This window comes from Haloplanus sp. HW8-1, from assembly GCF_023703795.1.
GTDB classification, from domain to species: Archaea; Halobacteriota; Halobacteria; order Halobacteriales; family Haloferacaceae; genus Haloplanus; species Haloplanus pelagicus.
The window spans coordinates 1-54,097 of the sequence record NZ_CP098518.1; the positions used below are offsets into that span (position 1 = coordinate 1).

The window sequence follows — 54,097 nt, forward strand, 5'->3', positions numbered from 1 at the left end:
GAAACAGTTCGGGTGTCGATCCGGTGTCACGGGTCGGGGCCGGGGGCCCCATACGAATGGGGACCGTGACTTTTGGGTTCCGTCCCCTGCCGTGTACGTGTCCACTGCCGCCCATGACGACCCGACTCACGCTCGCCGATCCGGAGGACGCTGGAGAACCGACACCGGCGGCCGGCACCGTCAGGTTCGCGCCGGCCACACGACGCCGCGTCGGCGTCGACGTGGGCGACGCGGTGCGTATCGAGGGTGGCGACGCGACGGCAGCCACTGTCGGCGAGGACGCCCCCGACCTGCCGGCCGGGGTCGTCGTCGCGAGCGAGGCGGTCCGGCGCAACGCCGGTGTCGACGCCGGGATGCCGGTCACCGTCGAGTCGATCACACCCGACCGTGCGCGAACCGTCACGGTCAGTCCGACACGCTCGTTCTCGCTCGAAGGCGACGCCGGGGCGCTGTCGCGTTCGCTTACGGGGCGTGCTCTGACCACCGGGGATCGAATCCAGCCCGACCTGTTCGGCGGGAGTATCGCCGTCTCCCTGACCGTCGTCGACGTCGATCCCGAGGGGCCGGTCGTGGTGACGCCGGCGACGACCGTCACCGTTCGCGAAGGCGACGCGCCCCCCGCGACCGACCCGGCACCCGTCCCCGCCGACGTCGGCGGTCTGGCCGACGAACTGGAGGCGCTTCGACGACTCGTCGCGCCGCTCTCGGCGCCGGGCAGCGGCATCCGATCGCCCGCAGGGGTGCTCGTCCACGGTCCGTCGGGTGTGGGGAAGACGCTCCTCGTCGGGCGGGTCGCAACCGAGGCCGACCTGTCCATCCACGAGGCCACCCCCGACGACTGCGAGCGCCGCGACTCCCTGTCGACGATACTGCGTGCCGCCGGCGACGACGCCCCGGCCCTCATCCACGTCGAAGACCTCGAAACGGCCGCTCCCAACCCGGATCGGGAGGGCGGACGGCGGGGACGCTCGGCGCTCGGCTGGCTCCTCGACCGCGTTCGCGACCGCGAGGACCTCCTTGTCGTGGGCGAGGCCACACAGGCCGACGCGGTCGATCCGACGCTCAGACGTGGCGGGCGGTTCGACGCCGAAATCCGGGTCGGCGTCCCCGGCCAGTCGGCGAGGCGGGAGATCCTCGGGATCCACGCCGCGGCGCTTGACCTCGCCGACGACGTCGACCTCGACGCGGTCGCGACCCACGCCCACGGGTACACGGGTGCCGATCTGGAGGCAGTTCTCGTCGACGCCGCCACGCGGGCGGCCGCTCGTGCCGACGGCGGCGCCACCGTGACGGCTGCGGACGTCGAAGCGGCCCTCGACGCCGTCCGCCCGACGACGCTTCGCGAGGTGACGGTTGAGCGGCCCTCCGTCTCCTATCGCGACATCGGTGGACTGGCCCCCGCCAAGCGTGAGGTGATCCGAACGGTCGAGTGGCCGCTCCGGTATCCACGCCTGTTCGAACGCCTCGCCGTCGACGCTCCCACCGGCGTCCTGCTCTACGGGCCGCCCGGAACCGGGAAGACGATGCTCGCCAAGGCCGTCGCGAACTCGACGGACGCGAACTTCCTCGCCGTCGATGGGCCCGAACTGATGAACCGCTACGTCGGGGAGAGCGAACGCGGCGTCCGCGAGGTGTTCGAGCGCGCCCGCCGTATCGCGCCGTCGGTCGTCTTCCTCGACGAACTCGACGCCCTCGCTCCGACCCGCCGCGGGGCCGACACCGGTGCGGCCGAGCGAGTCGTCTCGCAGTTGCTGACGGAACTCGACGGTCTCTCGCCCCGCGGATCGGTGGTGGTGTTGGCGGCGACGAACCGCCCGGATGCGGTCGATCCGGCGTTGCTCCGTCCCGGCCGCATCGAAAAACGGGTCGCGGTTCCTCTCCCCGACGAGGACGCCCGGGCGGAGATCCTCGCGATCCACCTCGACGGCGTTCCCACCCGCGGCGTCGACACGGAAACGATCGCGAAACGCACGGCCGGATACACCGGCAGCGACCTCGCGGGCGTCGTCCGCGAGGCGGCCCTGCTCGCCATGGAGACGTACCTCCAGGCCGACGGCTCCCCCGACGACGCCCTCGATCGACTCGTGGTCGAACCGGACCACCTCGAACGGGCGATCGAAGCCACGCGACCCTCGGTCGACCCCGAGGAGACGTGATCGGGCCACACCCGTTTGGGTCGACGTTCAAGGGACCCGAGCCCGACGCCCATGTATGGAGAAAGACACCCTCGTCTTCGGGACTCACGGCGTCGTCGCGCTCGGGCTGATCGCGTTCGGCGCGTATCGCGTCTCCGGGGGAGCGGTCGTTCCCGGCGCACTCAACGTGGTGATGGCGGCCGCCGTCGTGGTCGTCGGTCGGTACGTCGCCGACCTCGCGTGACCCGTATGGGTTCGGATGGGACGTCCCGTCAGTCCACCGAGACGCCCGACGATGGGTCCGAACCGGACGCATCCGTCGCGTCGGCGACCGCTCGGCTCCGGAGCAGGACCGTCCCGAACCCGACCTTCGCGACGAGGTCGAGGAAGGTGAACCCGAGCACCTCCATCGGCGGCGGGACGAGACCGACACCGGCGGTGCCGACGAGCCACCAGACGGGGTAGCCCGCCCACGTCACGCCGACGAGGCCCCGGAGGACGCCGTACGTCTCACGTGTCGCCTCGCCGAGTTCGCGTGCCCGCCTGCCGAGCGCCACGAAGACGTAGTACAACACGAGGAGGAACGCGACCGTACTCACCCCCCACCAGGCGTAGCGGTACAGCCGAACGCCCGACAGCGTGGCCGCGATTCCGGTCACGATCATGAACGCGTCGGCCGCCACCGCACCGAACACCGTCTCGGTGTCCGCCCCGACGAGCAACCCCAACGCGATCAGCAACAGCGGCGTCGTGAACAGCCAGTCGGCGTACCGCGCCCAGTGAACCTCGAGTGTGCCGCCGCGGACCGGCACTTCGGCCACGCCGACACCGAGCGCCATCGCCAGATACGAACCGAACGCGATCGTCGGGACGAGTGCCGTGACGACGTGGAGTCCCCTCGATCGCGGTCCCTCGGCGTCGAGTCCCCGGACCGCGAAATACAGGGCGCCGAGCCCCATCAGCGCCGCGCCGACGGCGAACACGGACCGGACCGGTAGGTCGACCATCCACCCTCCATCAGCGCTCCCACCGTGTTAGTGGGCACACCAAACTCATGGGTGTCGTCGATCCGGATCCCCGGCTCCCGGACGGCCGCTGGCGGCGTCACGACCGGTCGCAGCAGGACGGCGAGCCGGAACGTTTCGGCCGTCTCGGCCGGCGTCTCCGGTGACGAGGCGGACTAGCTTGGTTCGTGATTGAAGCTACGGGGCGCGTACGGGCAAACGTGACCGACGATAGTGATCGGACGACCGAAACCGACGCCGAAACGGCCCGAACGACCGGCCAGCGAACGGAGGACGACGAGGATGTCGTCGTCGACCTCGACTCCGCGACGGCGTACGAAGAGCGCGTCGACGAACTACAGGAGACGGTCGAGGCTCAGGAAGAACGGATCGAGGAACTCGAGGACCTTCTGCTCGACCTCTCGGTTCGCGCCGCCGACGACCGGGGAATGGGCGTCTGCCCGGAGTGTCACGGCCCCGTGGAAAAGGTGAAACGCTGGTTCGGTCCGACGACGATCGAGTGTCGACGGTGTGGGGAAGCGTTCCACGAGTACTGAGCGGGATCACCCCAACTGTGTTGGTATGCTTTTCAGTCCGGTGGAGCGTGTAGCCACGAGTGTGCGAACCGCGTGATCGTTCGGCGGGACACTCAAACAATGACTTCACACGAACGGATCCGGCGGAGCAAAGCCGTCCAGCGCCACACTGGGCTGACCTTTCACGTCGCGACGCGGTTGCTTCCGAAACGGGTCCGCCACCCGACGTACGTCCTATACGCGTTCTTCCGGACGGCCGACGAGATCGTCGACGCGGTCGATCCCGGCCCCCCGGCCGAGCAGCGGCGCGAACTCGAACGCTTGCGTGCGGCCGTTCTCGGCGAGTGCGAGACGGACGATCCGGTTCTCGCTGGCGTCGCGGACCTACGTGACCGCCACGACATCCCCCGCGAGGAGATCGACGCCTTCGTCGACTCGATGCTGATGGACGTCGACAAGGGGCGGTACCGGACACGCGACGAACTCTCCGCGTACCTCCGCGGATCGTCGGTCGCCGTCGGACACATGATGCTCGACGTCATGGACCCCGACGACGCGGAGACGGCCCGCCCACACGCCGCAGCACTCGGCGAGGCGTTCCAACTCACGAACTTCCTCCGCGACGTCCGCGAGGACGTCCGCGAGTACGACCGCATCTACCTGCCGGCCGAGACGCTTCGATCGCACGGTTGTTCCCACGCGGACATCGAGTCGTTGACCTTCTCAGACGGCGTCGCGGCGGCCATCCGCGACGAACTCCGGTGGACCGAGCGCCGGTACCGACGCGGTGTCGACGGCATCAGGTATCTTCCCGAGGACTGTCAGTTCCCCGTGCTGGCGGCCGCAGTGATGTACGCGGACCAACATCGGCTCATCCGCGAGCGCGGATACGACGTCCTCTCCGCCCGCCCGACGCTGACGGTGCGGCGACGGCTCGGCCTCGTCGCACGGGCGTGGCTCCACTGGCAGTTCTCCGGGGACCCCCTCGCAGCGTTCTATGAGGTGACCGATCTCGAAACACCCACGGACGCCGGCGAAGTCCCGTCCCGGGTGGAGTACGCTCATGATCCGTCCTCCGGTTCGGACTGACGGCCGCTCCCCCGTCACCGGGGGTGAGCGACCGTGATCCCGACGGTGCTCGCGTCGGTCACGTCGACCTATCTCGCCTATCTGACCGTCACCGTCGGCGGCCCGTTGCTCGTCGTCGCCGCGCTCGCGCGGTATCGCGGCGGCCTCCGGACCCCCGTCGACGCGCTCGGCGTCGGCGTACTCATGGTGATCGCCTTCTCCTATACGTTCGCGTGGGACGGGTATCTCATCGAACGCGGCGTCTGGTGGTACGGCGAGGGGGTCGTGACCGCACGCGTCTCGGGCATCCCGATCGGCGAACTCGCCTTCTTTCTCCTGCAGACGGCACTCACTGGGCTCTGGCTCTACGTCATCGATCCGTCGCCCGACCCTTCCCGTCCGACGGCCGTCCGGTCGCGCCCCGTCGGCCTCCTGTCGATCGTCGGCCTCGAACTCGCCGGGCTGGTGCTGTTCTATACGTCCTCCGGTTACTACCTCGGTTACATCCTCCTGTGGGGGATGCCGATCGTCGGCTTTCTCTGGGTGCTCGGCGGGCCGCTCATCTGGCGCCTCCGCCGTCCAGTCGCGCTGGCGATCCTCGTCCCGACGGTCTACCTCTGGATCGTCGACCGAGTCGCCATCGGCCTCGGGCTCTGGACGATCTCGCCGACCCACTCGACCGGATTCCAGGTCTTCGGTCTCCCCGTCGAGGAGATGGCGTTTTTCCTCCTGACGAACGTCCTCGTCGTGTTCGGGTTGGTGCTCTACCAGTGGGTCGTGGCCCGAACCGACCGACACGACCTCGTCGAGGGATTCCGGGGGTTGGTCCCCCGTGGCGGCGTCGGCAAGCCACCCGGCGAAGAGTGAACCGCGGGACGCCACCGATTTCCTATCGCGTCATGTGATTTATAGGGCGACGCGGGGGACTTTTCCCCCTCGCGCGCGGAGTCGAGGTATGGTCGAAAACGTGGCCCGCGTGGTGGCCGACCTCGACCCCGAGGATTTCTATCTGCTTTCGGGTGTCGAGCAGGGGATGCGGTTCAGCGAGTGGGTCAACCGCGGGAAACTGCCGGAGTATGCCGATCTGACCCCTGAGGAAGTGGACTACCGGCTGGATCGCTGTATGAAACGGGACCTGGTCGAGCGCCGGACCATCCAGTACGAGGGCTACCAGCTCACCTTCGAGGGATACGACGTGCTGGCGCTGCACACCTTCGCGGAGCGAGACACCGTCGAGGGCGTGGGCGCACCGCTCGGCGTCGGCAAGGAAAGCGACGTCTACGAGGTGCAGTCCTACCGGCCGCTGGCGCTGAAGTTCCACCGTGAGGGCTACACCAACTTCCGGGAGGTGAACCGCGAGCGCGAGTACACCGCCGACCACCACCACGTCTCGTGGCTCTACACCGCTCGCAAGGCGGCCGAACGGGAGTACGAGGCCCTGGAGACGCTGTATCCGGACGTTGCAGTTCCGCACCCGGTCGATCACAACCGCCACGCCATCGTGATGGCGAAGTTCGAGGGCGTCGAACTCGCGCGCTCGAAACTCGACGATGACCAGGCGGTGGCCGTCCTCGATCTCATCCTCGACGAGGTGGCGAGCGCTCACGGGGCGGGCCTGATCCACGCCGATCTCAGCGAACACAACGTCGCCGTCGCTTCGTCGGGGATCACGATCTTCGACTGGCCACAGTCGGTGTCGACCGACCACGAGAACGCCGCCGAACTGCTGGAGCGCGACGTGACCAACCTGATCGGCTTCTTCGAACGGAAATACCCGACGGTCGTTCCGGACGTGGACGCCGCGGCCGTCGCCGACGCCATCGCCGCGGACGACTTCGAGACGGTTCGGGAGTTCGTGGCGAGTCGAAGTGCTTAACAGCGACCGGCCGGTAGCCCCGGTAACTCGCTGGTAGACGGGCCTCCAGCGGGCACCCGATTCGTCGGGACGACATGTGGCTCGCCACTCGGCGACGCTGAATCGCAAGCGCCCGTGGACAACCCATGGCACGAAGCTTCTACTCGCACATCCGCGACGCGTGGCAGGACCCCGACGAGGGGGCTCTCGCCGAACTGCAGTGGCAACGCAAACAGGAGTGGCGCGACCAGGGCGCCATCGAACGCATCGAGCGCCCGACCCGCCTCGACAAGGCGCGAAACCTGGGGTACAAGGCCAAACAGGGCATCGTCGTGGCCCGGACGTCCGTCCGCAAGGGCGGGGCCCGGAAGCGACGGTTCACGGCCGGCCGACGCTCGAAGCGACAGGGCGTCAACCGCATCGGTCGCCGCAAGAGCATCCAGCGCATCGCCGAGGAGCGCACCTCTCGCAAATACCCCAATCTCCGCGTGCTCAACTCCTACTGGGTCGGCGAGGACGGCTCCCAGAAGTGGCACGAAGTGATCCTCGTGGATCCGGAACACCCCGCCATTCAGGCCGACGACGACCTGAACTGGATCTGTGACGACTCCCACAAGGGCCGTGCGTTCCGCGGCAAGACCAGCGCCGGCACCAAGGGCCGCGGCCAGCGCAAGCGCGGTACGGGGACCGAACACACCCGACCGAGCATCGGCGGCGACCGGCGCCGCGGCAAGTAACGCGCTCCGTTCTCGCGGTTTCTTCGTCGACAGTCCCGAGTCCGTCTACCGTTTGATAAACTGCATGTCGCAATACGGAACGGCGGTCCTCGCGACCGGGTAGCCGAGCGGTCGTTCGGCCTCCAGGGTGGTCGCGACCCGCGGCCGACCGTTTCGCCCGCCCCGACTCGAATCGCGCCGATCGCTCTATATACCGGACAATAGGTCTCTTAGTGGATTACTTGTGAGTCGGTCGGATCTCACCGACTGTGCGAGGAGTGTCCGCGATTCTGCCGGTGGAGCAGCCGTCACGGCGTCCGAACGCCCACGCGCGTCGAACCGAGGCGGACGGGCAGGTGATTCGGTGAGCGACGTCGACCTCTCGGCACCGAAGTACTACCTGAATCGGGAGCTCTCGGAGCTCGCCTTTCAGGCACGCGTCCTTCACGAGGGAACCGAGGAGCGCAATCCGCCGCTCGAACGGCTTCGGTTTCTCGCCTTCTTCACGAAGAACACCGACGAGTTCTTCATGAAACGTGTCGGCGGGCTCAAACAGCAGATCGACGCCGGCGTGACCGAGACGACGCCCGACGGACGGACGCCGGAAGAACAGTGGCGTGAGGTGCTGGATGCCGCACGACCGCTCTTCCGGCGGCAGTCCGACTACTGGCGGACGACGCTCGAACCGGCGCTCGCGGACGCGGGGATCGAGATCCGCGAGCCCGAAACGCTCCCGACGGACGAGCACGAACGGCTCCGCACGTACTTCGAGAAGTCCATCCTGCCGACGCTGACGCCGCTCGCGTTCGACCCGGCCCATCCCTTCCCGTTCATCTCGAACCTCTCACTGTCGCTCGCCGTGCTTTCGTCTGACGGCTCCGGCGAGACGACGTTCACCCGTATCAAGATCCCGTCGAACCAGCCACGACTGATCGCCGTTCCCGACGAAACCGGTCGGTACGTCCTCATCGAGGACCTCATCGAGAGCAACCTCGACCTCCTGCTTCCCGACCTCGATATTCGCGACGTGTCGAAGTTCAAGGTGACTCGCAACGCCGAGGTACGGCGCAACGAGGAGGTAGCCGAGGACCTCATCGACATGGTCGAGGAGGTGCTCGAACAGCGCCGATTCGCGACGGTCGTCCGCCTCGAGGTCGACGCCGACATGCCCGAGGAGTCGGTCTCGATCCTCAAGGAGCATCTCGACGTCGCTGACCGGGAGGTGTTCCACCGGGAGGGCCCGATCGACTTCGAGGACTTCTTCGGACTCGCCGAACTGGACCGTCCGGAGCTCACGCTGCCGCCGTGGACGCCGCAGGCACATCCGCGGCTACAGCCGGTGGCCGGCGACGCTCGCGAGGGGCGGACGGACATCTTCGACGAGATTCGAAAGGGGGATATTCTGGTCCACCACCCGTACCACTCCTTCGAGGGGACGGTACAGCGGTTCCTCGACGCGGCGGCGACCGACCCCGACGTACTCGCGGTGAAGGCGGCCATCTATCGGACTGCGAGCGATTCGAAAGTGATCCAGAGCCTCATCGACGCCGCCGACAACGGCAAGCAGGTGGCGGTGATGGTCGAACTCAAGGCCCGGTTCGACGAGAAGAACAACCTCGAATGGGTTCGGCAACTCGAGGAGGAGGGCATCCACGTCGCCTACGGGACCGTCGGTCTGAAGACACACACCAAGACGGCGCTCGTGGTTCGCCAGGAGGACGACGGCGTCCGACTCTACTCGCACGTCGGCACGGGTAACTACCACTCGGAGACGGCCAAGGCCTACTCGGATCTGGGACTGTTGACCGCCGACCGGGACGTCGGCCACGACCTCACGAAGGTGTTCAACTTCTTCACCGGCCCCACCCTCGACGACCGCTTCCGGAAGCTCCTCATCGCGCCGGTGACGATGCGCGAGCGATTCACGAGGATGGTCCGGCGCGAGGCCGACCACGCTCGCGAGGGTCGGCGGGCACGGATGGTCGTGAAAGTGAACGGACTCGAAGATCCGGCGATGGTCGAAGAGCTCTACCGCGCCTCGATGGCCGGCGTCGAGATCGACCTGATCGTTCGGGACATCTGTCGGCTCCGCCCCGGTATCGAGGGGGTGAGCGAGAACGTCACCGTCCACTCGATCGTCGGCCGCTTTCTCGAACACGCTCGCGTCTTCTATTTCGAGAACGCGGGTGCCCCGGAGTGGTACATCGGGTCGGCCGACTGGATGACGCGGAACCTGGACTACCGGGTCGAGGCCGTCACGCCCGTCGAGGCCGTGCCGCTACGTCGACAGCTTCGGTTCGTCTTGGAGGCCTCGCTGGCGGACAACCGCCGCCGGTGGGTGATGCAGAGCGACGGAAGCTACGAGCAGGTCACGCCGGGCGACGAGCCGGAACGGGACGTGCAGGAGATCCTGATGGCGGCCACCGAGGCCGCCCTCGACCGCGGCCACGGCGTCGGGATCGAGGCCGATCCCGAACTCATCCCGGGGACCCTCCTCGTCGCGGACGCCGATCCGACCGGCACTGCGCCCGACGGCACGGCGGCGAGCGACGACACGGACGAGTTCCAATCGGACGGCGGGGACCGATCCGTCTTCGACGCCCACGCCGAACACTGGTACCACCCGGACAGCGAGACGTACGACTGGGCGGTTCGGACGACCGATGGAGACCGTCGATACTTCATAACACGCGAGGGGGCGCGGGAGCGCCTTCGATCGGAGTACGAATGAGCCACCGTCTGCCGTCCCATCCGAGGCGCGCGCTCGCGCGGACCGACGATTTCGCCCCACGTGGCGACTGACGGGGCTGAGACGGCTGTCAGACCGGTCTGACGATCTTCGCCTCGTCTCGCTCCTCGTGGGTCGTCGTCGCCTCGACGGCCACGAACGCGTCGCGGCGGTAGTCGTACGCGGTCAGCGGCCCGCCGTAGACACACCCGGTGTCGAGACCGACGGCGTGGGGCCGTTCGACCGGCCGGTCGTGGACGGTGTGACCGAAGAACACGCGGAACGGCCCGTCGTAGCTCTCGTACCAGAACGGGCCCTCGTATCCGTCGCCGTGCGGGGCACGCATCGTCAACAGCTCCTCGGCGGTGTGATCCTCGAGCGGTCGCTCGGGGTCGATGCCCCCGTGGACGACGAGTGCGTTGGCAAAGGAGACGGCCAGGGGAAGCGACTCGAGGTACGCCCGGTCCCCCTCGCGCAGCCAGTCGGGACGTTTCTCGCCGCGGACGATCTTCCGTTCGTTGTTCCCGCGGACGCTGACGAGACGGTCGTCGTCGCGGACGAGGTCGATGACACCGGGGCTGTCCGGTCCCTTCCGGACGAGGTCGCCGACGAAGACGACGAGGTCGTCCTCGTTCAACTCGAGGGTCGTAAGGAGCGACTCCAGCGCGACCCGGCTCCCGTGGACGTCACCGACGACGTAGATATCGCGGTAGCGGTCCGGGTCGATCCGTTCGTGGTGTGCTTCGACTTCGTCGCCGAACTGGGGTATCGCGTGCATCTGTGGAATCTCCGGGGGTGAGTGGTCGCTCACACTCCGTCCCGGTCTGACGGTCACCAGGTACTGACGGAGTTAAGGGGTTGCTAATTGGCGACTATACGGCTATGTAGTTTCCGTGGGGAACCGGACGCCGGGCGGCTTCGATCCACTGGTGGCCCGCCGTGAGCGACGAAACGATTAGTATGTGGCGCGCCGACGGTCCTTTCATGTCACAGATCACTGCCGCGGCTGTCCGGCGGGCCGACAGGCCGGCCGGGGTGTGACGTGCCGGAGACGGCCCTCCCGCCCGTCTACGGCGGCGAGATCCTCGACGTCCATCTCGATACGGGCGAGTCCGTGACCGAACCGATCGACCCTGCGGACGCTCGGCGCTTTCTCGGCGGCAACGGGTTCGTGGCGAAGGCGGTCCACGATCACGTCCCCGTCGACGCCGATCCGTTCGACCCCGAGACCGTCGTCGCGTTCGCCGTCGGGCCGATGAACGGGACGCCCTTCCAGTCGACGAGTCGGGGCGTCGTCGGGTTCGTCAGCCCGCAGACCAACGGCTTCTTCGACAGCACGTTCGGCGGGACCTTCCCACGCGCCCAGAAGACGACGGGGTTCGAGTCGGTCGTCCTCCACGGGGCCGCCGACGAACTCTCCTACGTCCTGATCGACGAGGACGGGGCCACGGTGGTTCCGGCGCCCGACCTCGCGGGCGTCGACACCTACGAGACGTGTGCCGCGGTCGGCGACCGGGTCGCCGAGGGTCGGAGCGTCGACGCCGCCGACGTCCACGTGATCGCGGCCGGGCCGGCGGGCGAGAACCTGGTGCGCTATGCCTGCCTGCTCCACGACTCCGAGATGCGCGAGGGCGTCGCCGGCCGCGGCGGCGCCGGCGCCGTTCTCGGCTCGAAGAACGTCAAGGCGGTGGCGGTCGTCGAGGGATCGTTCCGGCCCGAACCGGCCGCTGACGGCGACCTCCGGAGTCTCGTGGGCGACCGGATGGGTCCGCTGATGGCCGAAACGGAGATGCTCCAGGAGTACGGCACCAGCGGCCTCGTCAACCCGATCAACGAGATGGGGAAACTCGGCCGGCGGAACAACCGGGTCGAGCAGTCTCCGCGCGACGACGCCGAGGCGATCAGCGGCGAGCACATCCGCGAGGCGTACGTCACCGAGGACACGACGTGTGCGAACTGTGCGGTCGCCTGCGGCAAGCACGTCACCGTCGAGAGCGAGGGCGTCACCGACGGGAAGATCCCCGAGTTCGAGAGCCTTTTCGGCACCGCGACGATGACCGACGTCTTCGACGTCGAGCGCGTGATGAAAGCCAACGACCTGTGTGACCGCCTGGGGATGGACACCATCTCCTGGGGCGTCACCGTCGCCTTCGCCCGCGAGTGTTACGACGAGGGGCTACTGACGGACGACGACTCGCCGCACCTCGCCTTCGGCGACGCCGACGGCCTGGTCGAACTCGCCCGACTGACGGCCCATCGGGAGGGGTTCGGCGACCGCCTCGCCGAGGGATCCTTCCGCCTCGCGGCCGACCTCGACGACGAGGCCGAGCGCTACCTCCACGGCGTCAAGGGTCTGGAGTTCGCCGCCCACTCCCCGCGCGGGCTGAAGGGAATGAGCATCGGCTACGCCACCGCCACCCGTGGCGGCTCACACCACGACACCCGACCGACCCTCCAGTACGACGGCGAACACACCGAGACGACCGACGGAACCCCCGAGTTCGCCGCCCGAATCCAGCATTTCACCGCCCTCGGCGACTCGCTCACCCAGTGCCGGTTCGTGAGCGAGGGTGGGTGGGACAAGCGCGTCACCGACCGCTACCGCGACGCGATCAACGCCGCGACGGGGTGGGACCTCTCGACTGACGACGTGGAGCGGATCGGCGAGCGGATCTACAACCTCGAACGCCTGATCAACGTCGACCGCGGCGTCGCCCGCCGCGAGACGGACACTCTCTCCCATCGCGTGATGCACGAGCCCATCCCCGACGGACCCGCTCAGGGAATGTACTGCCCCCCCGAGGAACTCGACGCGATGCTCGACGAGTACTACGACTTCCGTGGCTGGGACGCCGACGGGGTTCCCACGTCCGACCGCCTCGAAACTCTCGACATCGCGGGGCTGGCGGACTGATCGGGCTACGCCTCCGCGTTTCGATACCCCGCGAGCACCCACACACCCACCGCGACGGCGGCGGCGACGATCACGAAGATCCAGAACGCGACCCAGAGGGCGAGGCCGGCGCGCCCGGACCACACGCCCGCGACGACGCCGGCCAGACCGGCTAGGCCGAACGGCGTCAGAAAAGGTAGGTCGGTCCACGATCCGCCGGCGTTGTGATACTCGACCGCGTAGCCCCAGACGTTACCGACGGTGAACTGGAAGATGACGAGGCCGAACAGGCCGGAGACCAGGGCGCCGACGGCCGTTCGGGTGGTGACGGTGCCGGCGCGGGATAGCGAGACACCCATCCCGGCGACGAGGACCAACACCATCAGGCCGTGCCACGGTCGACGGCGATCACGGAGACGGGACTGGAGGGACACGCTCCCCCACTCGATCCCCTCGGCAAAGAGCCCCGGGGCTCCGTCTCGGCGACCGAGTCGCCCGGTCACGCCGCCATGCGACTCGCAAAAGTTGAGACTCTTCTTCTCAATGCATACGATCTCATCGAGATCGATTGAGTCCAAGAACCACTAAGCGAACCTACGGTGAGATGGTCGTCATTTTCTGCAAGCGTTCAGGTATTGGCCAGTATCCGATTCGTCGAGAGTGTCCGTGTCAATATGCCCTCCTTACTAAGCTCTCATATTAGCTATCCACCAAGATATTAAATGACAGATTAGATATAGCCAGATTTAATATAATAGTCCTTATTATTAATAACACGATGGCACACATCCACCTCGGTGAAGGCTCGTTCCCCCTGTGGGCACTTGTGCTGTGGACGACCCTCGGCGTGGCACTCGTCGGTGCAGCCGTCTATCGGATCCGCAAGGGCGGAATCAAGACCCACCAGATCGCACTCGCCGGAATCGGTGCGGCAGCGAGTTTCGCAATCTTCCAGCTGAATATCCCGGTCTGGGGTGGCATCCACATGAACCTCACCGGGCTCGTCGGCATCCTCGCCGGGCCGCTGCTCGGAGCGCTCATCGCACTGGTCGTGAACATCTTCTCGGCAGCACTCGGCCACGGTGCAGTCGGCCTCCTCGGCGCGAATACGCTCGTGAACGCGAGCGAAGCTATCGTCGCCTACTACGCGTTCAAGACCCTGATGGGGATGGACTGGGACGTCTTCCCCGCCGGCGCCAGTGCCGCGACGCTCGGCCTTTCCGCAGGCGCGTTCCTGATGGGAGCGATCATCGTCATCAGCGGCGTGAACGGGAGCGCGCTGCCGCGTGGTGACCTGACGATCGCGGTCGCTGGTCTCGTCGGGCTCAACCTCGGCGTCGCCGTCATCGAGGGTATCTTGACGGGATTCATCGTTCAGTTCCTCGCCTCCGTCCGCCCCGACCTCGTCGGCCTCGCCGACCGTGACACCCAGGAGGAGCCGACCGGGGTGACGGCCTGATGCAGCGCTGGAAGCAGTACGGTGGTCTTGTTGGCCTCTTCGTTGCCTTTCTCGCCGCTGGGTACTGGGGCTTCACCGCAACCGGCGGCGCACTGCCGTGGGCCAAACGCTCCGCACAGGCACTTCAGCGTGGTGTCCAGGAGAGTGGCGGCGCGCTCGTCGACTTCGGTCGCGGCATCGTCGTCGCCGGCCCGATCCGAAAGGGCGGACTGATGCTCGAATTCGGTGGGCTCGTCCTTCTGCTGGTCGTCCTCGGTGTCGGCATGTACGTCTACGTCGACCGCTACGGCGGCTTCGAGGACGGAGATCGCCAGGCCCGGTAACCGTGACGACACTCTCGAACCACGTTCCCGATCCGCGGCTCATCACGGCGTTCGCCGAACGGCGAGATGGACCGTTACACCGCGTCAATCCATGGACGAAGGTCGGTGTCGTCGGTGCACTCGTCCTCGCCGTCACGGTGTTCGACCGCCTTGCGCTCCTGGCCGGACTATACGGAGCCGTACTGGTTGTCTATGGACTCGCGGGACTGCCATACCGACGACTCGCTGGCTGGTACACGCTCCCGATGCTGTTCATCGTCTCGGTCGCCGGGCCGCTGGCGTTCCTCGAACCGGGGACGCCGATCGGTGGCGCGCTCTCGACACCGCTCGGTGAGCTTTCTGTCACATGGGCAGGGCTCGTGCTCTTCGGGGAGCTCAGCTGTCGATCACTCACGGTCGTCACGTTTGTCTTGACGGCGTCGATGACGACGAAATACACCGAGGTCGCGTACATGCTCGGGCGACTACTCCCACGGCCGATCGACCAGATCGCGCTGCTCACCTATCGGTTCACGTTCGTCATGATCGAGACGCTTGAGGACCTCGTGAAAGCCGCGCTCTCTCGGGGTGCGAACTTCTCGGAGTTCTGGTCGAACAAACGGCTGTACGCGAGAATCCTCGGCATGACGATGCTGTCGGCCATCGAGCAGTCCGAACGATTCGTCAAGTCGATGGAAGCCCGTGGCTACAACGGCGACATCACGCTGTACGGCGACGTCTCGCGACCGCCGGTCCACGAACTGTTCGTCGTGATCGGGTCGTACGTCGCTGTCGTCGGCTACGCAGCGGTCGCGGTCTACGGGGTGAGACTGTGAGTCGAGACGATTCACCGCTCGTCGATCTTCAGTGTGAGGCTCACACCTACCCAGACGGGACGGTCGGCATGCACGACGTTGATTTCTCAGTGTACTCCGACGAGATCGTCGCACTCGTCGGCGGCAACGGTGCCGGGAAGTCGACGCTCCTCGAACACCTGAACGCGACGCTCGTTCCCGACGACGGCGAACTCGTCGTCGACGGCACGCCGATCACCGAAGACAACAAGGCACACGCGCGGCGGGAAGTCGGGTTCGTCTTCCAGGACGCCGATACGCAACTCGTCGCGCCCACAGTCCTCGATGACGTGATGTTCGGCCTCCAGAACTACGGCGTCCCCGGTGACGAAGCGAGAGAGCGCGCTCGTGAGGCGCTCGCGACTGTCGACGCGGGCCACCTCGAAGACCGGATTCCTCACTATCTAAGCGGCGGCGAGAAACGCCTCGTCGGCCTCGCCGGCGTGCTCGTCCTCGAACCGAGCGTGGTCGTGCTGGACGAACCGCTCGCAGGGCTCGACCCCGAGCGGTCCCAACTGGTCGCCGAGCGAATCGAACAGATTCACGAGGACGGTATCAGCGTCGTCTTGTCGACGCACGACCTCGAATTTGCCGCTGAAGTCGCAGACCGAGTCTGTGTGATGGCCGATGGTAACGTCGTTGGTAGCGGAACGCCCCGAGCGGTGTTCTACGACGACGCGCTGTTGGCGGAAGCGAACCTTCTCCCGCCGAGTACGGTTCGTGTGGCTCGCGATGCAGGGCTGGGGACGACCGCACAGCCAGTGACGGAAGCGGATCTGGTGGCGCTCCTCACAGAAGCCAGCAACTTGGAAACCACGCAGACACCCTCTCCAGATGGGCGCGGACACAACTGAGGCCCACCCCCGGTATCTTGCGCCGCTTCCTCGGCAGATCGAGACCGGTGCGTTGCGGCATGCCTACTCCACCAATTCTCATGGGGGTAAATGAGTTGTCTCATCGTACTGTTTTTCGGAAAATTGCGCGTCGGTCCAATGTTGAGGGGCCGGTATATAATTCGACACCGCTGTACGATCGAACGTCGCTCGCTGGACTGGAATCAGATATGCGGACAGTCTCAGAGGCGTGGTTTGACCACGAGAGCCATAACTCCGTTGAGAAGTTCGTCTGCGTACTCCCGTTAGCCTACTTCAGATTCGAGGCCCACGACTGTTATGAAAGGTCGACACGCTACGAGATGGACACTCTCTTTCGCGTGTTCGTGCTGAAAGAACTCTACGGATGGGAGCACGAAACAGAACTCCTCAACTACCTCGATAGCCATCCCGCACTCTGCGAACGCTTAGAGTTGGAGATGGTGCCCGATCAATCGACATTATGACGCAGCTGGAACGAGCGCTTCACGCGAGATATCCGCGAGACGGTCCAGAAAGCAGCTCGAACGATCCTGATCAAAGCACAAAACGCGGATGTCGCCGTACCACGCGAACCAGAACGAAACCTCCCGGATCGAGGCCCCCACGCTACCGGATCGGACTCTGACGATCGGGCCCTCCTCGACAAGGCAGGGAGGGTCACTGACCACGTCAGTCGCGTCGTGTTCCCCGCTTTCTCGCTCGATTGTGGCGAGGCTGTGAAATTTCCGAGAACGCTTACTGGGGCTTACAGACCTACTTAGGGCTCCGTGAGAACTTGGCCGCCAACAAGGGTGCTCGGAGCTTCATTCACGAGTCGACGTGTGATCGAACACCACTCGGGCACGGCCATCGCGACCAGATTCGTGATCTCTCTATCGAGCAAATTCGCGAGATGTACCGCCAGGCGGTTCGGCAACTCATCGACGAGGTCGCGGGGACGGAGGAATTCTTCCGCGCAGGGATCGTCGCGATCGACATCACCGAAGCCGACCTCTTCACGGGCGATAGGACGGGCCACGAGGGCGAAATTATCGAGACGAAAGAGAACACCGACGAGTATGCCTATCAGTGGGCGACAGTCCAGTTGGTCGGGAACGCCGTTCCACTCGTGCTTGATGCACGACCGGTTCGACGAGGAGAGTCACGCAAGGAAATCGTCGAGGACTTGCTGGATTCGGCTGAAGAGCCCGTCCACGTCGATAACGTGCTGATGGACCGGGAGTTCGATAGCCAGCATATCCTTGAGATGATCAGCCAGCGCGGGCTGTACTACGTCGTCCCGAAGCGGATGCAGACGAGCGAGAAAGCCCAGGCCAAGCGATTGCTTCGACGTGATCAAGACCGCTACGAGACCGACCGGAAGCTCCACCTCGGCAAGAACGAATGGCACGAGACGACGCTGATCTACCGTCGGAAAGAAGACTCCGAGCACGACGACCACCGGCAGTACTCGATGTTCATGACGAATTGCGGGAGCGGTCACCTCACAGAGTACGGGTTTCGGTGGGAGATCGAGAGCGGCTACAAATCGATTAAGCGGTTCATGGCGGCGACGACATCGAAGGATTTTGGGCTTCGATTCTTCTACTTCGCGTTTGCGTGTCTTCTGTACTCGATCTGGCGCGCTGTTGATCTGCTCGTGCAGGTTGAGTTAATTGGTGAGTACGAACATTCGCCGATCGTAACAGCCGACAATACGCTGACGCTGCTGAAGAAGGAGACTGGAATCGGGGAGAGAGACACTCTGTCTAGGTTAGCGCGCCGTCTGAGTGGCTACACTATCCGAGGCCACGGAAATACTCCGAATTAGTTTCTATCTCAACAAGCATGCTCGTTTGGAGAGGGATCTGAAGCAGATTCTGCTATCGATTCGCCCGAAACCACGCATCACAGCCCCGCTAAACCCACTGTAGTCTCAACTCAACCTTCTGGAAGTTGAGACCGGACTTCTCAATGCACAGACTCTGTTGGGAGGCACAAGGAAAAAAGAGCAGAGAGTTTTGTTGAATGCCCTAACAACGTACAAAGGTAAAGTGGCTTTGTCGCGGACACACTGATATGACTGACAAGGAGATCGACGATGTCGACAAAGCGATCCTGTATGCACTCCAAGAAGACGCTCGAAACATGTCGTCCGGAGACATCGCGGAGCGGACCGGTACCTCCGACAGTACTGTCCGCAAGCGCATTCAGCGTCTCGAATCCGACGGCGTAATCAAAGGATACAGCGCTAGCGTCGACTATCAGAAATCAGGCTATCCGCTCCGAATGCTGCTTTACTGTACCGCTGCGATTCCCGAACGTGGTGACCTTGTCCCCGATATTCTGGACATCGATGGAGTGGTATCAGTTCAAGAGTTGGTCACTGGTGAACAAAACCTTCTCGTCACTGCAGTCGGCGAGACGGACAGCGACATTACACCCGTTGCACAGGAACTTCTCGATATGGGGCTCACCGTTGCCGACGAAGTCCTCGTTCGGAGTCACGAGACGACGCCCTTCGGGAAGTTCAATCCCAAGACTCAGACAGGCGACGATGCCTAAACGAGAACACGTTTGACGTCCAACTCGGTCGCACGACGAACGACTGCCTGTACTGGATCAACAGAGCCCGTCAGATTGTCCGAGTCACCGTCGAGGACGAGGAGTGCTGCGCGCCGGCCGGGAGCGATGACACCACAATCGAGTCCAACGATATCGGCACCGGCCGTCGTCGCCATCCGTAATACCTCTCGGGCAGTCACGTCGAACTGTTTCACCGTGTACGCCATCTCCCGAAACATCGACGGGGGATTCAGCATGACGTTGTCAGTCCCGAGTGCGACTGTCGTGTGGTCGAGCAATTCCAGTACTGGAGGGGTTCCAACGTCGAGAACAGTGTTCGCGCGCGGACAGACCGCCACCGGGACTGACTGCTCTGTAACTCGCTGCAGGTGGTCCTGTTCTGCGTGCACCATGTGGACGAGGAGGTTCGGCTCCAGATCGAGTGCCGGATGGATGTCAGTCGCGTCGGGTTCGCCAGCGTGGATCGCAAAGGGCACGTCGCGTTTCCGGCAGGCAGCACGCTGTTCGGTGAAATCTTCGTCGTTTGCCCCGGAGGCGCCGTACCCGTCGGCAACATCGAGGACGGACTGCTTTCCGCTCCCGAAGATGAACGGGTCGATGGAAACGGATGCAGCCGCCTCACGGAGCGCGCGTGCCCCAGCAGCTCCGAACTCCCGGAAGTCCAAACAGGAGATCGTCCCTGTTCGCTTCATAAATCGGAGCGTCCGGCGCATCGCTGATACCAAGTTGGAACGGTCAGCAGCCGCTAATCGTCGGTGTTTCAGACTGTCCGGCGGTGCCACTGCTTCGTCGAGCGATAGCCCTACAGCCGCTTCCTTCGCGACGGAGTCACCCAGATGCGTGTGAGCGTTGACGAACGCCGGCAGTATGATATCGGTCGATGTCGTTTCTGTCTCCTCGATACGCTCAATCTGACCGTCCTCGATAACAACACGACCCCGCATCGGCTCGAACGACCGGCCGACGATGAGAGTTCCCGAGAGTGCTTCCATACCAGCACCTCCACGCCAATAACGATATGATTTTTTGTACAGGTATATCGAACGTTCCGGTAAGGTACTGTTGATTGAAAACCAAAATGGTCGAAGGACCCCGATGGCGGCAGTAATAGGTCCGAGCGGAGGTGGCACAGCGTAGAATGAACGGGAACGATCTCGAATCTGTCATCGAGTCGGTTCAAGACTGGGCCGGGCCTCAAAGCGACATGGGACACGAATCGGATGCGCAGACGGCACTCGTCGTCTCGTGCTCGATGAGCAGTTGCAAGCTCCGGGGGCCGCTGTGGCCGGTTGACGCTACCTGGAACGTCGTTAGCGTCGAGACTCTCGGGAATCAGACACAGGAACGATACGAGGAACAAACGGTTCCAGACAGCACCATCGAACACCTCAGAACCCAGCACGACATCACAGCGGTCATCGTTGTGGGACACACGAGTTGTGAGGTTCTCGAAGACGCCTATGAGCGGTGGGTTGCACCCGATGCAGAGTCACCTGTCGGGATCGAAGTACGGTTGGATCCGCTCCGCTCGCTCGTCGGAGAAGCGTTCGAGGAGGGAGTCGTGACGGAATTGTTGCCGCTTCAGACGGTACAGTACCGACTCGCCGAGTACAATCTTCGCCAACAGGTCCAATCTCTCCAGCAGGCACTCCCCTCGTCGGTGACGGTCGCTGGCTACGTTTACGATCAGGACGGTGCGTACAGTTCGTTCCCAGACAAGCGGTATCTGGTCGCCCTCGACGGTGCGACAGACCCGACCACAATCCGGGCTCGTCTCCCCGACGATGCGTCGATACGTGTCGCAAGCCTCCTGACCTGACTCCTCTACCAGGCGACTCTGTGCACCGCTGGACAATCATAATGTTCTATAATGTCCGCATACCGAACATAATGTGAATATAGACATATTTAACAACTGTTCTGTTCAATTCAGGAGTGAAAGCGACCAGAAGCGGACCCGTTGGGACCGTCTCGGGTGCCGCATAAAGTCGTACGATGGGCTGAACGATGTCAGGACACAGTTCGAAACCGACGGTGGGAGCGCTCCCGGACACGACGGCGGATTCGTCGTTCGTGCCCGTTGCACTAACGTGGCTCGTGTGGTCGCTGTTCGTCGCGAGTATCGTCGTCCTCATCGCCAGAATCCGGTTTGGTGCCGCATGGGAAATCCCTGGATTGGTTGCCATCGACGGCCTGACTGTGCTGATGTGGGTGGTGGTCACCTTCTTCAGCGGTATCGTTCACAGCTACTCGCGCCGCTACATGGCCGGTAGCACCCACAAAACGGGGTTCTTCCTCGCTATGTTCGGGTTCACCGCAGCCGTGATGGCACTCGTCGCGGCCGACCACGTCGCACTGTTCGGATTCCTGTGGGTGGCGATGGGTCTGGTGATGGCCGAACTCATCGGCATCACCGAGGGCTGGAAACAGGCACAGGCCGCCGCGACGGTCGCTCGCAAGTACTTTATCGCCAGTAGCGTACTGCTTGGGATTGCGCTGACGGCGCTGTGGTGGGCGACCGGCTCGACGACGGTCTCCGGAATTGGCGCGGCCGCCGACACGCTCGGTGGTTCGGTGTGGCTGGTCGCAGCCGGTGCGCTTGTGCTCGCGGCAATGATCCAGTCCGCCCTCATCCCGTTCCACAACTGGCTGCTCTCCTCGATGACCGCACCGACGCCGGCGTCCGCGCTGATGCACGCCGGGTTCGTCAACGCGGGCGGCATCCTGCTGACTCGCTTTGCCCCGGTTATTACGGTCGACTCCACGCTCATGCTCGCAGTGGTCGCCGTCGGCGCGGCGAGTGCTGGCGGCGGGAAGCTCCTGAAGTCCGTCCAGACGGATATCAAAGGAAAACTCGGCTGCTCGACGGTCGGTCAGATGGGCTTTATGATCATGCAGGCCGGCCTCGGTTTCTTCGGGGCTGCGATCACCCATCTCATTCTACACGGGTTCTACAAGGCCTATCAGTTCCTCAGTTCGGGCGAACAGGTCGAACACACGAGTCCGAGCGAGACCACCGAGCACACGATCGGCCGTATGACGAGTGCCGTCGGCTTTGTCGTGGCGTTGCTGACCGGTCTCGCCGGTGGGGTGGTGTTCACGGTGCTGACGGGAAAGGGAGCAAGCGTCGACAGCGGCCTCCTGTTGACCTTCTTCGTCGTCTTCACCACGCTCCACGCGGCCCGTAGCGCGGTCCAGCACACCTCACTTCCGACGCTCGCCCGCTATGGGACCGTCCCGCTGGTGTTCTTTCCGGCCATCGTCGTCTACGCCGTTGTCTACGAAGGTGTCTCGGGCCTCTTGGCAGTCGGCACGGCAACGACCGAACTGACTCTGCTCCACGTGGTCATCGCCGTCGGCTTCGTCGGCATCTATGTCGCCATCGAGACCGGGGTCCACGAACACAGCCAGCGGCTCTACGTGGCACTGCTGAACGCCACCCAACCGTCATCGAACACGTTACTGACTTCCACGGAGGATTACAATGAGTACTGAATTCGTCATCCGCGACAGCATCGACGAAGCTGCGACCACCGTCGGTTCCCTCTGGCCCATTCACTCGTTCGTGACGGCAAACCCCCTCTCGGGGTTCGAGGACCAGCCGTTTGGAGAGGCTGTCGAACAGGCCGCTACTTTATTGGGCGGCCGTGGCTACCCCAGCGCCGAGACGTTCGGAACGGCGCTGGAACGCGGCCAGATCGACCGGGAACTCCTTGAGGCGGAGCTCGCTGAAGCAGGCTACGAGAACGACCCAGCGACGTTACTCGACCGTATGGCCGACGCGGCCGGTGCCGAGAACAGTGACACGGACACCGCCACGGACCACGTCGACAGGGTGTTGACGAAGTGGTTGTCAGCCTTCCTCGACGAGGGGAGCGCCCACTGGTCGATGCCGAACCGTGAGGCGGGGTTCTACACCGCCTTCCGTGGAATGGCCGAATACGACAGCGACATCCCCGACAAGGGGGCCGTCGCCGACCTGCCCGAAGCGCCAATCGAGGCTATTGAGGCGGTCCTGAAGTCTTACCCTGAGAGTCAGTGGGTGCCAATCCTCGAGGAACAGCTGGCTGCGCTCCCGGGCTGGACCGGGTTCATCAAGCAGCGCGCCGAGGACGAGGGTGTATGGCAGTCGACGTACCCGATTTCGCTGGAGGGATATCTTGCGGCGCGTCTGGCACTGCTGGATGCCGTCGACGCTGACATCAAGCCGGACGACGACACCGACGTGAACCCGACGGATGACCTCGCTCAGGCGTTCCTGCGTGCGTGGGAAACGACCTACCGCGAAGACCTCGTCGGGACCGTCGCGGCCCAGAGTCAGTCGATGGACGACACCGATACGTCGGGCCGCCCGGACGCTCAGTTGGTCTTCTGTATCGACACCCGCTCAGAGACCATCCGCCGCCACATCGAGGTGACGGGCGACTACGAGACCCACGGGTACGCTGGCTTCTTTGGCATCCCGATGGAGTATCAGGGCTACGACGCCGACGTGTCGGTCGATGCCTGTCCACCGATCCTCGACCCACAGCATCACATCACTGACTTCCCGACCGACGACGACACGCAGGCGCGCCACGACCGCTGGTCCGGCATGCGTGCGGCCGCCGACGAAGTCATCGAGATACTAGAGGCCAACGCGGCCACCGCCTACGGATACGTCGAGACTGCCGGGAGCGGCTACGGCTTCTCACTCGCGGCTCGGACGCTCGTTCCAGGACGCGTCCACGACCTGATCGACGCCGCCGCCGAGTTGGTGCCCGACGACCACGAGTTCTGTGAGCCGCTGGTCCACCACCAGTACACCTACTCCGGCGACCTGCCGGTGGGGTTGACCACCGAGGAGAAAGTCGAATACGCCGCAACTGCCTTCGAGTTGATGGGGTTCGAAGAGTTCGGTCGCCTCGTCGTCTTCGCGGGGCACGCCAGCGAGACGGCAAACAACCCCTACGACTCAAGTCTGGACTGCGGTGCCTGTGCGGGCAACCCCGGCGGCCCGAGTGCCCGCGTTCTCGCGAAGATTTGTAACGACGACGCCGTCAAGACCGAGCTCCGCGAGCGTGGGTTCGACATCCCCGAGGATACGGTCTTCATCGCCGGTCAGCACAACACGACGACCGACGAAGTGGACCTGTTCGCGGACGACGTGCCCGAGAGCCACGCGGACGACCTCGACCAGTTGCGGGCGGATCTTGCGACGGCTCGCGAGCACGCGACGGCCGAACGTGCTGAGGCGATGGGGACCGACGGCTCGGCCGGCGTCACCGAGACGGAACGTCGTGCCGCCGACTGGGCCGAGACGCGTCCCGAGTGGGGGCTGGCTGGCAACGCTGGATTCGTGATTGGCCCCCGCGAGTTGACCAGCGGCTGTGATCTCGACGGGCGTGCATTCCTCCACTCGTACGACTGGTCGACTGACCCCGACGGAGACGCGCTGGAGGCCATCTTGACTGGCCCCATGGTCGTCACCCAGTGGATCAACACCCAGTACTACTTCTCGACGGTCGATAACGCCGTCTACGGCAGCGGGTCGAAGGTGACCCAGAACCCAGTCGGCAACGTCGGTGTCTATCAGGGCAACGGCGGCGACCTGATGGCCGGGCTCCCGCTCCAGTCGCTGATGATCGCAGACGACGAACCGTATCACCAACCGCTCCGCCTCTCGACGATCATCCACGCGCCAGTCGAGCGCGTTACCGACATCTTGGCCGACCACGAGGAGCTGACCGAAATTCTGGACAACAACTGGCTCTCACTGACAGTCGTCGATCCGACTCAGGATCACCGCGTCTTTCACTACGAGGAGTCCTTGGAGTGGATGGCAGTGTCCGAACAGACCGAAGCACATCCGGAGATGCCGAACACTCAGGCTGTCGCAGACGACTAGCCGCTCCGGAACCCGTACTGGACGGGAAGCAGTGGGCTGCTCTGACCCTTCTCTGGACGCAGGAATCCGACCTCCTTCGATACTCTACTCAACAAGATGACACAAAAAAGAACCTCTCGAAGAGATGTATTCCGGCACATTGCCGAAAAATCAACTGTCGATTGGCCAGTGTACGACTCAACACCACTGTACGACCGCAGTTCTCTTGAGGCCCTGCAAGCAGATATCAGAACTATTTCACGTCGGTGGTTCGAACACGATGAACACCACTCAGTCGAGCAATTTATCTGCCAGTATCCACTCAACTACGTCGATTTCGGAATCCACGACTGCTACGCTGGCTCGACGCGCTACGAGGTAGACACTCTCTTTCGGGTGTTCACATTGAAAGAACTCCACGGTTGGACTCACGAAACAGCCCTCGTTGAGTACTTGGATCGACAGCCGGAGCTTTGCGAACAACTTAATTTGGAATCAATTCCAGATCAGTCGACACTATGGCGCAGTTGGGACAATCGGTTTACAGCTGATCTTCGTGAAACCGTCAGGATAGCGGCGCGGACGGTCCTCATCAGGGCCCAGACCGCGGATGTCGCGGTCCCACGTGAACCAGATCAAAAACTCCGGCTCCACGAGGACACGTTCAGGGAGTCAGAACCAGACGATCACACCATCCTGCGGGAAGCAGAGAAAATCACTGATCATATCGGTCGTATTGTCTATCCCGTGTTCTCGCTAGAGCGTGGGGATGGCTGTGAGATCCACGAGAACGCATACTGGGACTTACAGACGTATCTCGGCCTTCGTGGGAATCTGGCTGCAATGAGGGGGCACGGAGCTTCATTCACGAGTCGGAGCGGAACCGGACACCGATGGGTCACGCCCACCGTGACCACATTCGTGGCCTCTCGGTACCGGCGATTCGAGAGATGTACCGACAAGCGGTCGGTCGACTGCTGGATGAGGTCGCAGAGACTGAAGAGTTTTTTCGGGCGGGTATCGTCGCAATCGATATTACCGAAGCCGATCCCTTCACCGGTGACCGCACCGGCCACGAAGACGAAATCATCGGGACGAAAGAGAAGAGTGACGAGTACGCGTACCAGTGGGCGACGGTTCAGTTGGTCGGGAACGCCGTCCCGCTCGTCCTTGATGCCCGCCCGGTACGGAAAGGCGAGTCACGGCTGGAAATCGTCGAGGACTTGCTGGATTCGGCTGAAGAGCTCGTCCACGTCGATAGTGTCCTAATGGATCGAGAGTTCGACAGCCAGCACGTCCTGGAGGTGATCAGCCAGCGCGGGCTCTCCTACGTCGTGCCGAAGCGGATGCAAACCAGCGAGAAAGCCCAGGCCAAGCGGTTACTCCAGCGGGATCAAGACCGGTATGAAACCGACCGCAAGCTCCATCTGGGCAAGAACGAGTGGCACGAGACGACGCTAATCTACCGCCGGAAAGAAGATTCCGAGCACGACGATCACCGGCAGTATTCGGTGTTCATGACGAATGGGGCCAGTGGCCACCTCACAGAGTACGGCTACCGGTGGGAAATCGAGAGTGGCTACAGATCGATCAAGCGGTTCATGGCAGCGACGACCTCGACCGATTTCGGGCTCCGATTCTTCTACTTCGCGTTCGCCTGTCTGCTATACTTGATCTGGCGAACCGTCGATTTGTTGGTACAGGTCGAGTTGACTGGCGAGTACGAACATTCGCCGATCGTAACAGCCGACAACACGCTGACGCTGTTGAAGAAGGAAACCGGATCGGGTAGGGAGAATCTCTGCCGGTGGTAGCGCGGCGTCTGAGTGGCTACACTACCCGCGGGCTCGGAAACACTCCCAATAGATTCCTCATCCAATAAGAACGCCCGTTTAGAACGCGATCTGAAGCAGTTTCGGCTACCGGATTCGGTCGAAACCACGCATCACAGCCCCGCGAAACCCGGTGTAGTCTCAACTTCCATGCGACTCCGGTTTCGTATCGCAGTATGAGGTTCACCTCGAGCGGCGGCGGTCGCGCGCCAACGGCACGGATTTATCCACCTCGCCCTCCGAGCAGTGAGTATGAGTGGGCTCTCGCTCGACGCCACGCAACTGGATCGCTACTCCCGCCACATCATCATGGACGAGGTGGGTCCGGACGGACAGAAGCGACTGCTGGAGTCGAGTGCGCTCGTCGTCGGGGCTGGCGGCCTCGGCGCCCCGGTCATCCAGTACCTCGCGGCCGCGGGCGTCGGACGCCTGGGCGTCGTCGACGACGACGTCGTCGAGCGGTCGAACCTCCAGCGACAGGTGATCCACGGCGACGCCGACGTCGGCCGACCGAAAGTCGAGAGCGCGAGGGAGTTCGTGGCCACGCTCAACCCCGACGTGGACGTCGATACCCACGAAACCCGCCTCGACCGGGACACCGCCGACCTGATCCACGACTACGACGTGGTCGTCGACGCCTCCGACAACTTCCCCACGCGCTACTTGGTCAACGACACCGCCCGCCTCGCCGGGATCCCCGTCTCCCACGGCGCCATCTACAAGTTCGAAGGGCAGGTCACGACGCTTCACCCAGATGGTCCCTGTTACCGGTGTCTGTTCCGTGAGGCGCCCGAACCCGGGACCGTCCCCGACTGTGCGACCACGGGCGTCCTCGGCGTCCTCCCCGGAACCGTCGGCTGTATCCAGGCCACCGAAGCGATCAAACTCCTCCTCGACGCCGGTGACCCGCTGGTCGGTCGGATGCTCTTCTACGACGCGATGGACCTGAGCTTCGACACCGTGCCCTACGCCCGTGACCCCGGCTGTCCGGTCTGTGGCGACGACCCAATCGACGACATCGAGGAGGTCGAGTACGTCGACGGGTGTGCCATCGGCGCCGACTGAAGCCGAACGAAATCCTTTACCCGGCGCGAAGTACAGTTCTACGTGCGGGACCGTGGGTTAGCCTGGTATACTTCGGGCCTTGGGTGCCCGTGACCCCGGTTCGAATCCGGGCGGTCCCATACCGTTATCCGGGTGAAACAGCCGACGACGAGCACCCGCTTAAGTCGGGAGGTGGACGCCCGTGAGTAAGAGCGACCGGCCCACCGACCGCTACCCGCTCGCAGTCTGCTACTACTGTGGCCTATCGATCCCCCGCGACGGACGCAAGGACTGTCCGGCACGGCACGAGGGGAGGTGTCGGCCATGAGGCGGTACTGTCCGACCTGCGGAACGCGTCTCGTCACGACCACGTCCCGCGGTGGTCTCGCCCGCCGCGTCTGTCCGGAGTGCAACGGAGGGGATCGACGGTGAGTACCGAGCCGATCGGCGGCTACCCCGACCTCGACCTGCCCGACGGGTTCGGCGACTCGACGAGCTGGCAGCGAGCCAGGAACGAAGAGACGGAGATCGAGCCGATCAACCGCGCGGAGTGGATGGTCCGCGTCGGCGACGGTGACCGGCATCGGGTCGTTTTCGGCACCCGGTCGGGGACGCCCGTCGGCGAGTGTCGGTGTAAGGGCTACACCCACCACGATTGGTGTTCCCACGTCGCCGCCATGCTGCTCGCCTACGTCCGTGAGGAGATCGTCGTCGCCGACCTCGACGCCGATCCCGACGAGGAACTCGCGATGTTGTGGCGGCAGTACCGGCAGGGAGGTGAAGCGTGACCCGTCCAAGCCCGTCATCAAGCAAACGTCGTGTTCACCACTGGGATCGAGCCCCCGAGTGTCCCACCTGCGAAACGAACCTCTTCGTCGCTTCCGACCGCGGTCGACACGGTGAGCGACGTTGTCACCACTGCGGATGGACCACCACCATAGACGACGTCGGCGAGGGTGACGGGTCGCGCGCACACGCCCCCGCACGTGAGAGTGCTCCGCACAACCCCCAGGGGGGTTGTGCTACGCACACCGATCGACGGGACGAATCGGCAGACGGGGGCGAGAAAGACCGCGTAGCACACGACGGTAGTTTGTGCTACGGAGGAGCCTCATGAGCAACCAACTGGCGGGCGAGGAGCAGATGAAGAGCCCGAGTGTCCGTGTCCGCGCGGACCTGCTCGACGACTTCGACGACGCTGTCGAAGAGAGCGAGCGGTGGAACTCGCGGAGCGAGGCGATTCGGGAATTCATGGCGTCGGTCGTCGAAGACGGTGCCGAGGACCACGACGGCCGGGTCCCACCGGTCGACGACGAACTCGCCGACGCCTACGAAGTGCTGTGTACGATCGCCCCGGAGACGTACGTGACCGAGGATCGGGTACTGTCGGTACTCGCGCAACAGCAGGGGATGAAGAAGCCGGTCGCCCGACAGACGCTCGTCCTCCCGCTCGTCGACCTCGGGTACGCGAAACGGACGAGCAACGTGACCGGCGACACGGCCGTGAAGGCCCTGCGATAGCCTCCCGACGCCGCTATTTTTCGAGATCGACGACGTCGTCGGCCACGGTATCCGAGCGGAGCACTTCGGTTCCCTCGGGATCGTCGAGGACGACTGCGCCCGGTTCGTAACGCCGCCGAAGATCGGGCTGGGGCCAGCGGACGTGTGTCGCGACGCCCTGCCACTCGGCAGGTAGCTCACTCACCGGCACCACCGCCGAAGCGCTGTCCGATGACCCGGACGATACGTCGGGACCACTCGGCCGGACTCGTCAAGAGCGCGAGCAGGAACGCCCACAGCGGGACGTCCTGAAAGAGCCACACCGGAGGATCGGCGGGGATCACGACTCGTCGGCCTCCCGATAGACGATCCGCGTCCGGAGCGCGTCGACGTCCCGATCGTCGACGTCGAGATCGGACCGAAGACGATCGTCGTCGACGTCGTCGCGACGCTCCGCGAGAGCGACCACGGCGGCGGCGATCGTCTCGACGCGGGGACGTAGCCGGAACATCAACATCGCGAGCACGACGATGAAGGTCGCGACGTCGACGGGCGACCCGAGCCAGCCGACATCGATCATCTACTCGGCGGTCACCCCCGCGACGATCTCCAAGACGGGCCGGAGCAGCCACAGCCCGGCGCCGATGACGATGACGACGACCAGGAGGATCGTCGCCTCGTCGAGCCACGCCGGGCCGATGCTGGTCGAGCGGTCGATGATGACGTCGGCGAATCCGCCGCCAGGCTCATCGTCGAACTGGCGGCCGATCGGGCCGAAAAAGTCCGACGCCGCGTCATCGTCGAGGGCGGGATCGGACCAGGACGGGTCCTCGGGGACGTCGACACTCTCGCCCGGGGACTGCTGCCCGGGGAGGTAGGTACCGACGTCGCTGAAACCCCCCCCGGGGACGTCGTCGAACTGGCGGTAGATCGCCCGATCGAGGCCGTCGGTGAAGTTGCTCCACGACATGATCATCCCCACCTATCGACGATCGAGCGGCCGATGTTAGCGCCCGGAATCGCTTGGCCGACGTCGTCGACGACACCGCCGACGCCGCCGGAGTCGCCGGACGACCCACCTACGTCGTGGGCACCGTCGGGGACGGTCGGATCGGTTTCGCCGGGCGCGACGACGCGGGGGTCGGTTTCCTCGGACGGATCAGTCACCTCGTGAGTGCCGTCCGGAACGGTCGGCTCGGTCTCGCCGGGAGCGACGACGCGGGGGTCGGTCTCCTCGGAGGGATCGACCGAGGGATCGGTCCCGAAGTCGCTCGGGATGTTGATGACCCGGCGTCCGCCGTCACGCAGGAGTGCCGCGGCCGCGGCGCCGATCACGAGGATGACCGCGCCCCCGGCGAGCAGCCCGTCGTCGGTGACCGTAGCCACTACTCCCCACCTCCCAGGAGCGCGACGATCACGGCGACGACGGCGAGACCGGCTGTGAGGAGTCCGGTCGGCAGACTACCCGACGACTGCGACGGGATGATAACCTGCCGGACCGACTCACCAACACCGTCGGATGCCGACGGCGGGGTATCCGTGGTCGTCGACGGGGTGTCGGTGACCGTGCCGCCGCCGGTGTCGGTCGGTGTGGCGACGCCGGCGTCGACTGCGTCCTCGTCGACGACCTCGCCGGAGTCGAAAACCTGGCCGTCGGGGAGCGCGAACGTGTCGCTCGGGTCGGCCCCGCCGACGATGAGGTCGGTCCGGTCGCCCGCGTCCTCTGCCCCCGATGCTGCCTCGCCGACCTGCTCGACCTGCGTGTCGCCGGTCGGGATGAGCGATCCGTCTTCCGCCACGATTACGTTTTGAGCCATGGTTAGGAACCTCCAAGTAGTGCTGCCGCTCCCGCGACGAGCAGGACGACCGCGGCGGTTGCGGCGCCGATCACGCCGTCGGACCCCTGGCCCCCACCACCGCCGCTCGACGGGGCGGGCGTTGTGTCGCCCGGCGCGTCGCCCGCGTCGGTCCCATCTGCCGGATCGGGAGCGGGATCCGGGTCGGGTGTCGGGTTCGGCTCCGGAGCGGGGTTCTCTGTTTCGCCGTAGTCAGGGTCAACGTTGAGACCTTTCGAATGTGTCGTGATTGAGAATCTGGCGTTTTTGGCACTCACCGGTGAGAAATCGGCCGAGTAGTTACCCGTTACGACGCTGTGCATTTCGGCGTCGGGGTCTCCCATCGACACACGGTTAGCGATGTCCTCCCGAACAGAGTCGGGTAGGGATGGGGCGATCTGGCGATACGACTCTACCGAGTCGACGGTGTAGTTCGGCGGGGGTTCGAACTCGATCAAGGTTGACCCTCCTCGATCTGCTCACACGCCGCGTCGGCGCCGATCTTGATAGCGCGCTGCGTCTCTCCGGCCGATAGGGCGGCGTCCAACTCGTCGGCCATGACGTCGAGGACGTCGTCGGGGATGCGATAGGCCGAGGTGGTCGTGAGAGATGCCACCTCCGTCCCCGAGTGGTCCCAGACAGTCATCGACTCACCGTCGATGACGTAATTCCAGGTCATAGTCGCCCCCAGACCTCCACGACTCCGGACCACGCGGACCCGCCGGACGATTGCCACGACAATTCGGTGAGCGGAGACGTCACAGACCCATTGACCGCCGTGGTGGCAGTGGTCCCAAGCCGCGACCGATTGCGGATGTGTGCGTTCATCTTGATGTTCCAAACCCCGGTGACTGTTCCAGCCGACGAATCGGCTATATTGTTCGTGCCGTCCCCAAGTTGCGCGACTGGAATAGACGGGGATCCAGTGAACCGGGACCCGTCGACAGAATATCCGGTGTAATTCGCCCCCGTATTGCCGTTGCATATCATGGTCAGATCCTCGTCTGTGGCGGCCGGAAAGTCCACGTCCGTTATTGCCCATGCGACGGATCGAAAGGTGTCGTTGAGCGTGACGGACACGGACGCCGATCCCGAGTGGTCGACGGTGGTGATAGGCTCCCAGTCGGGGACGTTCGGTACCGGCGTCGACCCGAAGTCACTCACCGGCCCACCCCCCGGCCACGCGCGCGGCGGACCCGCTCGCGTCCGTGATCGTCACCGACTCCGCCGAGTAGGAGTCGATCGTGGCCTTGCCGTCGACGGGGATCGTGACGACGTCCCCGTCGGTGGTCTCGATCTCGACGTCGACCTCGCCCTCGACGATCGAGAGGAGGACGTGCTGCACGGTCTCGGCGGGGTCGATCTCGACGGGGTAGCTGTCGCTGCCACCGGTGTCGAACTCGCCCCCGCGGTCGTAGGTGTCGGTCTGGACGCTCGTCGAGACGGTAACCGCCCGCTCGTTGCTCCCGTCGATCCGGATGTTCGGGACGACGCGGACCGACGCGTCGACGTCGGTCTGGGACCGCGCCCACAGTGCGGTGAAGCGGTCGAGTTGACCGCTCTGGATCGCGCCCGCACGGAGCGGGAGCCCGGCGACGGGCTGGGCGGGCTTGTCGCCGGGGTAGAGGTAGATCGGTGCGTCCTCGACGATGACCGAGTAGTCGTCCTCCATCGTCGACGGGACGAGTTCGACCCACTCGTCGCCGGGCACATTTCGAGACGCCACTACGTCCACCTCCCGAGCGTGCCGCTACCGGTCTGGATTCGATAAAGTTGGGTCATGGAGTAGTGCCTCCGGTTAGCCGACCTGACCGTAGCCGAGATGGACGTTGGAGTCGGTGCCGACCCGTGCGCCGTCGGCGTCGCTCCGGGCTCGAAGCCGGAGTTCGAGGTGCTTGTCCTCGGTCGCCCCGGGCGCGTGTTCCGGTAGGACCGGCCGGTCGGTTCGGTCGTCGTTGACCGCGTCGTCCAGGTCCCCGGCGTCGGGGTTGATCGTGGTCTTCGCGATGACGTCCTCCTGGGTGGAGTCGGTGATCGCGAGCACGACGTCGGCGTCCTCGATGACGTCGCCGTCGGCGAAGCCGCCGGACCCGTTGCCGGTTGCCTTGAACATCGCGTACACGTAGTTGGCGTTCCCCGCGTTCCGGTCGTCGGGACCGGCACCCCAGACGTACGCCTTGTCCGCAGGCACCTGAGTCGACCAGATGGTGATCTCCTGTCCGGCCTGGAGCTCGCGGTCGCTGTTGATCTCGCCTTCGTCGATCCGGACCGTCGAGACGCGACGGCCGAACTGATCCGAGGGGAGGAGATCTCGGCTCACACCAGATCGACCCCCGAGTCCTCGCCGCTGGTCGGGTCGACCCCGATCAGCCCGCTGATGTAGTTGTTCGCCTTGTTCGCCAGCATCCCACCGACACCCTGCAACCACGCGAGCAGGCCGAAGCCGAGCGCGACGACGACGAGCGTCATCACGATGGACGACGTGTCGTCGCCGGTGTCGACTTCTTCGTCGGTGAACGGAATCGGTACTTCGGGCATTCCGGCTCGACGTAGGGGCCGGTGTTGAATAGTCGCCGAACGGTACGGTTCGACCTATTTAACTCGCGAACGGTTAGGGGACTCCATGCTCGGAGCCCTCGGGGGTGTGACGCTCCTTGCGATGATCCTGTCGTATCGTGTTGATAAACGGTTGGTACCGTGTGAGTGGGCCGTAGCGGTCGCCTTGATGGCGATCCACACCTTCGAGGTGATGCCGTAATGGAACCGTGCCCACGGTGCGGGTTACCGTTCGATAGCGTCCACGCTGCCGGCCAACACGCGTGGAAACAGCAGGATGACGCCCACGAGGACGTCGAATCACTCGACGAGGGGCTGCTCCTCATCGCGGAGAACGGTAACGCGGACGGTAAACTACCCGACGACGGCGGGGAGGAATCACCGTCGCCGAACGGTGCCGAGACGGTAATCGAGGACGGTGCGGACACGGTGGTCGACGACGGTACCGACACCGTGGCCGACGGTGGGAACCCCGCGCTCGACGCGCCCGATCCCGACCCCGACGCCGTCGTCACGGACGGTGGTGACCCGTCCGACGACGAACCGGAGTGCCCGGAGTGCGGTGGGAACCGCTACTTCGACGCGAGCGAGCACACGGACTACGCGTACGGCTGTGCCGACTGTTCGGGCGAAGAGTCGTGGGTGGTCTTCGATGAGTGACGTTCCGACGCCCGGATCGACGCTCGGCGACGCCGTCGAAGACGGGGCCACAGAGGCGGCCAGCGCGGCCGCTGACGCCGCCGGGTCGTCCGGCGGTGGTATGGGGATCGTGGACATCCTCATGCACACCGAGCCGGACCTCCGGCCGGCCGAGGTACAGCAACGTCTCGACGCCGGTCCCGCGGTCGCCCACGCGACGATCTTCGTCCGGAAGATCATCCACGCCGCGGCGGGCGTCGGGGAGAAGGCCGGCGTGCCGGCGCTCGTCAACGCCGGCGCCGCGGGCTACCACTGGTTCACGAATCTCGACGTTGACGACGACCAGGAGGACGACGAGGACGGTGACGACTTCGACGTCGAGGAGGTGGTGTGATGCAGGCGTTCCACACGCTCGTCGCGGGCGACTCGGGCGGTGGGAAGACGACGTTCCTCCGGGAAGCCCACGACACCTACCCCGGCCTGTCGATCTGGATCGACCACTCCGACGACGGCGTCGACGGGATCACCGGCCGCGATCTCGACGGCGCCGAGACGGTCCGGAGCGAGCGGGAAGCCCGCCGATCGGACGCCACGCGGCTCCGGTGGCGGTGCGACGACCCACTCGACGCCGCCCGCGGTGCCCGCGCGGTCGCCCACGACTACCACCGCGAGACGGGGTACCCGACGCAGGTGATCGCCGACGAGGCACAGGACGGGATGCTCGCCGACGGCGACGTCGAGGCGGACAACCCGATCAAGAAGATGCTCCACGAGGATCGGGACAAGGCCTTGAAGGTGCAGGTGGCGACACAGGACCCGCAGGACCTCGAATACACGCCCCTCAAGCAGTGCAAATACTGGGTGTGGGTTGGCGAGTGGTCGACGTTCCACCGCGGGTTCATCAACTACTTCGACCTGCCGAAGTCGGAACTCCCGACCGAACCCTACCAGGTGGTCGTATTCGACAAGCGGATGAACGTGCTGCACCGGACCGAGACGAAGGAGGGGTACGCGTGAGCGCGTACTGTCCGGCCTGTCGGATTCGGTACCTCGCCGCCGGCGACGAGGCGGAGTGTCCGGTGTGTGGTGACCCACCGAAGCGCGGGGGTGCGACACCGGCATGAAGCGGTACCGTCTCTCGCGGAACGAACGGCGTCGGTTGCAGGAGGACACCGGCGACCTCGCCGAGACGATCGCGACCGACGTCTACTCGGGATACTCCCGCTTCGTCGACGCGCCTTGGTTCGACGGGCGGAGGGAGAGCGGTGCCGTCCTCGAAGTCAAGTCGGCCCTGTCGACGCTCGGGAGCGGTGCCGACGGTCGCTTTCGGCTGTGGCGAGAGCAACACGAGAAACTCGTCGAGCACGACCGCGACGGGAGCGCCCGGTACGCGTTCGTGTTGTTCGACGTCTCCGGTCGGGAACCCACGGCGCTGCTGAAACAGCGCGAGCCGGCGACAGTCGGCCGGCAGATCGGCGCCCGCGGTGGGTGGGGGCCGAGCGGTCACGACTCGCAGGGAGAGCAGTACAAGTTGCCGATCAGTGCGGTTTTCGAGGACTACGACTCATGAGCGACGACAACCCGAACACCGAGATCGAACGCGCGACGTGGAACGTCTACGAAAAGTCCCACCCGACGTGGGCGGTGAAGCTCCCGGTCGACGTGACCATCCCGACCCGCGAGGGCGTCGTCGAGGGCGAAGGTGGCGACTACCTGTGCATCGACTCGGACGGCGGACTGTACCCGTGCGACGCCGACACGTTCGAGGAGATGTACGAACCGGCCGACTGGGGTGACGACGACGTCGACGAGAAGGTAACGCTCGCGGTGGTCGACGACGACGGTGAACTAACGCCGGTGATGGACGAGTGATCGAAACGCTCGCCGTGTACGCGGGGGCGCTTTTCGTCGGTGTGGTAGCCGCTTCGCTGTTCGCCGTGAAGTTCGGCTTCGTCGATCCGGAGCCCGCCGGCTGTTCCGGCCACCACTTCGAGCGGCGGGGAGAGACCTACGACTACCGCATCAAGACGACCGGGGGATACGGTCGCACCCAATACATCGTCGAGAAGAAGATCCGAAAGGCGTGCGGACACGACGGGTGTTCTGAGGAACGAACCGAGTGGAAGTACGTGGACGACTCCAAACAGATTCGAGAAGCGAAGGCGATACTTGCGGATCATCTCTCTCCGGAGGGATCGGACTGATGGCGGGAACGTTTGTCTGTCCCGACTGTGAGTGTCGTATCTACTGTCCGGAGTGGGACGGTGGCAAGGCACCGGTCTGCCAGCATCACGACCGTATCCCAGCGGCCGACCTCTACGAGACGGAGATGGTGGTGGTCGACTGATGACGTTCACCGCGTTCTACGTGTTCCGTGACGAGGACCGGACCCGGATCGACGTCGACGGCGACGTGCTCGGCTGGGGCGTCGAGTTTCCGTCCGGGGAGTGTTACGTCGACTGGAACCGCGACGCGTTCCCCGAGGACGACCGTCTCGACCACCCGCACGTCTCGAAGTACGGGAGCATCCGCGACGTCGAGCAGGGCACGGGCGGCAAGGTCTCCATCGCCGAGGAGATCGCCCGCGTCCCTGACGGCGACGATGGCGACGTCCCCGACGAGACCTACGTCACTCTCGCTGTGATCGACGACGACGGTGAAATGACTCCGGTGGTGCCGGAGTGACCGGGGGAGAAATCGGCGTAGTGGCCGGCGTTGTCATGATCTACGGCTTCGCCATCGTCGCGGATCAACTTGGGTGGTTGGAGTGACCGCCGGCGCGTTCCTCCGGTGGCTCCCGCGCCGGCTGTGGTGTAGTGTCGCCGGTCACCGGTTCGTCTCGGCAGAGGTGCCGTCTCCGTACGGGATCGTCGACGGCTACGAGTGTACCCGGTGCGGGGAGTCGAGCCGCTTCCTGTTCGTCTGGCAGAGGACCGTCGGCGATGACTGACGACGTTCCGAGCATCTGTCTCAAGCGTCGGTCGGCCCCGTTCCGGTGGCTGTTCGGTGAGCGGGACGACCTCGCCGACGCCTGCGAGGAGACGGACGGGTATTGTGCCTACTGCCACAGTCGGATCGCAGGATGACACGCCTTTCGTGGGAGACCGCGTGTGCCTTCGACGTGATGGGGAACGTCCCCTTCAGCCTGAAAGGAGAGATCTACGCCGCGATAGAGAACCACGAAAGGTTCGAGCGGACGTGACCGAGAATCATAGAAAGTCGGTCACTCTCCGGCCCGATCACCCCCGTCGACCCCACCGTAAAGACTAGAAGTACACGGACTGTTGACTGATTTGTGAGGTAATCGGTCACGATGAAGATGGAGGATCACGACGACCACGACGGTAGGAAGGTATGGCTCCGCCCCGAGGAAGTCGACACCCTGCTCGACGAAGCCGACGGGACCACACAGACGGTCGCGCTCGGACTACTCGCCCGGTGCGGGCTCCGCGTCGCCGAGGCCGCCGACGTGACGCCCGCCGACGTCGTCGACACGCCCGTCGGCCCGTTCGTCCGCGTGCAGGACGGGAAGGGATCGAAGTACCGAGAGACACCCGTGCCGGGCGACCTCGCGGCGACCATGCGGGCGCTCGCCGACGTGCGCGACGACGCGGCCGACACGCCGCTCGTCGACCGCTCGCCGCGTACGATCCGGCGGTGGGTCACTACAGCGGGCGAGCGGCTGTACGCCGACACCGGCGACGACGGATGGACCTACCTCGGTCCGCACGATCTCCGGCGGACGTGGGGCACCCTGCTCGTCGAGCGCGAAGTTGAGCCCGGCCTCGTCATGGAGTGGGGCGGCTGGGAGGACTGGGACACGTTTCGGGAGCACTACCTCGGCGCGTACAGTCTCGACGCGCAACAGCGCGGGATGGAAAAGGTCGACTGGCTCTAATCAGCTGCGTATAGTTCGACGTTCAGCCCGGACACCCCTGCTTGCTTCTGTATCCGATTCACGAAGTCCCGCTTATCGTCCGTCACGACCGGCTCCTCTAACTCGACTGCGGTCGCCGCGATGATCGCGTCCGCGGACCCGACACCGATGTCGTTCGGATCGGCCGCCTGCGTTTCTCCCTCGATTTCTCCCGCCCGCTTCGCTATCGGTGCCGTGAGTTCAACCTGCGGAAGCCCATCAAGGAGTCGCTCGAACTTCCGGCGGTTGTGTTCCGGACGTGTTCCTTTCCCGACCGCGACCCACAACTCGAACATCACGATCCGCGGGACTCGCCGCGGAAATCCCTCGCGTTCGATTCGTCGGGCCGTCTCGACTGCCTCCGGCCGGTCGTTGTCCAGATCTATCAGAAAATTCGTATCGAGGATCATCCCGCGCTACGAACCCTTTTCGTCGAGCTTCGCGGCCGACTCGGCGTCCGCGCGTGCCGTCCGCTTCAGCGCTTCCTTCTGCTCTGCCGCCCGCTCCGCGTCGTACTCCTCGCCCTCGTCGGCGAGATCGAGAAGCGACACGTCTTCGATGAGCCGAGCGACGGCGTCCGAAAACGTCTCATCCTCCCGCTTGTGGGCTTTCACCCGCTCGTACACGTCGTCATCCAGTCGAACGTTCTTGGTTCCCATGTGTATACGTCTGTGAACGAGCGGCTTCAGGCTTTCCCTCACCCGAACCCAGCCCACCAACCCGGTCGCACCTTATCGGGCGTATCGTGTCGCGGGCTAGCGATTTATACTGCGACCGTCCCACGCCGGGAACGGCGTCCGCGAGGACGCCTGTGTCGAAATGAAGGTCGCGCTGATAGAGTCGCTTACTACACCGTCCGTCGGAGCGTTGACCGGCGCGGCGTTGCTGTACGTGGGCCGGCCCGTCGGCGGCGTGCTGTTCGCCGCCTCGTTGGCCGTCTACGCCCTCGTGCAGTACTACCGCGTCGAGTAGCCACCCACCGCGAGGTGGGTTTCGGTGTAGACGACGACTCTCGTTGCTTGTCGACGTGCAGGCCCGTCGACGCCTGAACGTGTATCCTGCAGGAACTAGAAACTTACCCGAACCCCGCCCACCAACCGGGCCGTAGCTTATCGGGCGGGCGCATCGCCGGGAGCGGCCGTCTCAACTCGGCGTCGACGTCCCCGTCGAGATACATCTCGCCCCACGTCGTAATCTCGTACTCGTCGTCGAGGCCGACGTCGCGGAAGTAGACGTCGACGAACCCCGCGTTCGCCAGGACGCGACACCGGCGCTCGATCCGGCGGCGGTCGCCCTCGACGCCCTGCTCGTAGGCGATCTCCCACGCCGTCGCCGTCGACACCGACGACAGGTGTTCGATGATGCGGTCGTCGGTGTGCGTCATCCAGCGCCCGCATCGACGGATCACGTCTGTCATGCTACGCCTCGGCGGTGTCTCCGTTTCCGTTTTCCTCGGTCAGTTTATCGGCGTTTAGCTCACCTTCGAGGTACGCTTCCCCCTTTTGCGTGATTGTATAGACCCCGTTCGGGAGACGGCGGAGTAGCCCGTGGTCCGCGAGTTTTGAACAGCGGCGAGATATTTGGGCGTTGCTGATATGTACGTACCCACTATCTTCTGCCGTTTTAGGCGACACGTGACCCTCTTTTCGGGCGATTTCTAGAAGGCGGTCGTCCCACAGTACCATCCACGAGGCGGACTTCCTCATCAACTGCGCTAACACATCCATATCACCTTTTTGTATGGTATACGATGTTAGTAATGAGGGACTAATTTGGTAAGGCGTCGTTACATTTATGCAAGAAGCCGATACAGGTGTTGTTGCAGAACCGACGCGAGACTCAGTAGGCACTTCGAGGTTGGTCGGTAGCGCGGACGGTGCTACGACACCGCCCGCGTTACGGTTCTGCGGTTAAGCCATGCAAACCGCATGTACCACGGGACGAATGTCCCGCACGACCGGAAACGGACCGCGCGGAGAAAGATTTGACGACGGAGACTGTGTGGTCTGTGGTGACCCGGCCGACGGAGTCGACGCGCCCACGCGCCAGCCTATCTGTCGGCGCTGCGCGTCGATTCGGTGCGACGGCGGACAGGAGATCCGACCGGGACGCCGGCGCGTCACGTCGTCGATCACCTTCGGCGGCGCTTCGAGCAACTACGTCAGTACGCCGGACGAGGACGTGAACCACCTCAGCGGCGAGGTGAGCATCAAGGTGTCCGGCGCGTCGTCGGACTACCCGCACCCGACGCGGCTCCAGCGGGAGATCGAGGCCGCCGTCGCCGACGTGCTCGACGACTACGCCGATCGGGTGAGCGACGACGTCGACCGCGGTGACGGTGTCGAGACGGACGGCGGCGAGGATCAGTTTTCGGTCCGCGTCGGCGAGATGGTCCGGGAGATCGAGGAGGACGTCGAGGACTCGACGAAGGCCGAGGCGATGCTGTACGCCCGCTGTTCGGCCGCGTTCGAGGACGCGGTGAACACCACCGATCTGCCGCCGGAGAACGCGCTCGGCGTCATGACGGCCGCGCTCTTCGAGGCGGCCGACACGGTCGGATACGCGCGCTCCGACGTGATCGAGACGGCGCGCGAGCACTACGTCGACGGTGACGACGTCGACCGTGGCGACGGTGTCGAGACGGACGGCGGTCGCAACCTCTACACCTGCGACACGCCGACCTGCGACGGCGAGAAGGAAGTCATCACGCCCGACGGCTACGTCTGCCGAGACTGTGCCGACGCCCTCGCCGTGCAGTACGAGGAAGTCGACCGCGGCGACGGGGTGGTTTCCGACGGCGGGCTTCTCACCGGCGGCGGCCGCTATCACGTCGTCTGTTCGGACTGCACGTACGAGCATCTCAAACGCGAGCGCCACCAGGCCGCTCGGGCCGTCGACGACCACCGGACCGACGAGCCGAGCCACGACGTGCGATTCGAGGAGGTGCGTGGACGGTGAGCGGGACGCCCCTCGACGACCTCGACGACGAGGAACTCGGTGAACTCGTCCGGAACACCGCCGCGTTCCGCGCGGCCGCCGCGTGTGCCCGCTTCGCCGACGAGGCGCAGGAACTCCGGTCGAACGACTCGCTCGCCTACGACCGACTCGTCCGCGAGACGCACGAGCGACAGGGGACGAGCGTCACCAAGCGCGGGACGACCGCCGAGATCGTCGCCACGTTCCCCGACGTCGTCGAGGACCACGCGGCGCTCGCGAAGCATCCTGCCGACGCTGCCGAGGACGCCGCCGACGAGGTGGTCGATCCGTGACTGACGGCGACGCCTACTCGGTGACGGTGAAGATGACCCGCGGGACGTCGAGCGACGACAAGGAAGTCGTGAAGACGGAGGTGTCCGCGGACACGCTCGACGAACTCGACGAGAAGATGACGGCGATCCGCGAGCGGATGGACGACTGGGCCGGCGACCTGCGCGAGATCCAGCCGGTCGCCCACCCTGCCGGCCACGACGATCAGGCGACGCTCGGGGAGGGGTCGACGTGAGCGACGGCGAGCGCGCCCGTCCCGACCTGACGCCGTCGGACGCCGTCGACCGGTGGCTCGACCGCCAGCGGATGGAACTCGCCGAATCGTCGGTCGGAAGCTACGCCCGACGTCTCGGTCACTTCGTCGAGTGGTGCGACGACGAGGGTGTCGACCACCTCGCCGACCTCGAACCGTGGGACCTCGGTGCCTACGAGGACCACCGGCGCGCGGTCGTCGCGCCCGTCAGCCTCAACAACGAGTTGACGACGCTTCGGCAGTTACTCGACTGGGCGGCCAGCCTCGACCTCGTCGACGACGCCGTCGCCGAGGCGGTCGACCCGCCGAAGGTCGACAAGGCCGACCAGGTGAGCGAGACTCTGCTCGAACCGGAACGTGGCGAGGCGCTACTCGCGGTGTTCCGTGCCGGCCGTCAGTACACGCGGGAACACGCGTGGCTCGAACTGTCGTGGTGGACCGGCGCCCGGATGGGTTCGATCCGTGGCCTCGACGTCGACGACGTCGACCTCGACGAGGGACACGTACAGTTTCGGCACCGGCCCGAAGAGGAGACACCGCTGAAGAACGGGTACGACGGCGAGCGGATCGTCGGGATCTCCGACGACGTCGCCGAGGCGTTGAGTGCGTACATCAGCAACCGCCCCCAGACGACCGACGACTACGGTCGTCGCCCGGTGTTCGCGACCCAGTACGGGCGGATCGCCGGCTCGACGCTACGGGAGACCTGTTACTACGCTACCCATCCCTGTCGTGCGGTTCCGTGTCCCCACGAGAAGGACCGGGTCACCTGTGAGCACCATTCGCGGACATCCTCGTACGGGTGTCCGTCGGCTCGGTCGCCCCACGAGGTGCGGTCCGGAAGTATTACCTGGCAGCTTCACCGCGGACTCTCGAAGGACGTCGTTGCTGACCGCGTGAACGCAACGATCGAGGTGATCGAGCGGCACTACGACCAGGCGCGACAACTCGAAGAGTTCCGACAGCGGCGGGCTGCCCACTTGCACAAGCTCGGGATCGACAGCAACGAGGAGAACACATGACCAACGCTACGACCGACGACGTCGAACGGCGCAGAGTCCAAATCCGGGCGGTCCCACTCCCACTTTTTGCTCGGTCGCTGCGCTCCCTCGCAAAAACTTGGGGAAAAACCGAAGGGCAAGATTCGAATCAGGGAGCGAAACGAGCGACGTGAGCGGAGCGACCGTGGTTCGCAATTCGGGCGGTCCCATACCGTTATTCCGGCGAAACAACAGACTGCGGGCACCCGCTTAACTCGGGAGGTGGTCGCCCGTGAGTACGACCTCGACCACCGTCCGGACGAGGCGGAGTGGTACGACTGCGTGAATCTGCGGACTGGGACGAAGTACGAGGTGAAGTCGACGGTCCGGGAGTACAGGGGCGAGTATTCGGACGGTGACCCCGGTCGGTACAGGCTGTGGGAGGACCAGCACGTCTCGCTGGTGCGGGCGGACGCGTCAGGGACCGCGTGGTACGCGTTCGTGCTGTACGACCGCGACGGCGGTGAGCCGCTGCAGATACGGCGGATGCGGCCCTCGACGGTGACGACGGTAGTCGAGGAGATCGGGGACGGCGGGTGGAATCTATCGGGGCATCAGCGACGGGAGCGGCAGCAGAAGGTGCCGTGGAACGCGCTTTTTGATTGACCGTGGAAGATGTCTGCTCATCCGGTTATTTATCGATGGATTTCTTACTAACTAGTACACTCATCCGCCGATGACCGTCGACGACGTCCGCGACGCACCGGCGATCGCGTCGACGATGATGACACCGGGTGGACGTACCTGACGTTCCACGACCTACGTCGGACCTGGGCGACGGCGCTCGCGAGCGAAGACGTTGATCCCCTGCTCGTCTGTGACTGGGGCGGCTGGAACGACCTGGAGACGTTCTTAGATCACTACCGCGGGACCTTCTCGCCAGAAGCGCAGAAGCGGGCGCGCGACGGTGTCGCGTGGCTTTAGTACGTCTCGACGTCGACCCCGAACGCTTCGAAGTCGTCGACGTTCCGCGTGAGAACTGGTTCGCCTTCTATCTCGCCTGTGGCACCAATAGCGGCGTCACCTTTGTTTTTCTTCAGTTTCGCGGTGTTTCCCTCCCCGATCCGTCGCCCGGCGAGTCGAGAGATTTCGTCAGTCATCGGAACGAACGGGTGCGGTTGTAGCACCTGACGCACTTTCTGTTCCTCATCGTCGGTCATCTCCGCCCCGACACCGATGTAGAGTTCGAGTACTGCCATCGCGGGTATCTTGACCGGGATACCCCCCGCTTCGAGTTCGCGGAGCTTCTGTCGAGCGCCAGCGTCCCGCTTCATCAGATCGATTAAGAAGTCCGTGTCGGCGATCATTCGAACTGACCGAGGACTTCGTCGACTTCGCGGGCATCGGCTTCGTTTGCCTCCTCGATTGCACCTTCCATCCGTTCGACCCGACTCTCGTCGTCGAGCACGTCCCCCAGTTCGGCAAGCGAGCGGCCGCCCAGCAGCCGCTCGACGGCCTCCGAAAACGTCTCGTCGTCTCGCTTGTTCTCCCGAAGACGTTCATAGACGTCGTCGTCCAAGCGGATCGTTTTGGTTCCCATGTATACGCAGTATACTTCGAGCTACTTAGGGGACGGGTTTACCCGAACCCCGCCCACCACCCGGGCCGCACCTTATCGGGTGGCCGCACCGCCGGGAGCGGCCGCCTCAACTCGGCGTCGACGTCCCCGTCGAGATACATCTCGCCCCAGCCGGTAATCTCGTACTCGTCGTCGAGCCCGACGTCGCGAAAGTAGACGTCGACGCACCCCGCGTTCGCGAGGACGCGACACCGATTCTCGATCCGGCGTCGGTCGCCCTCGATGCCCTGTTCGTAGGCGATCTCCCACGCCGTCGCCGTTGACACCGACGACAGATACTCGAGGATGCGGTCGTCGGTGTGGGTCATCCAGGGGCCGGTCTTTCTCACGGAGGGTTTCTACGCCTGCGCTTCGCCCTGCTCTCCGTTCGATCCCTCGGATCCGTCGACTCGCCACCGTTCGAGCGTTCGTGTGCTGTCTTGGTGGATGCGTTCAGCACGATACGCCGAGCGTTCGATCCAGTCGGTTTCGGTTCGATCACTCTCTTCGGCCGAGCGGACCGGTGACGGTCGGTCGTGGATCACTCCCGGTCGACCGTCCGCAACTCGACGGCGAAGACGGCGCCTTCGGGTTCGTTGTCTTCGACCCAGACCTCACCGCCGTACTGGGTGACCAGGTGCTGGACCAGGTAGAGACCGAGCCCGGTGCCGGTACTGTCGAGTCCCTTCTCGCCCTGTCCGAAGATTTCGTCTTTCTGCCCGTCGGGAACGCCAGGGCCGTTGTCCGCCACGTAGACGACGACGCTCCCGTCGCGGTTCGTCGCCGACACCGAAATCTCGGGTGGATCGCTGTCGTTGTGTTGGACGGCATTGGAGAGGAGGTTCCGGAACACAGAGTCCAACATCGGATTGGCTTGGACCTGCACTGCCGGCAGCGAGCCCTCGACCGTCAGGCGTACGTCCGGATGTTCGGCCTCGATTCTATTGAGTTCGCTCTCCAGCGTGCTGTGGAGGTCGACTCGTTGTTGGTCGGCCGTTTCCCGTGACACCATCACGTCGGCCATCTCCCCTGCTGTCTCGGTCAGTTCGATCGCGTGGTCGGCGCTGTTTCGCAGCGTCTCGAGATATCCGACTCCCGCCTCGTCGACGTGATCGGCCAAGCGGTCGCCGTACGCAGTCACCAACTGGAGGTCGTTGCGAATATCGTGTCGTAGTACTCGATTCAGAATGTCGAGGTCGTCGCGCTGCTGTTCGAGGCGCCGTTCGTACTCTTTGCGTTCGGTGAGATCCTGAACCACGCCGTCGAAACGCAACTCCCCGTCGACGTCCCTGGCGATCGCCGTCACGGATCCCCAGATGGGCTCCCCGGCGAGCGTTTCGAGTTCGATCTCCTCGTCGGTCACGATACCCTCCTTGGCCAATCTCTCGGCGAACGCGGCTCGATCGTCGCTGTCCCGGTACAGGTCGCTAACGCTGTGTTCTCGAAGTTCCTCCTTGGAGTCGGCATCGAACAACTCGACCATCGCGTCGTTGAGCAACTCGAACCGCCCATCCAGTCCGGGGGTGTTCTGATAGACTCCGATCGGGAGGTTCTCGACGAGACGCTCGTAGCGTTCGAGCGCCCGTCGTCGTTCCTTTCGCCGTGTGATGTCTCGATTGACGGCGACGAATGCCTCGATCGATCCGTCTTCGGCTTCGATCGGGGAGATCGTCTGGTCGAGGATGATCTCCTCGCCCCCTTTCGTCTCGTCGTGCATCTCGTTGTGCCACGGGTTTCCAGCCGTGATCGTCTCCCACAGTTCCTCGTACACTGCGTCGTCGTGTTCGGTCGACTGGAGGAGTGTCGGCGTCTCGCCGACGGCTTCGTCGGCGGTGTATCCCGTTATCTCTTCGAACGCCGGGTTGACGTAGCGAATCGTCCCCTCCGGGTCCGTTATGTAGATCGCGTGGGCAGCCTGTTCGACGGCTTCCTTGAACTGGCGGAGTCGTTGTGCTCGCCGTTTTCGCTCGGTCACGTCCGTGAAGGTCGCGAGAACGGCCGGGCCCCCCTCGTGTCGAATCCGCGCGACTTTCAGATCGATATGCCTGCGCTGACCCGTAGCGGTCAGAACCCCGACGTCGTAGCGATCAGGTGGGTGGGATCCCCGAATTCGGCTCTCGTGCCGCTCCCGTACGAGTTCGCGGTCGTCCGGAACGATGATCTCCTCGATGGACCGTCCCACCAACTCCGCTTCGGGGACGCCGAGCAACTCGGTCATCGCCTCGTTTACGAAGACGAGTTCGGCGTCTTGGACGATGGCGATACCGTCCTGACTCTGTTCGACGAGCGTCGTGTACCGCTGACGTTCCTCTTCGATGGCCCGTTTCTGCTGCTCGCGTCGCCTGATCGCGGCTTCGAGCGTCCGGCTGAGGTCGTTGAATGCGGCTTCGATTCGTTTCCACTCGTCGCCGCTGCCAAGCGTTATCTGGGTTCCGTACTCCCCGTCTTCGAGCGTCTCGAATCCACCGAGCAGTCGTTCGAGTTGCCTGATGTTTCGTCGGTAGACGATCCAGCCGATCCCTCCCAGCATCCCCAGCAGGACGACGAGCGACCCGATCTGGACGTACGTAACCGTCCGTATCGTCGACTGGACGGTGTTTCGGCTCTCTTGGACGCTCACCGTCCAGCCGGTCGCGGGGACCGTCGCGTTCCGGGTGATCAGATCGGTCGTCGGATCGGGATCGGCATCGTAGATGGCCGTTCCGTCCCGTGCGTAAATCGTCAATCCTTGCTCTCGTTCGAGCGTCGAGCCGAACCGAGAGAAGAACGTGTCCCCGGAGAGATGAACGGCGGCGTTGACGGTTCCGACGACTTCGCCCTCACGACGGATCGGCGCACTCACCGTGACGACGTAGTTCCCGGACGCCGCTTTGAACGGTCTGCTGATGTACGTCCGTCCGTCTCTGGCCTGCCGAAAATACTCCCGGTCGTCGAACTGCGACCCGACGAGGCTGCGACGGCTCTCGGCCGACACGTTCGCCACGATGGCCGTCATCGTTCCGTTGGCGGCGATGACCGAGGCACCGGCGAACGCGGATCGGTTCACGAAACTCCCCAAGGCCTCCCGTTGGGCGACGGTTCCGTGACGAGCGAGCGCAGGATTCGCCGCCGCGACCCCGACCGTTCGCTCGAGCGTCAGCAGTTGCTTGTTCAGTTCCGACTGGACGTGCTCGGTGGTCCGGTTCACCTCGGCCGTTTCCTGCGCGTACAGCGTTCGTTTGTACTGCTGGAACCCGACGACGATGGCCCCCGTGAAGACGACGGCGACGACGAGAAGAGAGACAAAAACCAACCGTTTCGCGGTCATGTGGGGGCATCTCGAGAATAAATAGTATGAACGTTCCGGTACGGAATCGAGGGAGGGAAGACGGACGCCGGCGGGTCACCCTGCGTCGCGTCCGTGGCCCCTCCAACACCCCGATTCGGCACCCGGCACCCGGCACCCGGCACCCGGCACCCGGCACCCGGCACCCGGCACCCGGCTCTCGGGACCCCATCCGACTCGGTACGGATAGACGGGCCACCGACGCTCGCTTCGCTCGCTCCGGGAGACACGCAAACCCTTACTTCCCGCCGCCCGACCGTCCGATCGATGCCCTCCACCCGATCGATCACCCGCGTCGGGAGCGTCGCGGCCGTCCTCGTCGCCGCGCTCTCGGTCGCAGGATCCGCCGCCGCACAGTCCCCAGTCGCATCCGACTTCGGCCTCGGCTCCCGTCTCGCCCTCCGATTCGGCGGCACGTTCGTCGTCAACCTCGTCCTCGGCGGACTGCTCGTCGCGCTCGCACCGGAGTACGCTCGCAACGCCGTCGACGCGATCCGCGACGATCCCGGAACCGCCGTCCTCTGGGGTCTCATCGTCGGTATCGCCGTTCCCATCGCCCTGGTGTTGGTTGCGCTCACCATCATCGGCCTCCTGATCACCATCCCGGGACTACTGGTCCTCGTCGTCCTCGGCGTCGTCGGCAACGCCGTCTCCATCTGCTGGGTTGGCTCGCTCCTGACCGACGGCGGGGTCGGCGTCGCGGCCGTCGGTGTCGGCGCGCTGGTCCTGGCGCTGATCGCCGTGATCCCCCTCGTCGGTAACCTCGCGACGACCCTGATCGGCTTCGTCGGTCTCGGGGTCGTCGGTCGGGATCTCTACACGTCCTGGCAGGGGTGAGTCGGCAGACCGTGTTCGGAGCCACACGCCGTCGGGGCGCTCCCGGTGTCGCCGGCTCGACATCCCGAACGGGGAACAAAGGTGAAGTGACCGGGGAGTTTCGAGGCGGACGAATGACCGACCAGGACACCGAGTTCACGGCCGACGCGGCCGTCGAGCACTGCCGGCGCCACGGTGTCGTCCCGACGGACGCCGACGCGACAGCGCGAGCACTCGGCGGCGGCGTCTCGAATCACGTCTACGAGGTGACGTGGGACGACGGCTGCGTCGTGGTGAAGCGGCCGCTCCCGAACCTCGCCGTCGCGGACGACTGGCCCGCCGACGTCGACCGCGTCCACAACGAGGCGGCTGCGATCCGCACCTACGAGTCGGTACTCGCCGCGGCCGGCGTGGGCGCTCGGGTTCCGGGCGTCGTGTGCGAATCCGACGACCACGTCATCGCAATCGAGTGTGCACCTACGGACGCGCCGATGTGGAAGCGCGAACTGCTCGACGGACGGGTCGACGCCGGCGTCGCGGCCACCGTGGGGGCAGTCCTCGGTGCGGTCCACGATGCGACGGCCGACGACCCCACGGTGCGGGAGACCTTCTCCGAGAAACGGCCGTTCGACCAGTTGCGCGTCGATCCCTACCACCGCGCCACCGCACGGCGCAACCCGGACGTGGCCGACGCCATCCGCACGGAGATCGACCGGATTCTGGCGACCGACCGTGCACTCGTCCACGGCGACTACAGTCCGAAGAACGTCCTGGTCGACCGCGCGGCCGGCACCGTCCCGTGGATCCTCGATTTCGAGGTTGCTCACTGGGGTGACCCCGCCTTCGACACCGCGTTCATGCTCAACCATCTCTACATCAAGTCGATCTACAACCACGACCGGCACGCGGCCTACGCCGACGCAGCCACTCGATTCTGGGATGCCTACGACGACGCCGTCCGGTGGGACATCGAACGCGAGACGGTGACTGAACTCGCGGTGTTGATGCTCGCCCGGGTCGACGGCAAGTCGCCGGTCGAATACGTCGAGCGCGAAGCGGTCGCCGGCGCACTCCGCCGGGTGGCGAAACGGACACTCCGCAGCGACACCCGGACCCTGTCGGCGTTCGCGGCGCTGGCCCGCGGGGAGGCGGCGGCGCTGTGACCGCGATCGAGGGGGTCGAGGCTTGGGAGGTACTCGACTCGCGGGGCGATCCGACGGTCCGCGTCCGCGTCGAGACGGCCGACGGGACGGGTACGTTCACCGTTCCCGCAGGGGCGAGCACGGGGGCCCACGAGGCGGTCGAGCGCCGCGACGGCGGCGACCGCTACGGGGGACGTGGCGTCCGCGGCGCCGTCGCGGCGGTCCGCGAGGAACTCGCCCCCGTCGTCACGGGGCGACGGGTCACCGATCAGCGGGGCATCGACGAGGCACTCGTCGATCGCGACGGCACCGACGACCTGTCGCGACTCGGTGCCAACGCCGTCCTCGGCGTCTCGGGTGCCGTTGCCCACGCCGCGGCCGCGGCGACGGACCGTCCGCTGTACGAGTCGCTGGCCCCGGCGTCGGGGCCGGGAGCGATCCCGCTGCCCATGGTCAATATCCTGAGCGGCGGTCTCCACGCGGCGGCCGACCTGCCGATCCAGGACGTCCTCGTCGTTCCCGTGGGGGCGGCCACGTATCCCGAGGCGCTGGAGACGGCGTGGGAGGTGCGCCACGCGACGGGTGCCCGCCTCGGCACGGACGATCACCCGCCACCGGTCGCCGACGAGGGCGGGTTCGTCCCCCCAGTCGCCGACGCGACCGCGGCCTTCGACCTCGTCGTCGAAGGTATCCGGGATGCGGGATACGTGCCCGGCGACGAGGTGGCCATCGCCGTCGACGTGGCGGCGACGCATTTTCACGACTCCGACGCCGACCGGTACGCCCTCGGCGGCGAGACGGTGGACCGTGAGGCGATGATCGACCGCGTGTCCGGGTGGGTCGAGGCCTATCCCGTCCGATCCATCGAGGACCCTCTCGCCGAGGACGACTGGCGTGGCTGGGAGCGGCTGGCGGGCCGCGTCGGCGACCGGGTACAGTTGCTCGGCGACGACCTCCTGGCGACGAACGCCGACCGCCTCGACCGGGCGGTCGACGCCGACGCCGCCAACGCCGTCCTGATCAAGCCGAACCAGGCGGGGACGATCACCCGGACGCGACGCGTCCTCGAACGGGCACGGGCGGCCGGCTTGGCGCCCGTCGTCTCCGCCCGCTCCGGCGAAACCTGTGACGCAACGATCGCCGACCTCGCGGTTGCCCTCGACGCCGGGCAACTCAAGGTCGGCTCGCTCGCCAGATCGGAACGCCTCGCCAAGTACAATCGACTGCTCGGGATCGACCGGGCGTACGACGGCGACTTCGCCGCGGCGGCGGCGCTCGCGCCGCGCCGCTGACGGGCGTCGTCGGCCCACTCGAACGTCGGCGTCGCACTCAGCAGCCGTCCAGGCGGTCGACGACCGTCCGAAGTCGGTCGTCGTCGCCGAGGCTCTCGACCAGTGCCGTCGTGGCGTACGTGAGTTCGTACGCCGGTCGTCCCTTTCCGACGGGCGATCGCTCGCTCGCCTCTACCGTCCGCAGGTGGTCGTCGTCGAGTTCGTTGAGCGCGCGGGTCACGTCTGCCTCGGAGACGGTTCCGACCACCTCGTCGACGGCGGTGGCTTCCTCGGCGCAGACGCGGGCGATCTCACCCGCGTGGGCGGGCGTCTCCCCCGCTTCGGACAGCCGTGCGACGGCGAGCAGGGTGAGCCGCTGGACGAGTGTCGTCGAGTCGAGTCGGTCGGTCATACGTGTCAACTGAGCGGCCACCTTCAAAATCGTATCTCATTCGCCCGCGAGCGGCGACGACGAGCGGTAGACCATCCGCATCGGGAGTCCCGTCGGGTCGGTGTCGGGGTCCGGCGGGAGCGTCCGTAGCGTCCCCGGCCCCGGCCGGGCCGTGTAGCCGAGCACCACCGCGTCGAGGACGTCGTCGACGCCGACGGACGCGCCGCCGGTCGCCTCGGCGGCCGACTGCACTACCGGCGGCGCGTCGTGGTCGAACTCCGCGAGCGTGCGCATCCGCTCGGCGTAACCGCCCGCGGTGAGCTTCGAGTGTTCCAGCGGCTCGCCCGCGAAGGCGCGGAAACAGACCTCGGGATGGGCCTCCGCGATCACTTCGCGGGCCTCGGGGAGTTCCTGCAGCAGTTCGTCGACCGCCGCGATGTCGTCGCTGATGGCGAAGGCCTGTTTCGTGAGTCCCGTGCCAGTCTTGCGTTCGTTGACCCGTTTGGCCGCGGGATAGCGGCGCTTGCGTGTCGCCTCCCGGACCGGCGGCGTGAACACCGCCGAGCGTCGCGGGCCGAGCGTCTCCCGCGCCAGCCGCTCGGGTTCGCGTCCCGCCGACCCCTCCTCGATCAGTCCGATCGGCACGTCGAGCAAGATTTGTTCGGCGCGGTCCTCGTACCGGAGCCAGAGGTCACCCACCTCCTCGAAGACGGCCGCGTGGTCGAACTCCTCGGCGTCGAACGCGACGGCGACCCACGATCCCGAACTCACGTCGGCACCCACGTACAGCGGGTCGTCGCTCATCACTCCAATTCAGTCGGGACGTGACTAAAAACCAGTCGCCTCCGACGGCGTGATGACGAGCCGAAACCCGCCGCGATACTCCGTGTCGACGGTCGCCTGCCACCCGTGGACCTGCGCGAGCGTCCGGACCAGCGGGAGGGTGGTGCCGGCCGCCCCGTGGTTCGCCGCGTCCCCGTAGTCGAAGTAGCGGCCGGGGTCGCCGGTCGGCGAGCCGCCGTCGCCGGTGATCGTCAGGGTCCCGTCCCGCCGGTCGACGGTCACCGCCGACGCGCCGTCCTTGAGGAGGAACTCGAACGCTCGTTCGAAGAGCGCCCCGAACCGGCCCGGATCGGCGGCCATCGTCCCTTCGCACGCGACGGTGAGGGTGGCGTCGTCACTTCCGACGGCGGCCCAAGCCGACCGCGCCGTCTCGGGGACGTTGACGGGGACGGGATCGACCACCGTCTGTCCGTACTGTGCGACCGTCGCGAAGTCGTTCATCAGCCGCGTGGTCCGGTCGGTCGTGTCGGTTGCCGTCCGGAGCGCCTCCCGAGCCGCGGTCACCTCCCCCGCGTCGAGGCGTTCGCCCGCCCGGCGGACGTTGCCACGGATGACCGTCACGGCGTTCCGGAGTTCGTGTCGCATCCCCTTCGCGAGGCTCTCCAGTTGCCGATCGTGTCGTTCGAGTTCGCGGCGGTGGCGCTCGATCTCCGTCACGTCGGAGAACACGACGAGCCGCGAGAGCGATCCCTGGCCGACGTCGAACGCGTTCTCGCTCGCCACGTAATGTCTGCGTTCGCCGTCGACGCGCACGTCGACCACCCCGTGATCGTCGCCGTCGGCGCGGTGGTTGCGGCCGTCGCCGTCGAGGGCCGCGGCCACCGCGGGCAGCGCGTCGAGGGGTTCGCCGACCACGTCGTCGAGGGCCGGGAACAGCCGTCGGGCCGCGCCGTTGAACTCCCTGATCCGGCGGTCGTCGTCGAGGAAGATCGTCGCCCCCTCGACCCCGTCGGTGAGTTGGACGGCGAAAAACCGGTCCTCGAAGACGAACAGGCACCCGACGGCGAGGGCCGCCACTCCCAGCGGCGCGTGGATCATATCGAGCAGGACCGGCGACGTGTAGCCCACGATGTCGAGGACGACGGGTGTGCCCGCGAGGCCGACGAGGACGGCGAGCGGCCACGTGTCGTAGTCGGCCTCGCGAAACGTCTCGAACAGGGTGAACATCCCGACCGCCGCGAGCATGTAGGAGAGCCCCGTTACGATCCAGTGGAACAGTCCCTGCCGGATCGCCAGGTGTGGGAACGGCGCCGAGACGAACACCGTGGTGAAATAGAGGTGGTGGATCGGATTGGTGAGTTTCACGACGACGACGGCCAGGTACAGGCCGACCGCGGCCCACCGGTAGGTCGGCCGCCGGTGGTAGTTCCGGCCGGTGTACGCCGAACAGAAGTAGAGCCAGGCGAAGACGGTGCTGAACCCGAGGATGAGGCCGAACAGGTACATGGCGGTCTTGAGCGTCCGGGTCGGCAAGAGCAGGAGGACGGCGTGGGAGCCGGCCCACCCGCTCGTCGTGGCCAGCAGGGCGACGAGACCGTGTCGCGTCGCGGCGTCCTCCACCCGACGGGCGCGGACCGCCCCGACGACACAGCCGATGGCGGCCGTTGCGAAGACAAGGGCGTATCCGACGGTTGGCGATACTCCGACGACCAATTCTCTGTCGGTCCCTGTGCACGGACGGTAACCAATGCTTCGGTTCGGCCGGCGAGGGCCGCCCGTGGCATGCGTGTCTCACTCACGGAAGTCTTATCAGTCGAGGGGGCCTCTGGTTGACTGCAATGGCAACTGGTACGGTCGATTTCTTCAACGACACTGGCGGTTACGGCTTTATCGAGACTGAGGACGCGGACGACGACGTGTTCTTCCACATGGAAGACGTGGGCGGCCCGGACCTCGAAGAAGGACAGGAACTCGAATTCGAGATTGAGGACTCCCCCAAGGGTCCGCGCGCGACCAACGTCGTCCGCCTGTAAGGCGAACGGCGGCTTTCTCGTACACTCTCACGATTTTTGT

The 54,097-nt window shown here is 65.2% G+C and carries 69 protein-coding genes, 1 tRNA gene and 3 pseudogenes; 46 read left to right on the plus strand and 27 right to left on the minus strand.

From position 1 onward, the window contains the following. The first annotated feature begins 113 nt into the window (after positions 1–113). Entirely contained in the window at positions 114–2,156 is a 2,043-nt protein-coding gene (locus NBT82_RS00005; protein ID WP_251329550.1) for an AAA family ATPase, read from the plus strand. Between the two features lie 55 nt (positions 2,157–2,211). Beyond that, positions 2,212–2,379: a hypothetical protein gene (locus NBT82_RS00010; RefSeq protein WP_251329551.1), complete on the plus strand. Its 168-nt coding sequence runs from the start codon at positions 2,212–2,214 to the stop codon at positions 2,377–2,379. 28 nt (positions 2,380–2,407) lie between these two features. Here the strand turns inward: NBT82_RS00010 and NBT82_RS00015 are convergent, their stop codons facing one another. Next, positions 2,408–3,142 (minus strand): bacteriorhodopsin, encoded by a 735-nt coding sequence (locus NBT82_RS00015; RefSeq protein WP_251329552.1) that lies wholly within the window; start codon positions 3,140–3,142, stop codon positions 2,408–2,410. Between the two features lie 218 nt (positions 3,143–3,360). Here NBT82_RS00015 and NBT82_RS00020 point away from each other — a divergent pair, with 218 nt between their 5' ends. From NBT82_RS00020 to ppk1, 6 genes are all read left to right on the plus strand, one after another. Further along, the gene (locus NBT82_RS00020; RefSeq protein ID WP_251329553.1) at positions 3,361–3,696 is read left to right on the plus strand and encodes a hypothetical protein; all 336 of its coding nucleotides are present in this window, start codon (positions 3,361–3,363) and stop codon (positions 3,694–3,696) included. Between the two features lie 99 nt (positions 3,697–3,795). Further along, positions 3,796–4,764, plus strand: coding sequence for a phytoene/squalene synthase family protein (locus NBT82_RS00025; protein WP_251329554.1), 969 nt, complete (start codon positions 3,796–3,798; stop codon positions 4,762–4,764). Positions 4,765–4,797: 33 nt separating this feature from the next. Next, positions 4,798–5,610, plus strand: a complete 813-nt coding sequence (locus NBT82_RS00030) for a lycopene cyclase domain-containing protein (RefSeq protein ID WP_251329555.1) — start codon at positions 4,798–4,800, stop codon at positions 5,608–5,610. Positions 5,611–5,698: 88 nt separating this feature from the next. Then, positions 5,699–6,619, plus strand: a complete 921-nt coding sequence (locus NBT82_RS00035) for a serine/threonine-protein kinase RIO2 (protein WP_251329556.1) — start codon at positions 5,699–5,701, stop codon at positions 6,617–6,619. 125 nt (positions 6,620–6,744) lie between these two features. Continuing rightward, positions 6,745–7,335 (plus strand): 50S ribosomal protein L15e, encoded by a 591-nt coding sequence (locus NBT82_RS00040; RefSeq protein WP_251329557.1) that lies wholly within the window; start codon positions 6,745–6,747, stop codon positions 7,333–7,335. A gap of 343 nt (positions 7,336–7,678) precedes the next feature. Beyond that, entirely contained in the window at positions 7,679–10,045 is a 2,367-nt protein-coding gene (ppk1, locus tag NBT82_RS00045) for a polyphosphate kinase 1 (RefSeq protein WP_251329558.1), read from the plus strand. Positions 10,046–10,133: 88 nt separating this feature from the next. Here ppk1 and NBT82_RS00050 read toward each other — a convergent pair whose 3' ends face one another. Beyond that, a complete protein-coding gene (locus tag NBT82_RS00050) occupies positions 10,134–10,820 on the minus strand; it encodes a metallophosphoesterase family protein (RefSeq protein WP_251331313.1) in 687 nt (228 codons plus the stop codon). Positions 10,821–11,084: 264 nt separating this feature from the next. Here NBT82_RS00050 and NBT82_RS00055 point away from each other — a divergent pair, with 264 nt between their 5' ends. Further along, complete coding sequence (locus tag NBT82_RS00055) at positions 11,085–12,956, plus strand: aldehyde ferredoxin oxidoreductase family protein (RefSeq protein ID WP_251329559.1); 1,872 nt, start codon at positions 11,085–11,087, stop codon at positions 12,954–12,956. A gap of 5 nt (positions 12,957–12,961) precedes the next feature. On the opposite strand, the gene NBT82_RS00060 is transcribed toward NBT82_RS00055, so the two are convergent. Next, positions 12,962–13,438 (minus strand): hypothetical protein, encoded by a 477-nt coding sequence (locus NBT82_RS00060; RefSeq protein WP_251329560.1) that lies wholly within the window; start codon positions 13,436–13,438, stop codon positions 12,962–12,964. Positions 13,439–13,713: 275 nt separating this feature from the next. Here NBT82_RS00060 and NBT82_RS00065 point away from each other — a divergent pair, with 275 nt between their 5' ends. The 6 genes and pseudogenes from NBT82_RS00065 (at position 13,714) to NBT82_RS00090 (ending at position 18,969) form a co-directional block, all read left to right on the plus strand. Beyond that, positions 13,714–14,394, plus strand: coding sequence for an energy-coupling factor ABC transporter permease (locus tag NBT82_RS00065; RefSeq protein WP_251329561.1), 681 nt, complete (start codon positions 13,714–13,716; stop codon positions 14,392–14,394). Further along, the gene (locus tag NBT82_RS00070; RefSeq protein WP_251329562.1) at positions 14,394–14,717 is read left to right on the plus strand and encodes a cobalamin transport operon protein; all 324 of its coding nucleotides are present in this window, start codon (positions 14,394–14,396) and stop codon (positions 14,715–14,717) included. Before NBT82_RS00065 ends, NBT82_RS00070 begins: the two co-directional genes overlap by 1 nt. Positions 14,718–14,719: 2 nt before the next feature. Continuing rightward, complete coding sequence (locus NBT82_RS00075; RefSeq protein ID WP_251329563.1) at positions 14,720–15,532, plus strand: energy-coupling factor transporter transmembrane component T family protein; 813 nt, start codon at positions 14,720–14,722, stop codon at positions 15,530–15,532. A gap of 68 nt (positions 15,533–15,600) precedes the next feature. Continuing rightward, a complete protein-coding gene (locus NBT82_RS00080) occupies positions 15,601–16,404 on the plus strand; it encodes an energy-coupling factor ABC transporter ATP-binding protein (protein ID WP_345780704.1) in 804 nt (267 codons plus the stop codon). 80 nt (positions 16,405–16,484) lie between these two features. Next, positions 16,485–18,157: pseudogene (locus tag NBT82_RS00085) on the plus strand (transposase); the annotation flags it as partial. A gap of 326 nt (positions 18,158–18,483) precedes the next feature. Further along, positions 18,484–18,969 carry an Lrp/AsnC family transcriptional regulator gene (locus NBT82_RS00090; RefSeq protein ID WP_251329565.1) on the plus strand — a complete coding sequence of 162 codons (486 nt, stop codon included), beginning with the start codon at positions 18,484–18,486 and terminating at the stop codon, positions 18,967–18,969. Here the strand turns inward: NBT82_RS00090 and NBT82_RS00095 are convergent. Then, complete coding sequence (locus NBT82_RS00095; protein ID WP_251329566.1) at positions 18,966–19,982, minus strand: amidohydrolase family protein; 1,017 nt, start codon at positions 19,980–19,982, stop codon at positions 18,966–18,968. The genes NBT82_RS00090 and NBT82_RS00095 overlap by 4 nt on opposite strands. Before the next feature lie 212 nt (positions 19,983–20,194). Between NBT82_RS00095 and NBT82_RS00100 the strand changes: the two genes are divergently transcribed. The 8 genes and pseudogenes from NBT82_RS00100 (at position 20,195) to NBT82_RS00135 (ending at position 29,253) form a co-directional block, all read left to right on the plus strand. Then, positions 20,195–20,809 carry a carbonic anhydrase gene (locus tag NBT82_RS00100; RefSeq protein WP_251329567.1) on the plus strand — a complete coding sequence of 205 codons (615 nt, stop codon included), beginning with the start codon at positions 20,195–20,197 and terminating at the stop codon, positions 20,807–20,809. A gap of 188 nt (positions 20,810–20,997) precedes the next feature. Continuing rightward, a complete protein-coding gene (locus NBT82_RS00105) occupies positions 20,998–22,485 on the plus strand; it encodes a proton-conducting transporter transmembrane domain-containing protein (RefSeq protein ID WP_251329568.1) in 1,488 nt (495 codons plus the stop codon). After that, positions 22,475–24,877, plus strand: a complete 2,403-nt coding sequence (locus NBT82_RS00110) for a DUF2309 domain-containing protein (protein ID WP_251329569.1) — start codon at positions 22,475–22,477, stop codon at positions 24,875–24,877. Before NBT82_RS00105 ends, NBT82_RS00110 begins: the two co-directional genes overlap by 11 nt. A gap of 96 nt (positions 24,878–24,973) precedes the next feature. Beyond that, positions 24,974–26,670 (plus strand): annotated as a pseudogene (locus NBT82_RS00115) (transposase). 270 nt (positions 26,671–26,940) lie between these two features. Beyond that, positions 26,941–27,753, plus strand: a complete 813-nt coding sequence (ubaA, locus tag NBT82_RS00120) for an SAMP-activating enzyme E1 (protein ID WP_251329570.1) — start codon at positions 26,941–26,943, stop codon at positions 27,751–27,753. Between the two features lie 46 nt (positions 27,754–27,799). After that, a tRNA-Pro gene (locus tag NBT82_RS00125) sits at positions 27,800–27,872 on the plus strand. Between the two features lie 288 nt (positions 27,873–28,160). Next, on the plus strand, positions 28,161–28,520 hold the full coding sequence (locus tag NBT82_RS00130) for a hypothetical protein (protein WP_251329571.1): 360 nt from the start codon (positions 28,161–28,163) through the stop codon (positions 28,518–28,520). Between the two features lie 325 nt (positions 28,521–28,845). Further along, complete coding sequence (locus NBT82_RS00135) at positions 28,846–29,253, plus strand: hypothetical protein (RefSeq protein ID WP_251329572.1); 408 nt, start codon at positions 28,846–28,848, stop codon at positions 29,251–29,253. A gap of 13 nt (positions 29,254–29,266) precedes the next feature. On the opposite strand, the gene NBT82_RS00140 is transcribed toward NBT82_RS00135, so the two are convergent. The 11 genes from NBT82_RS00140 to NBT82_RS00190 all read right to left on the minus strand — a co-directional run bounded on the left by NBT82_RS00140 (position 29,267) and on the right by NBT82_RS00190 (position 33,605). After that, on the minus strand, positions 29,267–29,437 hold the full coding sequence (locus NBT82_RS00140; RefSeq protein ID WP_251329573.1) for a hypothetical protein: 171 nt from the start codon (positions 29,435–29,437) through the stop codon (positions 29,267–29,269). Then, positions 29,430–29,576: a hypothetical protein gene (locus NBT82_RS00145; protein ID WP_251329574.1), complete on the minus strand. Its 147-nt coding sequence runs from the start codon at positions 29,574–29,576 to the stop codon at positions 29,430–29,432. The genes NBT82_RS00140 and NBT82_RS00145 overlap by 8 nt, the downstream gene beginning before the upstream one ends. Then, positions 29,573–29,812: a hypothetical protein gene (locus NBT82_RS00150; protein WP_251329575.1), complete on the minus strand. Its 240-nt coding sequence runs from the start codon at positions 29,810–29,812 to the stop codon at positions 29,573–29,575. Before NBT82_RS00150 ends, NBT82_RS00145 begins: the two co-directional genes overlap by 4 nt. Further along, the gene (locus tag NBT82_RS00155; protein ID WP_251329576.1) at positions 29,813–30,202 is read right to left on the minus strand and encodes a hypothetical protein; all 390 of its coding nucleotides are present in this window, start codon (positions 30,200–30,202) and stop codon (positions 29,813–29,815) included. A 2-nt stretch (positions 30,203–30,204) separates the two neighbouring features. Continuing rightward, complete coding sequence (locus NBT82_RS00160; protein ID WP_251329577.1) at positions 30,205–30,618, minus strand: hypothetical protein; 414 nt, start codon at positions 30,616–30,618, stop codon at positions 30,205–30,207. After that, positions 30,618–31,049 carry a hypothetical protein gene (locus NBT82_RS00165; RefSeq protein ID WP_251329578.1) on the minus strand — a complete coding sequence of 144 codons (432 nt, stop codon included), beginning with the start codon at positions 31,047–31,049 and terminating at the stop codon, positions 30,618–30,620. The genes NBT82_RS00160 and NBT82_RS00165 overlap by 1 nt, the downstream gene beginning before the upstream one ends. 2 nt (positions 31,050–31,051) lie before the next feature. After that, on the minus strand, positions 31,052–31,417 hold the full coding sequence (locus tag NBT82_RS00170) for a hypothetical protein (RefSeq protein ID WP_251329579.1): 366 nt from the start codon (positions 31,415–31,417) through the stop codon (positions 31,052–31,054). A gap of 104 nt (positions 31,418–31,521) precedes the next feature. After that, a complete protein-coding gene (locus NBT82_RS00175; protein WP_251329580.1) occupies positions 31,522–31,746 on the minus strand; it encodes a hypothetical protein in 225 nt (74 codons plus the stop codon). Positions 31,747–32,223: 477 nt separating this feature from the next. Further along, positions 32,224–32,793 (minus strand): hypothetical protein, encoded by a 570-nt coding sequence (locus tag NBT82_RS00180; protein ID WP_251329581.1) that lies wholly within the window; start codon positions 32,791–32,793, stop codon positions 32,224–32,226. Positions 32,794–32,865: 72 nt separating this feature from the next. Continuing rightward, positions 32,866–33,387: a hypothetical protein gene (locus NBT82_RS00185; RefSeq protein WP_251329582.1), complete on the minus strand. Its 522-nt coding sequence runs from the start codon at positions 33,385–33,387 to the stop codon at positions 32,866–32,868. Then, positions 33,384–33,605 (minus strand): hypothetical protein, encoded by a 222-nt coding sequence (locus tag NBT82_RS00190; protein WP_251329583.1) that lies wholly within the window; start codon positions 33,603–33,605, stop codon positions 33,384–33,386. The genes NBT82_RS00185 and NBT82_RS00190 overlap by 4 nt, the downstream gene beginning before the upstream one ends. 85 nt (positions 33,606–33,690) lie before the next feature. On the opposite strand from NBT82_RS00190, the gene NBT82_RS19980 reads away from it, so the two are divergent. The 12 genes from NBT82_RS19980 to NBT82_RS00245 all read left to right on the plus strand — a co-directional run bounded on the left by NBT82_RS19980 (position 33,691) and on the right by NBT82_RS00245 (position 38,160). After that, positions 33,691–33,825, plus strand: coding sequence for a hypothetical protein (locus NBT82_RS19980; RefSeq protein ID WP_256476658.1), 135 nt, complete (start codon positions 33,691–33,693; stop codon positions 33,823–33,825). Beyond that, entirely contained in the window at positions 33,825–34,283 is a 459-nt protein-coding gene (locus NBT82_RS00195) for a hypothetical protein (RefSeq protein WP_251329584.1), read from the plus strand. Before NBT82_RS19980 ends, NBT82_RS00195 begins: the two co-directional genes overlap by 1 nt. Further along, positions 34,276–34,656, plus strand: a complete 381-nt coding sequence (locus NBT82_RS00200) for a hypothetical protein (protein ID WP_251329585.1) — start codon at positions 34,276–34,278, stop codon at positions 34,654–34,656. The genes NBT82_RS00195 and NBT82_RS00200 overlap by 8 nt, the downstream gene beginning before the upstream one ends. Next, the gene (locus NBT82_RS00205) at positions 34,656–35,279 is read left to right on the plus strand and encodes a hypothetical protein (RefSeq protein ID WP_251329586.1); all 624 of its coding nucleotides are present in this window, start codon (positions 34,656–34,658) and stop codon (positions 35,277–35,279) included. The genes NBT82_RS00200 and NBT82_RS00205 overlap by 1 nt, the downstream gene beginning before the upstream one ends. Positions 35,280–35,382: 103 nt before the next feature. Next, positions 35,383–35,832, plus strand: a complete 450-nt coding sequence (locus NBT82_RS00210) for a PD-(D/E)XK family putative nuclease (protein WP_251329587.1) — start codon at positions 35,383–35,385, stop codon at positions 35,830–35,832. Next, positions 35,829–36,134 (plus strand): SPASM domain-containing protein, encoded by a 306-nt coding sequence (locus NBT82_RS00215; protein WP_251329588.1) that lies wholly within the window; start codon positions 35,829–35,831, stop codon positions 36,132–36,134. Before NBT82_RS00210 ends, NBT82_RS00215 begins: the two co-directional genes overlap by 4 nt. Continuing rightward, positions 36,131–36,466 carry a hypothetical protein gene (locus tag NBT82_RS00220; RefSeq protein WP_251329589.1) on the plus strand — a complete coding sequence of 112 codons (336 nt, stop codon included), beginning with the start codon at positions 36,131–36,133 and terminating at the stop codon, positions 36,464–36,466. Before NBT82_RS00215 ends, NBT82_RS00220 begins: the two co-directional genes overlap by 4 nt. Then, a complete protein-coding gene (locus tag NBT82_RS00225; RefSeq protein WP_251329590.1) occupies positions 36,466–36,609 on the plus strand; it encodes a hypothetical protein in 144 nt (47 codons plus the stop codon). Before NBT82_RS00220 ends, NBT82_RS00225 begins: the two co-directional genes overlap by 1 nt. Beyond that, positions 36,609–36,947 carry a hypothetical protein gene (locus NBT82_RS00230; RefSeq protein WP_251329591.1) on the plus strand — a complete coding sequence of 113 codons (339 nt, stop codon included), beginning with the start codon at positions 36,609–36,611 and terminating at the stop codon, positions 36,945–36,947. The genes NBT82_RS00225 and NBT82_RS00230 overlap by 1 nt, the downstream gene beginning before the upstream one ends. A gap of 82 nt (positions 36,948–37,029) precedes the next feature. Continuing rightward, complete coding sequence (locus tag NBT82_RS00235; RefSeq protein WP_251329592.1) at positions 37,030–37,212, plus strand: hypothetical protein; 183 nt, start codon at positions 37,030–37,032, stop codon at positions 37,210–37,212. Continuing rightward, positions 37,205–37,348, plus strand: coding sequence for a hypothetical protein (locus NBT82_RS00240; RefSeq protein ID WP_251329593.1), 144 nt, complete (start codon positions 37,205–37,207; stop codon positions 37,346–37,348). The genes NBT82_RS00235 and NBT82_RS00240 overlap by 8 nt, the downstream gene beginning before the upstream one ends. A gap of 233 nt (positions 37,349–37,581) precedes the next feature. After that, positions 37,582–38,160 (plus strand): tyrosine-type recombinase/integrase, encoded by a 579-nt coding sequence (locus NBT82_RS00245; RefSeq protein ID WP_251329594.1) that lies wholly within the window; start codon positions 37,582–37,584, stop codon positions 38,158–38,160. On the opposite strand, the gene NBT82_RS00250 is transcribed toward NBT82_RS00245, so the two are convergent. Together NBT82_RS00250 and NBT82_RS00255 are read right to left on the minus strand one after the other, a co-directional pair. Beyond that, positions 38,157–38,588, minus strand: a complete 432-nt coding sequence (locus NBT82_RS00250) for a PIN domain-containing protein (protein WP_251329595.1) — start codon at positions 38,586–38,588, stop codon at positions 38,157–38,159. The genes NBT82_RS00245 and NBT82_RS00250 overlap by 4 nt on opposite strands. 6 nt (positions 38,589–38,594) lie before the next feature. Further along, entirely contained in the window at positions 38,595–38,837 is a 243-nt protein-coding gene (locus tag NBT82_RS00255) for an antitoxin VapB family protein (RefSeq protein ID WP_251329596.1), read from the minus strand. A 160-nt stretch (positions 38,838–38,997) separates the two neighbouring features. On the opposite strand from NBT82_RS00255, the gene NBT82_RS00260 reads away from it, so the two are divergent. After that, the gene (locus tag NBT82_RS00260) at positions 38,998–39,150 is read left to right on the plus strand and encodes a hypothetical protein (protein ID WP_251329597.1); all 153 of its coding nucleotides are present in this window, start codon (positions 38,998–39,000) and stop codon (positions 39,148–39,150) included. Between the two features lie 103 nt (positions 39,151–39,253). Here NBT82_RS00260 and NBT82_RS00265 read toward each other — a convergent pair whose 3' ends face one another. Then, on the minus strand, positions 39,254–39,562 hold the full coding sequence (locus NBT82_RS00265; RefSeq protein ID WP_251329598.1) for a winged helix-turn-helix domain-containing protein: 309 nt from the start codon (positions 39,560–39,562) through the stop codon (positions 39,254–39,256). A gap of 34 nt (positions 39,563–39,596) precedes the next feature. After that, positions 39,597–39,899: a type IV toxin-antitoxin system AbiEi family antitoxin domain-containing protein gene (locus tag NBT82_RS00270; RefSeq protein ID WP_345780666.1), complete on the minus strand. Its 303-nt coding sequence runs from the start codon at positions 39,897–39,899 to the stop codon at positions 39,597–39,599. A 280-nt stretch (positions 39,900–40,179) separates the two neighbouring features. Here NBT82_RS00270 and NBT82_RS00275 point away from each other — a divergent pair, with 280 nt between their 5' ends. The 6 genes and pseudogenes from NBT82_RS00275 to NBT82_RS00300 form a co-directional block, all read left to right on the plus strand. Continuing rightward, entirely contained in the window at positions 40,180–41,136 is a 957-nt protein-coding gene (locus NBT82_RS00275) for a hypothetical protein (RefSeq protein ID WP_251329599.1), read from the plus strand. Next, complete coding sequence (locus NBT82_RS00280) at positions 41,133–41,447, plus strand: hypothetical protein (RefSeq protein WP_251329600.1); 315 nt, start codon at positions 41,133–41,135, stop codon at positions 41,445–41,447. Before NBT82_RS00275 ends, NBT82_RS00280 begins: the two co-directional genes overlap by 4 nt. Beyond that, positions 41,444–41,680 carry a DUF7389 domain-containing protein gene (locus NBT82_RS00285; RefSeq protein WP_251329601.1) on the plus strand — a complete coding sequence of 79 codons (237 nt, stop codon included), beginning with the start codon at positions 41,444–41,446 and terminating at the stop codon, positions 41,678–41,680. Before NBT82_RS00280 ends, NBT82_RS00285 begins: the two co-directional genes overlap by 4 nt. Continuing rightward, complete coding sequence (locus NBT82_RS00290; protein WP_251329602.1) at positions 41,677–42,720, plus strand: tyrosine-type recombinase/integrase; 1,044 nt, start codon at positions 41,677–41,679, stop codon at positions 42,718–42,720. The genes NBT82_RS00285 and NBT82_RS00290 overlap by 4 nt, the downstream gene beginning before the upstream one ends. Positions 42,721–42,786: 66 nt before the next feature. After that, positions 42,787–43,344: a PD-(D/E)XK family putative nuclease gene (locus tag NBT82_RS00295; RefSeq protein ID WP_486617149.1), complete on the plus strand. Its 558-nt coding sequence runs from the start codon at positions 42,787–42,789 to the stop codon at positions 43,342–43,344. 60 nt (positions 43,345–43,404) lie between these two features. Continuing rightward, positions 43,405–43,662: pseudogene (locus tag NBT82_RS00300) on the plus strand (tyrosine-type recombinase/integrase); the annotation flags it as partial. On the opposite strand, the gene NBT82_RS00305 reads toward NBT82_RS00300, so the two are convergent. Genes NBT82_RS00305 through NBT82_RS00325 form a run of 5 tightly spaced genes read right to left on the minus strand, consistent with a single transcriptional unit; the run spans position 43,659 to position 47,603 of the window. Further along, positions 43,659–44,045 carry a PIN domain-containing protein gene (locus NBT82_RS00305; RefSeq protein ID WP_251329604.1) on the minus strand — a complete coding sequence of 129 codons (387 nt, stop codon included), beginning with the start codon at positions 44,043–44,045 and terminating at the stop codon, positions 43,659–43,661. The pseudogene NBT82_RS00300 and the gene NBT82_RS00305 overlap by 4 nt on opposite strands. Then, positions 44,042–44,278 (minus strand): antitoxin VapB family protein, encoded by a 237-nt coding sequence (locus NBT82_RS00310; protein WP_251329605.1) that lies wholly within the window; start codon positions 44,276–44,278, stop codon positions 44,042–44,044. Before NBT82_RS00310 ends, NBT82_RS00305 begins: the two co-directional genes overlap by 4 nt. 38 nt (positions 44,279–44,316) lie before the next feature. Then, on the minus strand, positions 44,317–44,625 hold the full coding sequence (locus NBT82_RS00315) for a winged helix-turn-helix domain-containing protein (RefSeq protein WP_251329606.1): 309 nt from the start codon (positions 44,623–44,625) through the stop codon (positions 44,317–44,319). Between the two features lie 30 nt (positions 44,626–44,655). Beyond that, positions 44,656–44,841 (minus strand): hypothetical protein, encoded by a 186-nt coding sequence (locus NBT82_RS00320; RefSeq protein WP_251329607.1) that lies wholly within the window; start codon positions 44,839–44,841, stop codon positions 44,656–44,658. Then, positions 44,838–47,603: a PAS domain S-box protein gene (locus NBT82_RS00325; RefSeq protein ID WP_251329608.1), complete on the minus strand. Its 2,766-nt coding sequence runs from the start codon at positions 47,601–47,603 to the stop codon at positions 44,838–44,840. Before NBT82_RS00325 ends, NBT82_RS00320 begins: the two co-directional genes overlap by 4 nt. A 285-nt stretch (positions 47,604–47,888) precedes the next feature. Here NBT82_RS00325 and NBT82_RS00330 point away from each other — a divergent pair, with 285 nt between their 5' ends. From NBT82_RS00330 to eno, 3 genes are all read left to right on the plus strand, one after another. Then, the gene (locus tag NBT82_RS00330) at positions 47,889–48,458 is read left to right on the plus strand and encodes a DUF8173 domain-containing protein (protein WP_251329609.1); all 570 of its coding nucleotides are present in this window, start codon (positions 47,889–47,891) and stop codon (positions 48,456–48,458) included. Between the two features lie 113 nt (positions 48,459–48,571). Next, on the plus strand, positions 48,572–49,600 hold the full coding sequence (locus tag NBT82_RS00335; protein ID WP_251329610.1) for a phosphotransferase family protein: 1,029 nt from the start codon (positions 48,572–48,574) through the stop codon (positions 49,598–49,600). Next, positions 49,597–50,871: a phosphopyruvate hydratase gene (gene eno / locus NBT82_RS00340; RefSeq protein ID WP_251329611.1), complete on the plus strand. Its 1,275-nt coding sequence runs from the start codon at positions 49,597–49,599 to the stop codon at positions 50,869–50,871. Before NBT82_RS00335 ends, eno begins: the two co-directional genes overlap by 4 nt. A 37-nt stretch (positions 50,872–50,908) precedes the next feature. On the opposite strand, the gene NBT82_RS00345 is transcribed toward eno, so the two are convergent. The 3 genes from NBT82_RS00345 to NBT82_RS00355 are packed head-to-tail and all read right to left on the minus strand — an operon-like array spanning position 50,909 to position 53,737. Next, positions 50,909–51,262: a Cdc6/Cdc18 family protein gene (locus NBT82_RS00345; protein ID WP_251329612.1), complete on the minus strand. Its 354-nt coding sequence runs from the start codon at positions 51,260–51,262 to the stop codon at positions 50,909–50,911. Positions 51,263–51,298: 36 nt separating this feature from the next. After that, positions 51,299–52,045: a DUF429 domain-containing protein gene (locus NBT82_RS00350; RefSeq protein WP_251329613.1), complete on the minus strand. Its 747-nt coding sequence runs from the start codon at positions 52,043–52,045 to the stop codon at positions 51,299–51,301. A gap of 24 nt (positions 52,046–52,069) precedes the next feature. Further along, complete coding sequence (locus tag NBT82_RS00355) at positions 52,070–53,737, minus strand: histidine kinase N-terminal 7TM domain-containing protein (RefSeq protein ID WP_251329614.1); 1,668 nt, start codon at positions 53,735–53,737, stop codon at positions 52,070–52,072. Positions 53,738–53,862: 125 nt separating this feature from the next. On the opposite strand from NBT82_RS00355, the gene NBT82_RS00360 reads away from it, so the two are divergent. Next, positions 53,863–54,057, plus strand: coding sequence for a cold-shock protein (locus tag NBT82_RS00360; RefSeq protein ID WP_049935367.1), 195 nt, complete (start codon positions 53,863–53,865; stop codon positions 54,055–54,057). Positions 54,058–54,097: the final 40 nt, after the last annotated feature.

Coding starts and splice junctions, on each gene's coding strand:
- NBT82_RS00005 (WP_251329550.1), top strand. CDS start 114: ATGACGACCCGACTCACGCTCGCCGATCCGGAGGACGCTGGAGAACCG.
- NBT82_RS00010 (WP_251329551.1), top strand. CDS start 2,212: ATGGAGAAAGACACCCTCGTCTTCGGGACTCACGGCGTCGTCGCGCTC.
- NBT82_RS00015 (WP_251329552.1), bottom strand. CDS start 3,142: ATGGTCGACCTACCGGTCCGGTCCGTGTTCGCCGTCGGCGCGGCGCTG.
- NBT82_RS00025 (WP_251329554.1), top strand. CDS start 3,796: ATGACTTCACACGAACGGATCCGGCGGAGCAAAGCCGTCCAGCGCCAC.
- NBT82_RS00035 (WP_251329556.1), top strand. CDS start 5,699: ATGGTCGAAAACGTGGCCCGCGTGGTGGCCGACCTCGACCCCGAGGAT.
- NBT82_RS00040 (WP_251329557.1), top strand. CDS start 6,745: ATGGCACGAAGCTTCTACTCGCACATCCGCGACGCGTGGCAGGACCCC.
- NBT82_RS00050 (WP_251331313.1), bottom strand. CDS start 10,820: ATGCACGCGATACCCCAGTTCGGCGACGAAGTCGAAGCACACCACGAA.
- NBT82_RS00065 (WP_251329561.1), top strand. CDS start 13,714: ATGGCACACATCCACCTCGGTGAAGGCTCGTTCCCCCTGTGGGCACTT.
- NBT82_RS00070 (WP_251329562.1), top strand. CDS start 14,394: ATGCAGCGCTGGAAGCAGTACGGTGGTCTTGTTGGCCTCTTCGTTGCC.
- NBT82_RS00080 (WP_345780704.1), top strand. CDS start 15,601: ATGCACGACGTTGATTTCTCAGTGTACTCCGACGAGATCGTCGCACTC.
- NBT82_RS00090 (WP_251329565.1), top strand. CDS start 18,484: ATGACTGACAAGGAGATCGACGATGTCGACAAAGCGATCCTGTATGCA.
- NBT82_RS00095 (WP_251329566.1), bottom strand. CDS start 19,982: ATGGAAGCACTCTCGGGAACTCTCATCGTCGGCCGGTCGTTCGAGCCG.
- NBT82_RS00100 (WP_251329567.1), top strand. CDS start 20,195: ATGGGACACGAATCGGATGCGCAGACGGCACTCGTCGTCTCGTGCTCG.
- NBT82_RS00105 (WP_251329568.1), top strand. CDS start 20,998: ATGTCAGGACACAGTTCGAAACCGACGGTGGGAGCGCTCCCGGACACG.
- NBT82_RS00110 (WP_251329569.1), top strand. CDS start 22,475: ATGAGTACTGAATTCGTCATCCGCGACAGCATCGACGAAGCTGCGACC.
- ubaA (WP_251329570.1), top strand. CDS start 26,941: ATGAGTGGGCTCTCGCTCGACGCCACGCAACTGGATCGCTACTCCCGC.
- NBT82_RS00135 (WP_251329572.1), top strand. CDS start 28,846: ATGAGCAACCAACTGGCGGGCGAGGAGCAGATGAAGAGCCCGAGTGTC.
- NBT82_RS00150 (WP_251329575.1), bottom strand. CDS start 29,812: ATGATCGATGTCGGCTGGCTCGGGTCGCCCGTCGACGTCGCGACCTTC.
- NBT82_RS00155 (WP_251329576.1), bottom strand. CDS start 30,202: ATGTCGTGGAGCAACTTCACCGACGGCCTCGATCGGGCGATCTACCGC.
- NBT82_RS00165 (WP_251329578.1), bottom strand. CDS start 31,049: ATGGCTCAAAACGTAATCGTGGCGGAAGACGGATCGCTCATCCCGACC.
- NBT82_RS00175 (WP_251329580.1), bottom strand. CDS start 31,746: ATGACCTGGAATTACGTCATCGACGGTGAGTCGATGACTGTCTGGGAC.
- NBT82_RS00190 (WP_251329583.1), bottom strand. CDS start 33,605: ATGCCCGAAGTACCGATTCCGTTCACCGACGAAGAAGTCGACACCGGC.
- NBT82_RS19980 (WP_256476658.1), top strand. CDS start 33,691: ATGCTCGGAGCCCTCGGGGGTGTGACGCTCCTTGCGATGATCCTGTCG.
- NBT82_RS00195 (WP_251329584.1), top strand. CDS start 33,825: ATGGAACCGTGCCCACGGTGCGGGTTACCGTTCGATAGCGTCCACGCT.
- NBT82_RS00200 (WP_251329585.1), top strand. CDS start 34,276: ATGAGTGACGTTCCGACGCCCGGATCGACGCTCGGCGACGCCGTCGAA.
- NBT82_RS00205 (WP_251329586.1), top strand. CDS start 34,656: ATGCAGGCGTTCCACACGCTCGTCGCGGGCGACTCGGGCGGTGGGAAG.
- NBT82_RS00210 (WP_251329587.1), top strand. CDS start 35,383: ATGAAGCGGTACCGTCTCTCGCGGAACGAACGGCGTCGGTTGCAGGAG.
- NBT82_RS00215 (WP_251329588.1), top strand. CDS start 35,829: ATGAGCGACGACAACCCGAACACCGAGATCGAACGCGCGACGTGGAAC.
- NBT82_RS00225 (WP_251329590.1), top strand. CDS start 36,466: ATGGCGGGAACGTTTGTCTGTCCCGACTGTGAGTGTCGTATCTACTGT.
- NBT82_RS00230 (WP_251329591.1), top strand. CDS start 36,609: ATGACGTTCACCGCGTTCTACGTGTTCCGTGACGAGGACCGGACCCGG.
- NBT82_RS00240 (WP_251329593.1), top strand. CDS start 37,205: ATGACTGACGACGTTCCGAGCATCTGTCTCAAGCGTCGGTCGGCCCCG.
- NBT82_RS00245 (WP_251329594.1), top strand. CDS start 37,582: ATGGAGGATCACGACGACCACGACGGTAGGAAGGTATGGCTCCGCCCC.
- NBT82_RS00250 (WP_251329595.1), bottom strand. CDS start 38,588: ATGATCCTCGATACGAATTTTCTGATAGATCTGGACAACGACCGGCCG.
- NBT82_RS00255 (WP_251329596.1), bottom strand. CDS start 38,837: ATGGGAACCAAGAACGTTCGACTGGATGACGACGTGTACGAGCGGGTG.
- NBT82_RS00260 (WP_251329597.1), top strand. CDS start 38,998: ATGAAGGTCGCGCTGATAGAGTCGCTTACTACACCGTCCGTCGGAGCG.
- NBT82_RS00265 (WP_251329598.1), bottom strand. CDS start 39,562: ATGACGCACACCGACGACCGCATCATCGAACACCTGTCGTCGGTGTCG.
- NBT82_RS00305 (WP_251329604.1), bottom strand. CDS start 44,045: ATGATCGCCGACACGGACTTCTTAATCGATCTGATGAAGCGGGACGCT.
- NBT82_RS00310 (WP_251329605.1), bottom strand. CDS start 44,278: ATGGGAACCAAAACGATCCGCTTGGACGACGACGTCTATGAACGTCTT.
- NBT82_RS00315 (WP_251329606.1), bottom strand. CDS start 44,625: ATGACCCACACCGACGACCGCATCCTCGAGTATCTGTCGTCGGTGTCA.
- NBT82_RS00325 (WP_251329608.1), bottom strand. CDS start 47,603: ATGACCGCGAAACGGTTGGTTTTTGTCTCTCTTCTCGTCGTCGCCGTC.
- NBT82_RS00330 (WP_251329609.1), top strand. CDS start 47,889: ATGCCCTCCACCCGATCGATCACCCGCGTCGGGAGCGTCGCGGCCGTC.
- NBT82_RS00335 (WP_251329610.1), top strand. CDS start 48,572: ATGACCGACCAGGACACCGAGTTCACGGCCGACGCGGCCGTCGAGCAC.
- NBT82_RS00345 (WP_251329612.1), bottom strand. CDS start 51,262: ATGACCGACCGACTCGACTCGACGACACTCGTCCAGCGGCTCACCCTG.
- NBT82_RS00350 (WP_251329613.1), bottom strand. CDS start 52,045: ATGAGCGACGACCCGCTGTACGTGGGTGCCGACGTGAGTTCGGGATCG.
- NBT82_RS00360 (WP_049935367.1), top strand. CDS start 53,863: ATGGCAACTGGTACGGTCGATTTCTTCAACGACACTGGCGGTTACGGC.